Origin of the sequence: Campylobacter sp. JMF_14 EL1 (assembly GCF_027737585.1) — a bacterium.
Lineage (GTDB): Bacteria > Campylobacterota > Campylobacteria > Campylobacterales > Campylobacteraceae > Campylobacter_B.
In genome coordinates this window covers 1-56,716 of the sequence record NZ_JAOVTW010000004.1, presented here as the reverse complement: position 1 = coordinate 56,716, position 56,716 = coordinate 1, and the positions used below count along the sequence as shown (strand labels likewise).

At 40.1% G+C, this 56,716-nt stretch carries 56 protein-coding genes, 6 tRNA genes and 1 other RNA gene (1 of these 63 cut by a window edge); 27 read left to right on the top strand and 36 right to left on the bottom strand.

Features of this window, described 5'->3' with window-relative positions; translation table 11 throughout:
- Positions 1-396 carry the 5' portion of an Mbeg1-like protein gene (locus tag OFN73_RS06035; RefSeq protein WP_270862676.1) on the bottom strand. Its footprint begins 741 nt before the window's first position, so the window shows 396 of its 1,137 coding nt (coding positions 1-396); its start codon is at positions 394-396; its stop codon lies off the left edge, out of view.
- A gap of 1 nt (position 397) precedes the next feature.
- Positions 398-1,396, bottom strand: coding sequence for a putative transporter (locus OFN73_RS06030; RefSeq protein WP_270862675.1), 999 nt, complete (start codon positions 1,394-1,396; stop codon positions 398-400).
- 225 nt (positions 1,397-1,621) lie between these two features.
- Between OFN73_RS06030 and OFN73_RS06025 the strand changes: the two genes are divergently transcribed.
- The gene (locus tag OFN73_RS06025) at positions 1,622-2,428 is read left to right on the top strand and encodes a transporter substrate-binding domain-containing protein (protein WP_270858608.1); all 807 of its coding nucleotides are present in this window, start codon (positions 1,622-1,624) and stop codon (positions 2,426-2,428) included.
- A gap of 58 nt (positions 2,429-2,486) precedes the next feature.
- On the opposite strand, the gene OFN73_RS06020 is transcribed toward OFN73_RS06025, so the two are convergent.
- The 8 genes from OFN73_RS06020 to OFN73_RS05985 form a co-directional block, all read right to left on the bottom strand.
- Complete coding sequence (locus OFN73_RS06020; protein ID WP_270862674.1) at positions 2,487-2,939, bottom strand: type II secretion system protein; 453 nt, start codon at positions 2,937-2,939, stop codon at positions 2,487-2,489.
- A gap of 768 nt (positions 2,940-3,707) precedes the next feature.
- Positions 3,708-4,496, bottom strand: a complete 789-nt coding sequence (locus tag OFN73_RS06015) for a hypothetical protein (protein ID WP_270862673.1) — start codon at positions 4,494-4,496, stop codon at positions 3,708-3,710.
- Between the two features lie 44 nt (positions 4,497-4,540).
- The gene (locus tag OFN73_RS06010) at positions 4,541-4,819 is read right to left on the bottom strand and encodes a hypothetical protein (RefSeq protein ID WP_270862672.1); all 279 of its coding nucleotides are present in this window, start codon (positions 4,817-4,819) and stop codon (positions 4,541-4,543) included.
- Between the two features lie 2 nt (positions 4,820-4,821).
- Positions 4,822-5,364, bottom strand: coding sequence for a hypothetical protein (locus tag OFN73_RS06005; protein ID WP_270862671.1), 543 nt, complete (start codon positions 5,362-5,364; stop codon positions 4,822-4,824).
- Positions 5,364-5,564 (bottom strand): helix-turn-helix transcriptional regulator, encoded by a 201-nt coding sequence (locus tag OFN73_RS06000; RefSeq protein ID WP_270862670.1) that lies wholly within the window; start codon positions 5,562-5,564, stop codon positions 5,364-5,366. Before OFN73_RS06000 ends, OFN73_RS06005 begins: the two co-directional genes overlap by 1 nt.
- Positions 5,565-5,989: 425 nt before the next feature.
- Positions 5,990-6,742, bottom strand: a complete 753-nt coding sequence (locus OFN73_RS05995; RefSeq protein WP_270862669.1) for a hypothetical protein — start codon at positions 6,740-6,742, stop codon at positions 5,990-5,992.
- Positions 6,743-7,287: 545 nt separating this feature from the next.
- Complete coding sequence (locus tag OFN73_RS05990) at positions 7,288-8,541, bottom strand: tyrosine-type recombinase/integrase (protein ID WP_270862668.1); 1,254 nt, start codon at positions 8,539-8,541, stop codon at positions 7,288-7,290.
- 207 nt (positions 8,542-8,748) lie between these two features.
- Positions 8,749-8,824: transfer RNA gene (locus OFN73_RS05985), tRNA-Ala, on the bottom strand.
- A gap of 115 nt (positions 8,825-8,939) precedes the next feature.
- On the opposite strand from OFN73_RS05985, the gene OFN73_RS05980 reads away from it, so the two are divergent.
- From OFN73_RS05980 to OFN73_RS05955, 6 genes are all read left to right on the top strand, one after another.
- A tRNA-Gly gene (locus OFN73_RS05980) sits at positions 8,940-9,014 on the top strand.
- Between the two features lie 24 nt (positions 9,015-9,038).
- Positions 9,039-9,128 (top strand) — tRNA-Leu (locus OFN73_RS05975).
- 18 nt (positions 9,129-9,146) lie between these two features.
- Positions 9,147-9,220: transfer RNA gene (locus OFN73_RS05970), tRNA-Cys, on the top strand.
- 18 nt (positions 9,221-9,238) lie between these two features.
- Positions 9,239-9,391 carry a hypothetical protein gene (locus OFN73_RS05965; protein ID WP_270858610.1) on the top strand — a complete coding sequence of 51 codons (153 nt, stop codon included), beginning with the start codon at positions 9,239-9,241 and terminating at the stop codon, positions 9,389-9,391.
- Positions 9,392-9,397: 6 nt separating this feature from the next.
- A tRNA-Ser gene (locus OFN73_RS05960) sits at positions 9,398-9,485 on the top strand.
- A gap of 121 nt (positions 9,486-9,606) precedes the next feature.
- Positions 9,607-10,146, top strand: coding sequence for a hypothetical protein (locus OFN73_RS05955; RefSeq protein WP_270862667.1), 540 nt, complete (start codon positions 9,607-9,609; stop codon positions 10,144-10,146).
- Between the two features lie 80 nt (positions 10,147-10,226).
- Here OFN73_RS05955 and OFN73_RS05950 read toward each other — a convergent pair whose 3' ends face one another.
- The 9 genes from OFN73_RS05950 to OFN73_RS05910 form a co-directional block, all read right to left on the bottom strand.
- Positions 10,227-10,571, bottom strand: a complete 345-nt coding sequence (locus OFN73_RS05950; RefSeq protein ID WP_270862666.1) for a phenylpyruvate tautomerase MIF-related protein — start codon at positions 10,569-10,571, stop codon at positions 10,227-10,229.
- Between the two features lie 113 nt (positions 10,572-10,684).
- Positions 10,685-11,071, bottom strand: a complete 387-nt coding sequence (locus OFN73_RS05945; RefSeq protein WP_270862665.1) for a cupin domain-containing protein — start codon at positions 11,069-11,071, stop codon at positions 10,685-10,687.
- 19 nt (positions 11,072-11,090) lie between these two features.
- Positions 11,091-11,621: an ester cyclase gene (locus OFN73_RS05940; protein ID WP_270862664.1), complete on the bottom strand. Its 531-nt coding sequence runs from the start codon at positions 11,619-11,621 to the stop codon at positions 11,091-11,093.
- Positions 11,622-11,637: 16 nt separating this feature from the next.
- Positions 11,638-12,078, bottom strand: a complete 441-nt coding sequence (locus OFN73_RS05935) for a MarR family winged helix-turn-helix transcriptional regulator (protein WP_270858614.1) — start codon at positions 12,076-12,078, stop codon at positions 11,638-11,640.
- Positions 12,079-12,173: 95 nt separating this feature from the next.
- Entirely contained in the window at positions 12,174-13,592 is a 1,419-nt protein-coding gene (locus tag OFN73_RS05930; protein ID WP_270862663.1) for an SPFH domain-containing protein, read from the bottom strand.
- An 82-nt stretch (positions 13,593-13,674) separates the two neighbouring features.
- Positions 13,675-13,762 (bottom strand) — tRNA-Ser (locus OFN73_RS05925).
- 81 nt (positions 13,763-13,843) lie between these two features.
- Positions 13,844-15,295, bottom strand: a complete 1,452-nt coding sequence (locus OFN73_RS05920; RefSeq protein WP_270862662.1) for an efflux transporter outer membrane subunit — start codon at positions 15,293-15,295, stop codon at positions 13,844-13,846.
- Positions 15,285-18,431, bottom strand: coding sequence for an efflux RND transporter permease subunit (locus OFN73_RS05915; protein WP_270862661.1), 3,147 nt, complete (start codon positions 18,429-18,431; stop codon positions 15,285-15,287). The genes OFN73_RS05920 and OFN73_RS05915 overlap by 11 nt, the downstream gene beginning before the upstream one ends.
- 6 nt (positions 18,432-18,437) lie before the next feature.
- Positions 18,438-19,538, bottom strand: a complete 1,101-nt coding sequence (locus tag OFN73_RS05910) for an efflux RND transporter periplasmic adaptor subunit (RefSeq protein WP_270862660.1) — start codon at positions 19,536-19,538, stop codon at positions 18,438-18,440.
- 247 nt (positions 19,539-19,785) lie between these two features.
- On the opposite strand from OFN73_RS05910, the gene OFN73_RS05905 reads away from it, so the two are divergent.
- The 8 genes from OFN73_RS05905 to OFN73_RS05870 are packed head-to-tail and all read left to right on the top strand — an operon-like array spanning position 19,786 to position 28,900.
- On the top strand, positions 19,786-20,700 hold the full coding sequence (locus tag OFN73_RS05905; protein WP_270862659.1) for a sulfurtransferase: 915 nt from the start codon (positions 19,786-19,788) through the stop codon (positions 20,698-20,700).
- A complete protein-coding gene (locus tag OFN73_RS05900; protein WP_270862658.1) occupies positions 20,690-21,235 on the top strand; it encodes a molecular chaperone TorD family protein in 546 nt (181 codons plus the stop codon). Before OFN73_RS05905 ends, OFN73_RS05900 begins: the two co-directional genes overlap by 11 nt.
- Positions 21,232-22,362 carry an NrfD/PsrC family molybdoenzyme membrane anchor subunit gene (nrfD, locus tag OFN73_RS05895; protein WP_270862657.1) on the top strand — a complete coding sequence of 377 codons (1,131 nt, stop codon included), beginning with the start codon at positions 21,232-21,234 and terminating at the stop codon, positions 22,360-22,362. Before OFN73_RS05900 ends, nrfD begins: the two co-directional genes overlap by 4 nt.
- Positions 22,359-24,617 carry a molybdopterin-dependent oxidoreductase gene (locus OFN73_RS05890; RefSeq protein ID WP_270862656.1) on the top strand — a complete coding sequence of 753 codons (2,259 nt, stop codon included), beginning with the start codon at positions 22,359-22,361 and terminating at the stop codon, positions 24,615-24,617. Before nrfD ends, OFN73_RS05890 begins: the two co-directional genes overlap by 4 nt.
- Position 24,618: 1 nt before the next feature.
- Positions 24,619-25,215, top strand: a complete 597-nt coding sequence (locus OFN73_RS05885; protein ID WP_270862655.1) for a 4Fe-4S dicluster domain-containing protein — start codon at positions 24,619-24,621, stop codon at positions 25,213-25,215.
- Positions 25,216-25,224: 9 nt separating this feature from the next.
- Positions 25,225-25,557, top strand: coding sequence for a hypothetical protein (locus OFN73_RS05880; RefSeq protein WP_270862654.1), 333 nt, complete (start codon positions 25,225-25,227; stop codon positions 25,555-25,557).
- Entirely contained in the window at positions 25,557-27,395 is a 1,839-nt protein-coding gene (locus tag OFN73_RS05875; RefSeq protein ID WP_270862653.1) for a hypothetical protein, read from the top strand. Before OFN73_RS05880 ends, OFN73_RS05875 begins: the two co-directional genes overlap by 1 nt.
- Complete coding sequence (locus OFN73_RS05870; protein ID WP_270862652.1) at positions 27,383-28,900, top strand: hypothetical protein; 1,518 nt, start codon at positions 27,383-27,385, stop codon at positions 28,898-28,900. The genes OFN73_RS05875 and OFN73_RS05870 overlap by 13 nt, the downstream gene beginning before the upstream one ends.
- 55 nt (positions 28,901-28,955) lie before the next feature.
- Here the strand turns inward: OFN73_RS05870 and tpx are convergent, their stop codons facing one another.
- Positions 28,956-29,453 (bottom strand): thiol peroxidase, encoded by a 498-nt coding sequence (tpx, locus tag OFN73_RS05865; protein ID WP_270862651.1) that lies wholly within the window; start codon positions 29,451-29,453, stop codon positions 28,956-28,958.
- 118 nt (positions 29,454-29,571) lie between these two features.
- Between tpx and OFN73_RS05860 the strand changes: the two genes are divergently transcribed.
- The gene (locus OFN73_RS05860; protein WP_270862650.1) at positions 29,572-30,678 is read left to right on the top strand and encodes a TM2 domain-containing protein; all 1,107 of its coding nucleotides are present in this window, start codon (positions 29,572-29,574) and stop codon (positions 30,676-30,678) included.
- 9 nt (positions 30,679-30,687) lie between these two features.
- On the top strand, positions 30,688-31,185 hold the full coding sequence (locus tag OFN73_RS05855) for a DUF805 domain-containing protein (RefSeq protein ID WP_270862649.1): 498 nt from the start codon (positions 30,688-30,690) through the stop codon (positions 31,183-31,185).
- 120 nt (positions 31,186-31,305) lie between these two features.
- On the opposite strand, the gene OFN73_RS05850 is transcribed toward OFN73_RS05855, so the two are convergent.
- From OFN73_RS05850 to OFN73_RS05840, 3 genes are all read right to left on the bottom strand, one after another.
- Positions 31,306-31,623 carry a hypothetical protein gene (locus tag OFN73_RS05850; RefSeq protein WP_270862648.1) on the bottom strand — a complete coding sequence of 106 codons (318 nt, stop codon included), beginning with the start codon at positions 31,621-31,623 and terminating at the stop codon, positions 31,306-31,308.
- A 273-nt stretch (positions 31,624-31,896) separates the two neighbouring features.
- Positions 31,897-34,413, bottom strand: a complete 2,517-nt coding sequence (locus tag OFN73_RS05845; RefSeq protein WP_270862647.1) for a molybdopterin guanine dinucleotide-containing S/N-oxide reductase — start codon at positions 34,411-34,413, stop codon at positions 31,897-31,899.
- A gap of 10 nt (positions 34,414-34,423) precedes the next feature.
- The gene (locus tag OFN73_RS05840) at positions 34,424-35,008 is read right to left on the bottom strand and encodes a cytochrome C (protein WP_270862646.1); all 585 of its coding nucleotides are present in this window, start codon (positions 35,006-35,008) and stop codon (positions 34,424-34,426) included.
- A 133-nt stretch (positions 35,009-35,141) separates the two neighbouring features.
- Between OFN73_RS05840 and OFN73_RS05835 the strand changes: the two genes are divergently transcribed.
- Positions 35,142-35,735, top strand: coding sequence for a Crp/Fnr family transcriptional regulator (locus OFN73_RS05835; protein WP_270858633.1), 594 nt, complete (start codon positions 35,142-35,144; stop codon positions 35,733-35,735).
- On the opposite strand, the gene dsbI is transcribed toward OFN73_RS05835, so the two are convergent.
- The gene (dsbI, locus tag OFN73_RS05830; RefSeq protein WP_270862645.1) at positions 35,732-36,364 is read right to left on the bottom strand and encodes a protein-disulfide oxidoreductase DsbI; all 633 of its coding nucleotides are present in this window, start codon (positions 36,362-36,364) and stop codon (positions 35,732-35,734) included. The genes OFN73_RS05835 and dsbI overlap by 4 nt on opposite strands.
- Complete coding sequence (locus tag OFN73_RS05825) at positions 36,357-37,052, bottom strand: thiol:disulfide interchange protein (protein ID WP_270862644.1); 696 nt, start codon at positions 37,050-37,052, stop codon at positions 36,357-36,359. The genes dsbI and OFN73_RS05825 overlap by 8 nt, the downstream gene beginning before the upstream one ends.
- A gap of 92 nt (positions 37,053-37,144) precedes the next feature.
- On the opposite strand from OFN73_RS05825, the gene OFN73_RS05820 reads away from it, so the two are divergent.
- The 5 genes from OFN73_RS05820 (at position 37,145) to OFN73_RS05800 (ending at position 41,547) form a co-directional block, all read left to right on the top strand.
- Entirely contained in the window at positions 37,145-37,960 is an 816-nt protein-coding gene (locus OFN73_RS05820; RefSeq protein ID WP_270862643.1) for a M48 family metallopeptidase, read from the top strand.
- A 172-nt stretch (positions 37,961-38,132) separates the two neighbouring features.
- A complete protein-coding gene (locus OFN73_RS05815; protein WP_270862642.1) occupies positions 38,133-39,404 on the top strand; it encodes a hemolysin family protein in 1,272 nt (423 codons plus the stop codon).
- A 10-nt stretch (positions 39,405-39,414) separates the two neighbouring features.
- A complete protein-coding gene (nikR, locus tag OFN73_RS05810; RefSeq protein ID WP_270862641.1) occupies positions 39,415-39,834 on the top strand; it encodes a nickel-responsive transcriptional regulator NikR in 420 nt (139 codons plus the stop codon).
- Between the two features lie 296 nt (positions 39,835-40,130).
- Positions 40,131-41,129, top strand: coding sequence for a hypothetical protein (locus tag OFN73_RS05805; protein ID WP_270862640.1), 999 nt, complete (start codon positions 40,131-40,133; stop codon positions 41,127-41,129).
- Entirely contained in the window at positions 41,104-41,547 is a 444-nt protein-coding gene (locus tag OFN73_RS05800; protein ID WP_270862639.1) for a hypothetical protein, read from the top strand. Before OFN73_RS05805 ends, OFN73_RS05800 begins: the two co-directional genes overlap by 26 nt.
- 68 nt (positions 41,548-41,615) lie before the next feature.
- On the opposite strand, the gene OFN73_RS05795 is transcribed toward OFN73_RS05800, so the two are convergent.
- From OFN73_RS05795 to OFN73_RS05775, 5 genes are all read right to left on the bottom strand, one after another.
- Entirely contained in the window at positions 41,616-42,203 is a 588-nt protein-coding gene (locus tag OFN73_RS05795; protein WP_270862638.1) for an HAD-IB family hydrolase, read from the bottom strand.
- A 61-nt stretch (positions 42,204-42,264) separates the two neighbouring features.
- Positions 42,265-43,368, bottom strand: a complete 1,104-nt coding sequence (locus tag OFN73_RS05790; RefSeq protein WP_270862637.1) for a DNA-methyltransferase — start codon at positions 43,366-43,368, stop codon at positions 42,265-42,267.
- Positions 43,365-44,177 carry an HpyAIV family type II restriction enzyme gene (locus OFN73_RS05785; protein ID WP_270862636.1) on the bottom strand — a complete coding sequence of 271 codons (813 nt, stop codon included), beginning with the start codon at positions 44,175-44,177 and terminating at the stop codon, positions 43,365-43,367. The genes OFN73_RS05790 and OFN73_RS05785 overlap by 4 nt, the downstream gene beginning before the upstream one ends.
- 118 nt (positions 44,178-44,295) lie before the next feature.
- Positions 44,296-46,104 (bottom strand): translational GTPase TypA, encoded by a 1,809-nt coding sequence (gene typA, locus OFN73_RS05780; protein ID WP_270858640.1) that lies wholly within the window; start codon positions 46,102-46,104, stop codon positions 44,296-44,298.
- A 60-nt stretch (positions 46,105-46,164) separates the two neighbouring features.
- Positions 46,165-46,584 (bottom strand): hypothetical protein, encoded by a 420-nt coding sequence (locus tag OFN73_RS05775; RefSeq protein WP_270858641.1) that lies wholly within the window; start codon positions 46,582-46,584, stop codon positions 46,165-46,167.
- Between the two features lie 47 nt (positions 46,585-46,631).
- On the opposite strand from OFN73_RS05775, the gene ffs reads away from it, so the two are divergent.
- Positions 46,632-46,729, top strand: an RNA gene (ffs, locus tag OFN73_RS05770) — signal recognition particle sRNA small type.
- Between the two features lie 3 nt (positions 46,730-46,732).
- Here the strand turns inward: ffs and OFN73_RS05765 are convergent.
- The 6 genes from OFN73_RS05765 to dnaA form a co-directional block, all read right to left on the bottom strand.
- Entirely contained in the window at positions 46,733-47,968 is a 1,236-nt protein-coding gene (locus OFN73_RS05765) for an HD domain-containing protein (RefSeq protein WP_270862635.1), read from the bottom strand.
- The gene (gene queF, locus OFN73_RS05760; RefSeq protein ID WP_270858643.1) at positions 47,965-48,345 is read right to left on the bottom strand and encodes a preQ(1) synthase; all 381 of its coding nucleotides are present in this window, start codon (positions 48,343-48,345) and stop codon (positions 47,965-47,967) included. Before queF ends, OFN73_RS05765 begins: the two co-directional genes overlap by 4 nt.
- 1 nt (position 48,346) lies before the next feature.
- Positions 48,347-49,798 (bottom strand): EAL domain-containing protein, encoded by a 1,452-nt coding sequence (locus OFN73_RS05755; RefSeq protein WP_270862634.1) that lies wholly within the window; start codon positions 49,796-49,798, stop codon positions 48,347-48,349.
- Complete coding sequence (gene gyrB / locus OFN73_RS05750; RefSeq protein ID WP_270862633.1) at positions 49,798-52,113, bottom strand: DNA topoisomerase (ATP-hydrolyzing) subunit B; 2,316 nt, start codon at positions 52,111-52,113, stop codon at positions 49,798-49,800. The genes OFN73_RS05755 and gyrB overlap by 1 nt, the downstream gene beginning before the upstream one ends.
- Positions 52,114-52,133: 20 nt before the next feature.
- Positions 52,134-53,216: a DNA polymerase III subunit beta gene (dnaN, locus tag OFN73_RS05745; protein WP_270862632.1), complete on the bottom strand. Its 1,083-nt coding sequence runs from the start codon at positions 53,214-53,216 to the stop codon at positions 52,134-52,136.
- 151 nt (positions 53,217-53,367) lie between these two features.
- Positions 53,368-54,705 carry a chromosomal replication initiator protein DnaA gene (gene dnaA / locus OFN73_RS05740; protein WP_270862631.1) on the bottom strand — a complete coding sequence of 446 codons (1,338 nt, stop codon included), beginning with the start codon at positions 54,703-54,705 and terminating at the stop codon, positions 53,368-53,370.
- 110 nt (positions 54,706-54,815) lie between these two features.
- Here dnaA and ruvC point away from each other — a divergent pair, with 110 nt between their 5' ends.
- The 3 genes from ruvC to OFN73_RS05725 are packed head-to-tail and all read left to right on the top strand — an operon-like array spanning position 54,816 to position 56,594.
- Positions 54,816-55,295, top strand: a complete 480-nt coding sequence (gene ruvC, locus OFN73_RS05735; protein ID WP_270862630.1) for a crossover junction endodeoxyribonuclease RuvC — start codon at positions 54,816-54,818, stop codon at positions 55,293-55,295.
- A 13-nt stretch (positions 55,296-55,308) separates the two neighbouring features.
- A complete protein-coding gene (locus OFN73_RS05730; RefSeq protein WP_270862629.1) occupies positions 55,309-56,070 on the top strand; it encodes a nitrilase-related carbon-nitrogen hydrolase in 762 nt (253 codons plus the stop codon).
- Entirely contained in the window at positions 56,067-56,594 is a 528-nt protein-coding gene (locus OFN73_RS05725; protein WP_270862628.1) for a cysteine hydrolase family protein, read from the top strand. Before OFN73_RS05730 ends, OFN73_RS05725 begins: the two co-directional genes overlap by 4 nt.
- Positions 56,595-56,716: the final 122 nt, after the last annotated feature.

Below are 56,716 nucleotides of genomic sequence, written 5' to 3'. Positions count from 1 at the left end.
GTTAAAATCTTCTTGCCAGCCCAAAATCGAATTATCCGTGCCGATAAACGATACGAAAATTTCTTCCTCGCCCAAATGAATACACAGCGCGCCAAACTGCCTGATTGCCTCTTTGTCGTTATCTCGCTCTATATCGCTTACGCGCAAATCCCCAAAACGCGCGCTTTGGGCTAAATTTAGCGCGAGTGTTTTATCGCCCTCCCACAAAAACTCATCATCGCTTAAATTCGCCAAATTTTCGCAAATTTCACCCAAATTTCCGCCACTACAAAGTGAAATTTTATGAAACGGCAAATACGAAAACCTCGATAAAACAAGCGCGTCTAGCTCGTTAAATTTACGCTCGCTAAATTTCAAATCCCCGCGCCAAAAAAGATAGTCGTTGATATTCGCCATTTTACGCCCTAAATTCAGCCTGCAAGGCTAGTTTTGGATCATAGCCTATGTTTTTCTCAAACTCGCTAAGCCTCATGTGGATCGAGCGAAGTTCAGTTATCGTCGTCCAATTCTCCGTAAATACGCTAAAACTTTGGCGCACTTTATTAAAGGCATTTGCTGTTTGGATTAGCACACCAAGCGTGATTACCTTGGTAAAAAGCCCTGGCCCCATGATGAGATATGGCACGATGACAAGGATTTGCGAGTAAGTGTGAAGCCAAGTATCGAAATACAAATAGTGCAAAAAGAGCTTGTGGTAGTTAAATTTAAGCTTGTCAAAAAGCGAAATGAGCTTCTCCTCGCTTCCGTAATTTTGCTTGTCCTCCTCGGCAAAAACTAGCTCTTTTCGAAAGGCTGCTTCGACTTTTTGGTTGTTGTATTCTAGGCGTGGCAGGTAGCGTCCCACGAACCACGACACGCCAAGCCCGCCCACGCTCACAGCTAGCGCAATCCAAACAAGAGAGCCCGGAATATCCTTGATAAAGGGCAAATTTATCCCGCTACTAAGCCCCCATAAAATCGGAATAAACGCAAATAGCGTCATAAAAGCATAGACAATTCGCATGCCGACATCTTCGAGCGTTTTTGTGAAACGATAAATATCCTCTTGGATACGCTGTGAGCTACCCTCTATGTCGCGCTCTACCCTGCGCCAAAAGCCAATGTATGAAAATGTCATCGCCTCGCGCCATTTTAGCACCCATACGCGCGTGATATAGCGCTCCGAAACTGCCGCTGCTATAAACCACATCGCAAGCCACAAAAACAAAAGCATAGCCTCATAAAACTCGTCAATCGTGTGCTTGTCGATCTCGCCACCCATATCGTAAAACGCCCTATACCACTCGTTAAATTTGACATTTAAAATGGTTTGAAAAAGATTAATGCCGAGTATAAAAATTAGTCCGCCCCAAGCCAAAATTCGCCATTTTTTGCTTTTAAAAAACGATGAAAACATTACCTGCCTTTGTGAAATTTAATCCGTGATTTTACTGAAATTTATTAAATTTTGGAATTTTTGTAAAATTTAAATTAAATTTGTAATCTACATTATTAAATTTTAATTAAATTTTCGCTACTCTTTGCGATAAAATATCAAAAAGGAGTAAATCCCCCCCCGCAAAAGTTGCAAATTTCAATTTGCCGGGCGCAAATTTGCGCAAAACTACAAAAAGGAAATACCATGAAAAAGTTTCTTTTGGCATTGGCTGTCCTTGCGACAAGCGCATTTTCGTATTCGCTCGATGAGATTAGAGCGCGAGGTGAAATCCGTATCGGCGTGTATGACGCTGAACCGCCATTTGGCGAGCTTGTCAATGGTAAATTTGAGGGGTTCGAGGTCGAGCTTGCCGAAATTTTGGCAAAAAGGATTTTTGGCGAGAAACAAGGTCACATAAGCCTCATGGGCGTTACCAACGATGTGCGTTTTCCGCTTTTACAAGAAAATAAAGCTGATATGATAGTTGCCGCTGTGTCTGTAACGCCAGAGCGCGCCCATTTAGCCGACTTCACGGCTCCGTATTTTACTGTAAATTTGGGTCTTCTCACCAGAAAAGGTAGCGACATCAAATCCGTCTTGGATTTAAAAGGCAAAAAAATCGGCGCATTGCTTAAAACCACAGGCGAAGCATTTTTGAATAAAGAGGGGATTCCTATCACTTATTGCAACGACAGCGTCGATTGCTATAAAAAAGTCAAAAATGGCGAACTTGACGGCTATGTCAATAACAACCTTTTTGTCTATGCTTATCCGATTTTTGACCCCACAATGGAGGTCAAACTCTCAAACCTTGGCAACACCGTTTTTCTATCAATCGCAATCCAAAAAGGAAACACTAGTTTGCTTGAATTTTTAAACGAGCAAATCATTGCTCTAAGCAAAGAGGGATTTTTCACAAAAGCCTATAACGAGACCTTCGAGCCGTTTTACAAGGGCACGATTGATAAAAAATACTTCCTACTCGACAATGTTTATAAATCGTTTTTCTAAAATTTTGGGCAAAATTTGCCCAAAATTCTACATTAAATTTTAAAATTTGCAAATCCCCCTAAAATTTCGCTCCATTTATCGCCGAAATCGTCGAACTATCCAGCGGAATATATGATACGCTATCGCTGTGTTTGAGCTCGCCTGCGTCCATTTTGAGGTATGGCTCGACCGCGGAGCCTTCTAGCACTCTCCCGCACAGCCCAGCGCGGTCAATCCGCACCTCCATAACGCTCATGCCATGGAAAATAAACTTCAAACAATCCCGCTTTTTCACGCGAAAAACGCTGTTTTTAAAATCCACGCTCGTCATGTCCTTGATATTGGTCGAATACCGCCCCTGCGTGAGATTATAGGCGATAACATCACTAAGTGCGGTTTTTAGGTCGTTTTTGGCCGCCACGACCAAGGCATCATCTCTCGAAGCTTGTAAGCGTGGAAGCGCAACGCCAACCAAAATCCCAACAATCACAATCACAAAAACAAGCTCAACCATACTAAATGCTTTTTTCATAGAATTTCCTTTTGTTTTTTCGAGTATAGCATTTAATGATGAAATTTTGTAAATTTAGCTGTCATTGCGAGCCGTAGGCGAAGTCAATCCAGAAAATTTTTTAACCCTTAATTTGTCATTGCAAGGAGCAAAGCGACGAAGCAATCTACGAGTTCAAAATTCCTTACGCTAAATTCGCTGTCATTGCTAGCTTTCGTAGAAAACGAAACAATCCAGGGAAATCCATATAAATTTTGAAAATTTCGAAATCTCTCTAAATTTTACTGGATTGCTTCGCTTCGCTCGCAATGACAAATAGGGCAAATTTCACCAACAATGATAAAATTTACGAAATTTGAAATTCGGCGCAGTATTAAACGAGTGTGAAATTAAAAATAAAATGGTGGAGTTAAGCGGGGCTGAAAAAATAGCTTTTAAATACGCTAAAATCAGTATTCTAAATCATAGTCAAATAGTAACCCTACAAATCACCCGACTTATCATCATCAAAAGTCCATTTTTAGGATATTTGTTTAAGTTTTAAATATAATTTTATTCAGTTGTGAAAATCTCAATTTTCAATACAAAATTTATAAAAGTCCGATTTTAGGGGGCTTTGCAAATAGCAAATTTTATTTTTTAAGTTTCAGTAGCTTAAAGTAGCGAATTTGGTTTAAGGTTTCGCAAATTTTGAATAAATTTTAGCGCGAAACTTAAATTAAGGTTTGTGCTAAAATTTCCATTTTCAAACGCTTTAAATTTCGAAAGTTCATTATATATTTTCAAAGCTTAAAATATAAAATGAAATTCTATCCGTATGATTTTTTTATTTATCGGGTGTTTGTCTTTGGCTTTGCTTTTTGCTAGTTTGTCATATAAAACGATTTTTTGCAAATATTCGTTAATCGGTTTTGCGCGACGCTGTATGTAAAGCGTGGTTTGATTATAAAGCCTAAAATTTACGCCAAAATCCTTTAAAAATGGCATTTTAGCAAGTGCATAGCTTTTATTTACGCTTTGCGCGTCGATATAATCAAAAGCCAAATCAAAGCTTTTAAGCGTGATATTTTTTCGCTTTTTGCCTTTTGTCGCATTTTGCAAAATGTGCGTAAGTAAATCAGTAATCGCTTTTTTATGCCTTATAATTTCGCCGTGTCTGTCGTATTGCGTCAATCCGTGTAAGCTTAGCACAACGACGCTATTTAACGCTCTTTTGCCTTTGCGCGCTGTTTTTATACTTTGTTCGGTGTGGTAAGTTTGCAAAGTTATTTTTTGCGTTAATTTTGCGCTTTGTATCGTGCCTATTTTAGCCGTATAAAGCCCTAAATTTGCAAATATTTCACGCTTTGCATTTGTGGATTTTTCTACCAAATTTAGATTAAATTTGCGTTTTAGCTTTGATATAAAATTCGCCGTTGTGAAAAATCGCAAACTATCAACGCCCATTAAATCGGGTTTTTGCGTGGTATTTAAAAGATTTTCTATTTTATGCGTTTTCGCGCTATCCAAACACTTTAAAAGGCTTTTAAAGTCCGTTTGAATAGAGTTAAAACGCTGTTTTTTGTGATACAATTTCATCGCTTTAAAGAAAAATTAGGCGAATTATTGAAATTCGCCTTTTTTTATTTAAAAAATTTCTTATAAATTTCGTTCGCTTTTTTCTTGCTTTTTTTTGCTTGATTGTGTTGCGATATTTGCTTTTTTAACTTGCCTATGTAATGCCTTTGTTTTTCGTTTAAATCTAACTCATATACAAAAGCCTTAAACATATCTTGCAAACTTGCATTTAAAAGATATTTTAAATCGCCCGTTGTGTATCTGTCTGTAAGGTTTTTTGAAAATAAAATTAAACCCCTAAATTCTTTAAATCTTGTTTTTGGGTATGGTTCATTAAATCTCATTTTTATCCTTTCATTATCGCGTCAATTTCGCTCAAAATTTGAGCGTCGTTATACTCGCTGTTTTTACTTCCGAAAATGTTGCAAATTTGGCTCAAAAGCCCTATGTTGTGCGCTAGTTTTTCGGCTCGTTCTCTGTCTTTTGCGACATATTTAAAAAACGAAGTTTTAAAAGCTTCGCTATAACTTTTAGTTTCTAAAAAATGCGTTATGACTTCATACGCATTTAGCCCCGCTTTTTGGCGGTCTTGTTCGTTTTGCGCGGTCGCGCCTTGCGTCGTTTCGTGCGCGTTGCCGATTTGTTCGCCTTGCGCGTCGCGGTCGTCAAAATCGCCCGTGCTGTGGCATTTTTCGCTTTGCAAATCGTCGTCAAAATCGCCCGTGCTGTCAAACCTAATAAATTCAGCCTTGAATTTATCACCTATAAACTCGAAAACGCTTATTTTAAAGGGCTTTTGCGTGTGGTTTGATACTTTGGCTTTATCGCCCGTTATCTTGCTAAATTCGGCGATTAAATCGCCAAATTTCGCTATATTTTCAGCGTTCATTATTTGCCCCCTTTCTGTGTCGTTTCGTCATCACATAAGCCAAATAATGCGTTTATTTCGTTCAAATCCCATAAAAGGATAAATTTACTTATTCGCTTTGGCTGTGGCAACTTACCGCTTTTTACAAATCGCCAAATGCTAGACTTGCTTATTCGCAAATATTCGCTTAACTCTTTGGTATTTACTAAATGCTTTCTCATTGTTTTAATTCCTTTAAAACTTTTAAATTTCGGTTTCATTTTTATAGCTATATTTGGAAACTTATGCGAATTGTAGGGCTTTTTAAAGAAAGTAGCAACGCAAATTCACTATGTGATAAAAGTTTAAAATGGTAAATTTCGGGGCTTTTTTGGCTGTGGATTTGTAGATTTTTACCCAAATTTGGCAAAAAATATTTTCTGTCGCATAATAGCTTTGCGACGAAATTTTAAAAATAGTAAATTTTGGCGAATTTTCAAAAGATACAAACGCCAAAAAGCCCTTTATATCGTGGTTTGAAGTGTCGCATTTTCATTATGCGACAAAATTTTAAAATGGCAAATTTTGGGCTTTTTTGGCTGTGAATTTATGCAAATTTGGGTCAAATTTATTCAAAATATTTCATCGTCGCATAAACAAAATGCGATTAAATTTCAATCATTTTTAAAATTCTCTCAATATCAGCCGTGAATTCGCCCCGTTTAAGGGGGTCTGTGGCTTCTACTTTATAAACTTTGCAAAAATCTAGTATTTTTTTATTAAAATCGTTTTTTATGCCTTGTTTGTCTGTTAGTTTTTCGTATTTTTTAATCTCTACTCTATCGTGCGTCAAAAATCTAACGGCTAAACCGCAAAAATTATTAAAAGATTTTTCAAAATCAAATATTATATTTTCTATATCTCGTCCTTGTCTTATTAATTCGTCTTTGATTTTAATCGTTTGTTCGTCTGTTAAATTGTGTTTAGGTTTTTCGTTGTCGAAAAAATCGAATAAATCCCATATTTTTACGCCGTCAATCGTTGTATATTTGGGTTGTGCGCGATTATATCTAATATCAAGTTCATTTTTAAAAACTAGCCTTAAATTATCTATTGCTTCATCAAATAATTTTAATCTATGTATTGATAAGGTTGGTTTTTGTGGTTGCGCCAAAAACTCTTTTAAAAATGTATAAAACGCCGTAAAAACTTCGTTTTTCGCTTCGTCAATGTCATAAAATTTTGCTAACGGGTCAAAAATGGATAAATTTACCACTTCTTTATTTTTGCCTTTTTGTGGCTGTTCTTTGTCTAATATCTCTATAAGTTTTTCAAAGCGTGGATAAATCGGGTCGGTAATGCTATCAGATTTTTTTATAAATTCGCCTAATTCTTTTATAAATTGTTCTGTTTTTTCCATAAATACGCCTTTATTTTGATTTTAGTTAGAAATGAATTATAACAAATACTAACTTTAAACTTTGTTTTTTGTCGGGTAACAAGTCGGGTAAAAAAATCGTCTTTGCCTTGATTTTTCGTAAAATCGCCGTTTATTTGAAATTTATCGGTATTTTCAAATGATACAATAAATTTTAGTCGTTGCAAATCATCGGAAAATTTTAAATATTCGTAAAATTTTGTAAATTTTTTCTGTTTAAGTTTCGTGCAAAAAAACAGCCTAAATTTTACTATTTTTTACACTTTTGCTTTTTGCTTTTGCGTTGGCTTTTTGATGAAATAGTAAAAAATTCTTTATATTAGAAAAAAATATTTTTTTGTGTTTTAAAATATCGCTAAAATATCGCCCTGTTCGTGGTTTGCGCGCGGTCGTGTCGGGTAAAAAGTCGGGTGAATTTTCACCCATTTAGTGCGGGTTAAATTGCTACTATTGCTAACTATTATCAAGGTATTATAAAAAGCCCTATTTTAGGGCTTTTTTGAGTTTTAGTTGAGGTGCGAAAATAATTACTCATTTTCTAAATTTTCTAAAAAATCGCTATACCATTGCATTAACTCAAAGCGTTCTTTTAAGCGTTGTGAGTGGTCGTAAGTGGCTTTTATGGTCGTTCGCTCTCTATGGTCTAAACATAACTCAATAATATCGGAATTAAAGCCGTGTTCGCTTATATGTTCGTTGCAAATGGTCGTAAATGTATGTCTTACGCCGTGATATACCATATCATCGCCAAAACCTAGCCTAATAATGGCTTGATTAAGCGCGTTTTCGTTTATTGCGTTAGCTGTTTTAGTTTTGCTTACGAATACGAAAGGCGAATTTATACCCCGCTCGTTGTTTCGCTCTAAAATTTCGTCTAAAATAGCCCGTGTTTGCGTGGTTAGTGGAAGTTTAAATTCTTGTTTTAATTTCATCTCTTTGGCGGGTATGGTGATGATATTGTCTTTTAAATCTATGTATTCCCATTTCAAAAGCCTTAAATTTCCACCCCTTAAAGCCGTATGAAGTCCGAATAATAAGCCTTTTTGCGTGTAATAATGCGTCTTTAAATCGTCTTTTAAAGTCTTTACAAAGTCCTTTAAACGCTCTTTTGTCAAAATAGCTTTAAAATGCGTTTTTTCCTTTGGCAAGGGTTTAAAAGTCTTGTCGAATTTTATATCACCTAATAAAGAATTCTCTATATAGCCACTTCCTACGGCGAAACGCATTATATTACGCAAAAGCAAAAAGCATTTATAGCTAGTATCTAAACCCACCCCGCTTTTTACGGCGTTATCTTGGATTTTTTCTATAAGCGCGACTAATTCACGGCGCGTAAGGTCTTTCATCGCTTTATTACCTATAAAAGGCAAAATGTGATTTTTTAACCGCCCTATATCCTTTTTTTGCGTCGTTTGCGAATTTATACTTTTATCTAAATATTTATTTGCGACTTCCGAAAATGTTACCGCGTCATCTTTTGCGCTTTGTATGCTCTTTCCGTTGTCCCTTATGGCTGTATATTCTGTCGCCTTTAACCTTGCTTCATTTAGGCTAATGCTTGGATATTTGCCTATATTGATATAATTTCGCTTTTTCGTTGCTTTGTCTATGTAAATATAATAAAATGTCTTGGTTGTCTTTGTTTTGCCTTGTGCTACTTCAAGGAATAAATTAGGCATTGCGTCCTTTAAAGTAATTTTTTTAACGCCCTTTGCGTTAGCTTTGACGCTATCGGGTATTTTATAGTTTTTGATTTGTGTGTCGTTTGTAATTTTTGGCATTTAATCCCCTTTTTCTAGGTTTTGTAAATAAAAGTCGGGTGAAAAATAAATTCACCCGACTTATTCAAATTCACCCGACTTTTTACCCGACATTTTTTTTAAAAATGGCTAGTAATTGTTGGAATTAGATAATAATAGAAAGTTGTTTAAAAGGCTCTTAAAATCGGTGTTTTTGATAAGTTTTGGAAGTGGTTGAAAAAGGGTAAATGGTGGAGTTAAGCGGGATCGAACCGCCGACCTCTTGAATGCCATTCAAGCGCTCTCCCAGCTGAGCTATAACCCCAAAAAGCTCTGTAATTTTACACTTTTTAGCTTATAATGAATTTAAAAAACAGAAATTTTGCAAATAAAATAAAATTTTAAGTTTTAATTTGCTAAAATCAGCTTTCGTTTTTGACGCGGGAATAGCTCAGTGGTAGAGCGCAACCTTGCCATGGTTGATGTCGCGAGTTCGACTCTCGTTTCCCGCTCCATGATTTTGTATGTGTTGAAAATGTGCCCGGATGGCGGAATTGGTAGACGCAAGGGACTTAAAATCCCTCGGAATTTTTTCTTCCGTGCCGGTTCAAGTCCGGCTCCGGGCACCACCAAAAACGGCTTAGTGTGGCGACATAGCCAAGCGGTAAGGCATGGGCCTGCAAAGCCTTGATCCCCGGTTCGAATCCGGGTGTCGCTTCCAAAACAACAAGGAGAGTCTATGAAATATATAGTTACGATACTTTTAGTTTTGGCGTTTAGCGGGTGTTCAAACACATGGCAAGGCGTGAAACAAGACTCAAAAAACGCTGGTCAATGGACCAAAGAAAAGGTTCATAACGGCGCAGAGTGGGTCAGCGAAAAAACAGAATAATTCTATCGGGAGATGGCTGAGCGGTCGAAAGCGGCGGTCTTGAAAACCGTTGAGGGTAACACCTCCTGGGGTTCGAATCCCTATCTCCCGGCCACTTTTTTAAATCAAAATTTTTACTTTCTTTTAAAATTTTACCGATAAAATCATTTTTCGAATTTAAAAAACCAAACAGAGCTTGGCGTCTGCCTTGCCAATGAAAATTTTAAGGAGACCTTATGAAAAAATTATTTTCTTTTGCTTTGGCTATAATTTTTAGCCTATTTTTGACAGGTTGCGTGGGAAATAGCGCACAAACGCCCTCCCAGCCGATAAGTGGCGTGTATAAATTTGATGCTATAAATCTAAATTTCATACAAAATCATCAGCCAGAAAATGTGGTCTATCAAGACAAAAGCGTCGTAGAAACCAAGTTAAATAATGAAATCAAAAATCAATTAGCGCAAAAAAATCTTTTAAGCGCAAATTCTAGTGAGCAAATTCATATAAATTTAGATTATCAAAGAGAATTTGTAGGGGAGGCAACCTTTGCAAAAACCGATTCTATCGGCAATATCTTCTTTACTTACGAAATCAAAATCATAAAAAACAATGAAATCGTAAGAGCCGTAACCCAAAACAACAAAATGCGATATAACCCTGGATTTTTTGGCAACCTAAAAACGATTGCTGGCGCAAACAGAAGCGATGATTTCGAAAATGGTGCCATTGTCGCAATCGCAAAAGAGTTAGTCGAACAGATAGAAAAAATCAAATAAATTTAAAATTTAGCCAAATTTTGAAATTTGGCTAAATTTTTCGCCTAAATTTAACTCAAAATTTTAAAGCTCATTTCGCCCTAAAACATCTTCTCGCCTCTGCCCCACAGCGGGATCGGGTGAAATGTCGCATACACCTCATCGGGGTTTATGCCAAAGCCACGCAACGCCTCGCTCACAAGCCTAACGCAAACCTCGCATTTTGACTTCTCTACGCTAGTTCCTAGCAGCGAGATTGCGATATACGCGCCGCTATCTAGCGCGTTTTGTGCGATAAAAAGCGCCTTGTCGCACTCTACCGCGCTCATTATACTCTCACTTTTTTTACCAAACGCCTCACTTACGGCATTACAAAGCGCACCCGCCAGATTTGCGCGTGTTTTCTCGTCAAATTTCGCGCTAAATTTTGCATCGATATACGGCATAAAAACCCCTTAAATTTTAAATTTTCCCCGCTTCGCAAATTTCAAATTTTGCGCCGAATTTTAAAATTCGGGCGCAGTATTACAAGCTTGCGAAGCGGAATTTCCAAATTCCACTATTTTACATTAAACAGCCAGCTTGGCTTAATCCCCTCGCGCAAAACGCCGTCGGTGTCGGTGTATTGCTCCAAAGAGCCTGCTTTGACCTGGATACAAAGAAATCTAATCGTCTCGTCGCCTGCGCTGATACAGCGTTCGCCACTTGGGTCGATTTTGAAAATATCGCCCTTAGCGATTGCGATTTCTTCGCCGTCGATGAAAAGTTTGCCACTGCCTTCCAGCACGATATAGACCTCCTCGTTTTGGACATGCGCATGCACGAAAGGCACGCTAATGCCCGCCGGCAAGGTGTTTAAGCTAATCTCGCAACCGCTTAGACCCAAAAGCTCTTTAAACTCGACGCGCTCGTTGCTATCGAGCCTTGCAAAAGTGTAGTTTTTCATTTTTTCTCCTTAAATAAGATTATTTTAAAATTTCAAGATCAATTAAAAGCCCCGCAAGCCCCTCGCCTGCGACATCGTTTGTGATTTTGCCATTTTCGTCAAAATAGTAAAAATTCATCGTGCTAAACGAGAATTTCGCTTTGTCCGCCTTTTTGCCGTAAAATTCGCCCCTCTCGTGTGTGCCACTACACTCCCACAAAACAGCCACCACAGCGTCGTTTGCGACGATATCTTTGATTTGCCATTTGATATCAGGGAAGCTTTGCCTCATGAAATTTACCACCGAGATATACCCTGCGCCGCCATAAAGCGGGTCTTTGGAAACTGGGGTAAAAAATGTAGCGTTTTGGTTTATTAGCTTCTCTGCCAAGGCGGTATCGGCGGTATTTATGGCGGTTTGGAAGTGCGCCATAGCCTCTTTGTTGCACTCGGATTTGGCCCTGCTTTGGTAGCAAATTTGGTTAAAATTTGGCTCTAAGCTTTGGGCTAAATTTGAATTAGCGCATAAAATTTGACCCACCAAAACAGCAAAAATCGCAAATTTTTTCATAAATTTCCTTTGATATCTAATTGATTTTTTTATTAAAATTTTTAATTGCACGGCTTAAAAGCGTATCTAGCGCGTCTAATTCAAACTCGCTAAAATTTTTCGCTAAAATTTTATTTAAATTCTTTGAAATTTCATCAAATTTCGGCTTTAAACTCTCGCCTTTTGGCGTGAGTTTTACATTTACGCTTCTTGCGTCGTTTTTGTCCTTTTCTCGCACCAAATAGCCGTCCATTTCAAGCCTATCAAGCAGGGTTGTAACAGTTGCTTTTGTGCGGTTGATTTTAGTGGCGATTTGGGCTGGACTTAAAATTTTACCCCCAAAAAGATAGTGAAAAATATCCCCGTGGCTGGGCGAAATCCCTAAAATTTCAAGCCTTTTAAATTCGTTTATAATGTAATCGTTCGCCTCTCTTACAAGCTGTGCGCTTAAAAATATACTTTTGCGTTCTTTTTTCATTTTTGCCCCTAAAATTTAGGGCGTATTATAGTTAGATTTCAAATTAATGTCAAGATAAAATAAATAAAATTTAACCCCAAATTTGGGGTTAAATTTTATTTCTCGCCCTCTTTTGGCTTGGTGATTTTATCGACAAGCTGTTTTCCTAGCTCGCTTTGGGCTAGCCCTTCTAGCATGGAGGCGATTTTTGTGCCACCATTCGCGCTTAACACGCCACCAAGCGAATTTAGCCCCTCGCTTACATTGCCGTTGTTTGCGATGATTTTTAGATCTGCGCTAGTTAGGGCTTTGGCCTGCTCTAAGCCGATGTCGCGGTTAGCCTTGATTTGCTCGATTGAGATTAGATATGTTTGATAGCCCTCGTTTTCGCCGATTTCGCGCGCTAGCTCGATTTGCGCATTGACAGGGGCTAACTCTTTCAATCTCAAAGCCTCAGCCTCAGCGGTTCCGATTTTTGCGATACCTTGGCTCTCTTTGTCTTTGATTTCCAAAAGCGCAGCCGCCTCTAAAAACTGCCTTTCTTTATCGCCTTGCGCGATTAGGATTTGGTTTTCTTTTTGGGCTTCGGCTTCCTTGATTTTGGCTGTTTTCTTGGCCTCCGCGTCGATTTCGATTTTGCGCTGTTCTTGCTCGGCTTGGACGATTTCTACTTGCTTTTTAATCTCTGCTTTTTTGACATCTTGGACGCGCACGACCTCCATTGCCTTTTCTTGGGTGATTTTTTCTTGCTCTTTTACCACTTGTTTGGCTTGTTCTTTGCTGATTGCGACCTCGCGCTCTTGCTCGACGGTTTTAAGACCTACGAGTTTTAGGGCTTCTTGCTCTTTGATCTCGGTTTCTCTTTTGGCTTCGATTTCAGCGATTTGGGCGCGTTTGCGGTTTTCGGCGACCTCGACACGGCTGTCTTTTTCGATAGCGGATTTTTTCTTTTCCATTATGTTGAAAATGACCTTTTCGCCCTCTTTGTCTTTAATATCCATTAATTCGATATTTTTCACAGGCGCAATGCCCCAGTTTTCGAGCTGAGATTGAACCGAAACGGTGAAATCCTCGCCTAGGGCTGAGCGGATTGTAAGAATTTCTTCGAGCTCTCGTTTGGCTAAAATCGAGCGGATTGAGCCTTGGATAATATCTGTGAGTTGCTTTTTGAGATCGTCGAAGTCTTTGACCCTTTGGGCGGCTAAATTTGAATCAGCAATGCGGAAAAACGCCGTGATATCCACGACAAATGGCAACCTACCCACATCGTAAGCTTCGTAAGCCTCGATTTTGATACTAAATACTGAAACTGGCAAAATTATCTTGCTAACGCCTAAAATCGGCACCCAACCCGGGAAATTATAATACACATTTCCATTTCCAGTGTCTTTGCCAAAACTTTGCGTTTTGCGCGCGCTTTGGACGATATGAACCTCGTTTGTCTCCACGACGGTCCTAAAATACATAGCCGCAAGCACACAAATAACGATAAGTGCTACCAAACCTCCACCAAATGCAATTAAAATAGACGACACACTTTTCTCCTTTTGATGAAATTAAAGGCGCAATTATAAGCAAAATTTGATTTAAATAAAATTTATTCTGTAATTTGTATTCTGGCAGACAGGAAGGGATTCGAACCCTCGGAGGCTTGCACCTCACACGCGTTCCAGGCGTGCTCCTTCGACCACTCGGACACCTGTCTAAAAAGGTTTGGATTATAACTAAAATTTTAAATTTGAAGCTGAAATTTGAAAATTTGCGGAATTTTAAAATTCCGCAAATTTTACCTAAATATCCTATCTATCGGCACAGCAGACATATCAGGCACAGTATCGGCATCGGCCCCTAAAATCTCTTTTAGCTCCTCGTCGCTTATGCTAAATCCCCCGCCAAGCGCCTTGTAAGCATTTACGCTAGCTTCTAATTCCTCTAAATCAGCCCCCACTTTGGCAAGTTCTGTGTTTAAAAGATTGCGTTGCGCGTCTAGGAATTCTAAATGGCTAGAATATCCAGCGTTATAAAGCTCGGTCGCGTCTTTGTAAATTTTGCGTTGCGAGCTTAGCAAATCGCTCATCGCTTTTTTGCGCTGAGAGGCGTTTTTAAGCGTAGTTAGGGCGTCTTTGACATCGCCAAGAGCCGTTTTTAGCGCCTTGTCATAAGCGATAAAAGATGAGTTTTGATCGACATTTGCGATATCAACCCTCTTTTTAGTTCGCCCAAAATCAAGCAAAGGTCCCACGAGTGAGCCACCGATACTCCACGAGCTAGTAGTCGAGCTAATCAATCTATCAAATTCACTACTTGCATAGCCAAACGCCCCAGTTAGCGAGATAGTCGGGAAATACCCTGCCTTGGCAACGCCGACTAGGAAATTGCTAGCGCGCAAATCCTCCAAGGCCTTTGCCACATCTGGGCGATGAAGCAAAACATCGCTTGGCACGCCACTTGGGATTTGTGGAGCATTAGGAAGTTTTGCGGCTGTGAGGATTTGCGGATTTACGACCCCGTCGTAGCTTTTGCCGGCTAAAATCGCAAGCGAGGTTTGCACCTGAGAAATTTGGTTTTGCACGGCGATTAGGCTTGCTTTGGCGTTTTGCACAGCGGCACTTGCTTGGCTAAGCGTGATTTGATTTATCGCGCCAGCTTCTAGCTCTTTTTTGCGGTAATTTTGCGTCTGCTCGTAGCTTTTAAGCGATTTAGTTAGAATTCTCTCTTGCTCTTTTAGAGATAAAAGCGCGAAATACGAGCTTGCAACCGCGCTAGTGATTGTATTTTTGGCTGTTTCATAATCGTATTTAGTCCCCATATACTGCGCCGCGCTAGCACCCACGCTATTTCGCACCCTACCCCAAAAATCAATCTCATAGCTAAGTGGTGCTGAAATCGCGTAAGAAGCGTGAGAATTTGAATCAGGCATATTAGCATAATTATTTTGGCGCATTGCAGAGCCTGAAATTCCGATATTTGGCAAATATTCAAGCTTACTTAGACCTAAATTTAGCCTTGCGCGCTCGATGTTATTAAGGGCTAGCATTAAATCAGAATTATTCGCCAAAGCACTATCAATTAGCGCATTTAGCTGGGTGTCGTTGTAGCTTTTCCACCACATTTGGCTCACATTTGTCGCCTCGTATCCAGATCTATACTCGATATGGCGAGTAGGCATATCAGGCTTAAAGCTACAACCGCTAATCAGTGCGCCAGTTAAAATTCCTAGTAAAATTTTAGTTTTCATCTTTTTCCTCTGATTTTATTTTTCGCTTATCTAGCCACGCATTAAAGCTCTCCAAAAGGTAGAAAAATAGTGGCACGAAGAAAATCGCTATCGTCGAAGCAGCCAAAATTCCACCAAGCACGCCAGTTCCTAGCGCGTGGCGGCTAGCAGAACCTGCTCCTGTGGCAAGTACCATAGGCAAAACGCCAAGACCAAAAGCCAAAGATGTCATAACAATCGGTCTAAAACGCATTTTTGCAGCACTAATCGCCGCTTCTGCGATACTTTTTCCGCCGTGTTGATACTCTTGCATAGCAAATTCGACGATTAAGATCGCATTTTTTGCCGCAAGTCCGATAAGCAAAATAAGTCCGATTTGAAAATATATATCGTTATTTAATCCCCTAGCCCATGTGAATAAAAGCGCACCAAACACGCTAAATGGCACGGCTGTAAGAACCGCCATTGGCATTAGCCACCTCTCATACTGCGCCGCCAAAATCAAAAATACAAACAAAAGTCCAAACGCAAATGCCTTTGCGCCAGTTCCTGCTGCATTTACCTCTTGATAAGCCGTGCCTGACCAGCCAAGAGTGTATCCGGTAGGGAATTCGCCAAGAATCGTATCTCTAATGGCATCAATCGCCTGACCAGAAGTATATCCTGGGGCAGGATCGCCCATAAGACGAGCAGCCGGGAAGCCATTGAAACGATCGACGATATCAGGGCCTTTGGCGCGTTCTAAATTTACAACCGAATCAAGCGAAACCAAATTTCCACTAACCGAGCGCACATAAAGCGTCCTTAAATCATTTGGCGTATCGCGGAAGAGTTGTTCTGCTCTCATATAGACGCGGTATGTCTTACCCAAAAGGTTAAAATCGTTTATGTAGTATTGTCCGATAGTCGAATTTATCGTCGTAAAAATATCAGGGATTGAAATTCCAAGCATTTTGATTTTTTCCTTATCTAGGCTTAGATTGTATTGCGGGAAATTTACATCTAGCGTAGAGCGGACATTTTGCAAAGCTGGATTTTGCGAAGCTTTGGCGACTATTCGCGCCATATCATCGGCGATTTGTTGATAGTTTTTGCCCGTAGTATTTTCTGCATACACTTCAAATCCACCAGTCATTGATAGACCATTGATTGGAGGTGGGGTTAGGGCAAAGGTCATCGCGCTTCTATCCATGACAAAAAGCTGTCCAGTTAGCGCGTTTGCGATTGATTGGGCTGATTGGTTTGCCTCAGGGCGGACTTCCCAAGGTTTGAGTTTAGAGAAAAATACGCCTGAATTTTCCCTAGCACCACCTGCCATCATATCAAATCCCGCGATTGTGGTGATTGCTTCGACATTTGGGTTTTGCGAAAGTGTGCCACGCAAGAAATCCATGTGCTTTTCAGTAGCTACCAAAGGTCTAGCCGACGGAAGTGTCGAAAAGCCCATTACATAGCCTTTATCCTCTGCTGGCACAAGTCCGCCCGGGGTGATTTTAAATAACTCTAACATCACAAAAATGATAATTCCCACAAGGCACAACGATAAAATCACATGGCGCAAAATTTTTGCAACACCTGCTGAGAAAAGGCGGGTTGAAAAATCGAAAAATTCGTTAAATTTGCGCACTAACCAAAACGGTTCGGCCTCTTTTTTACGAAGTAAAAGCGCACACAGCGCAGGGGTTAGAGTAAGGGCGACAAATCCAGAGAAAACCACAGATGAAACGAGCGTTAAGGCAAATTGTCTTTGGATAACGCCGACAAAACCCTCCATAAAAGCAACCGGCACGAAAACTGCCGCCAAAACAAGCACGATTGAAATTACCGGACTTACGATCTCGTCCATTGCTTTAATCGTGGCTTCTTTGACGCTTAAATTTCGCTCTTCATGCAAAATTCTCTCCACATTTTCGATAACGATAATAGCGTCATCGACGACGATACCGATAGCCAAAACTAGGGCGAAAAGGGTAATTAAATTTATCGAAAATCCAAAAGCGTAAATTCCGATAAACGCGCCACAAATAGATACTGGCACCGCTAGCATTGGAATAATCGTCGCGCGGAAATTTCCTAAGAACATATAAATAACCAAAACGACCAAAATCATCGCTTCAATAAAAGTATGAATAACCTCTTCGATAGAAACCTTGACAAATTCTGTCGTGTCGTATCCGTTGCTATAAGTCAGCGCGCCTGGGAAATTTTGCTTTAACTGCTCTAAACGCGCAGTTACGGCATCAAGCGTAGCAATGGCGTTTGCGCCGTTTTGTTGATAGATGAAAACTGGCGTTGCGTCGTATCCTTGGTATTTACCATTAATGATAAGGCTCTCAGCCCCAAGCTCGACCCTAGCGACATCTTTTACACGCAAAAATTTACCATCATCACTGGCTCTAATGATTACATTTTCGAACTCTTCGACCGTTTTCAAACGCCCCTCTGGCTGGATTGCATAGACATAAGGGTTACCCAAATCGTTTGGTTGCTCGCCTAGCTTTCCGGCTGGGTATTGGCTGTTTTGCTCTCTAATGGCTGCGATTATGTCAGATGATACGACATTATGTTTAGCCATAAGTCCTGGATTTACCCAAATTCTCATTGAGTAATCCTTCGTGCCAAGAGCCTGTGCGTCGCCCACACCGCTAACGCGTTTTAGCTCATCGACGACATTAATGCTGACATAGTTTTGGATTTCAAGCGGGCTCATTTGACCTGTTGGGTCATAAAAGAAAAACGCAGAAAGTATAGATGATGAACGCTCCGTAACGCTAACGCCCATTCTTTGCACTTCGGCCGGAAGCGTGGTTAGGGCTGGATTTACTCTGTTATTTACATTTACGAGTGCTTCTTGCGGATCGGTGCCGACCTTGAAAAACACGCTGATATTTGCCCTACCTGACGAGCTAGATGATGAACTCATATAAATCATATCATCGACGCCGTTGATTGCGTTTTCTAGTGGCGAAGCGACGGTATCAGAGATAGTCTGCGCGTCTGCGCCACTATATGTGGCTGTAACTGAAATTTGAGGTGGGGTGAGCTGCGGGTATTCCTCCACAGGGGCGATAAATAGACAAATCGTTCCAGCAATAACGATAATAATCGAAATAACGCTTGCGAAAACTGGGCGATTGATAAAAAATTTAGAAAACATACTTGCCTACCTAGCCTTTGTCGCGTCTGTTTCTGGCGGAAGCGGAGTTACCTTGGCGCCAACTTGAATTTTTGAAAAATTATCCAAAACAATCAAATCGCCCTCGCTCAAACCCTCTGAAATGGTCATAGTCGTAGAATCCTGCGCTATAACTTTTACGATTTTTTTAGCCACGGTGTTGTTTGCATCTACGACATAAACGATAGAGTTGCTTAAATCTTGCAAAACTGCGATTTGCGGGATCTGAAAGCCATCTTTTTGCACGAAACCATCAACTGAAATTCTAGTGTAAATTCCTGGTTGAATTTCATAATTTAGGTTGTTAAATTGCGCTTTGGCACTCACGCTTGCAGTCGCGCTATCTACGACGCTATCGATGAAAACCACATTTCCTTCATAAATTTTGTCATTAAAGGAAATTGTAGCCTTTGTATTTTTCATATACCAATCGCTGCTGGCTAAATTTCTATCAATTTTCATCTTATCGGTATCAGAAATCCCAAATTTCACATAAATTGGATTTAGTTTTGTAAGTCTGACTAGATTTTCACCTACGCCCACAAACGAGCCAGTATCTTTTTGCGTATCGCCTACAATGCCGTCAAATGGGGCTTTGACAAGGGCATTATCAAGGTCGATTTTCGCCCGTTCGAAATTTGCCTTAGCCACTTCGTAAGCTGATTTTGCGCCGTCAAATTCGCGCGCTGAAATGGTATTGCTCGCCTTTAATTTCCTAGCGCGCTCGTAATCTGCGCTGGCGTTGTTTAGGCTAGCTTTCGCGCTGTTAAAAATCGCTTGGTAGCGGGATTTGTCGATTTCATAGAGCCCCTCACCCTTTTCTACGCGCACGCCAGGGGTGAAAAGCTGTTTTTCTATCGTGCCAGAAACCTGCGATTTTAGCGTTACATCTAAATCGCTCGCGGTTTCGCCGTTAAATTTTAGTGCGATTGGAACATCGGATTTTTGGGCTTTAAAAACAGCTACTTGAAGCGGCGGCATACCGCCAGCGCCCTTGGCACCCGCTCCTGCGCCCTCTTCTTTTTTTTCGAAATACGAACATCCGCTAAGCAGTGCTAGCGTCGCAATTAGTGAGAAAATTTTCTTCATACAAACCTCGGTTATTAAATTTTAATAATTAAAGTAAAAAGCTGTCGATTTTATCCAAATTCTGCAAAATAAATTATTAACACAAAAGTAAATAAAAATTTAATATTTCTAAATTTTTCACATTTTTTGTGACAAAATCACGGAAAATTTTAATCTAACTTATAAAATTTCGATAAATTTTTAATTTAATATTACTAAATTTTGTTACAATTTTTTTTTGCAACAATTTCATTTTTAAGGAGATATCATGAAATTACTTACTTCATCATTACTAGCGGCTGCTTGCACATGCGCATTTGCCCTAGATTTACCACAAAACAAGGTCGTAGATGTCGAGTGGCTAAAAGCAAATTTGGCTGATAAAGACCTAGTTTTAATCGACCTTCAAGAAGGCGAAGGATATGGCGCAGGTCATATCAAAGGCGCAGTTGCTTGGAAAGAGGCTGATTTCAGAGAAGCAAGAGGCGAAATGCCAGGATTTATCGCTTCTCCGACTACGGTTGAGAGATTATTTCAAAAAAGCGGTATCAAAGATACTAGCGCGGTAGTTTTCTACAACGACGCAAAAGCCGCTCCTGATTATACACTTTCAACTTTGGCTCTATTTGTATCTGAATACTACGGCCTTACAAACACAGCGATTTTAAACGGCGGAATTGACGCTTGGAAAAAAGCTGGTGGTGAGCTAAGCACAGAGGCCGCCACACCAGAAAAAAGCGATTTTAAAATCACTAAATTTAACAAAGACATCGTTGCGACTGCTTACGATATCGACGAGGCTGTGGTTACAAACAGCGTAGCGCTAATAGATGGTAGAATCGAAGCTCAATACTCTGGCGAAAAAGCTCACCCAAAAGCAGCCAAAGCAGGGCACTTAGAGGGCGTTGATGGAAATATCTTTATCGGCAAACTTGCCAAAGAAAATGACGGCGTTTTTTATATCAACACCGATAAAGAGGCTGTTGGCGAGCTATTTAAAACAGCTGGTCTAGATCCAAACGCACCACAAATTTGGTATTGCAACACAGGCTGGCACGCAAGTGGCGGCTGGTTTGCGACAAAATATATCATGGGAAATGACAAAGTCAAAAACTACGAAGCAAGCATGGTCGAGTATTCGAACCTGCCAAAAAGAAAAGTGCTAAAAGGCGATGAAAAATAATCAAATTTCGATTGATTGCCTAGACTTATGCGCCGACCTGCTCGCTTTTCCAGCGGAGGGTTGGCGCGAGAAATACTGCGCGCTTGGCGAATTTGCAAACGGCGAATTCGCCAAACGCTTCAATAAATTTTCAAATTTCAAATTTAACGATTTAAAAACGCCAAATTTAGACGAAATTATCAGCAATTACATTTTTTATTTTGATTTAAACTCAGCCAAATTCGGCACTTCGCTTCTAGCTGGGGTTTGGTTAGATAAAAAAATGTTTGGCGAGAGTTACAATGAAATTTGCAAATTTTATGAAATTTGTGGTTTTGTGGTGGAAAAAAACTGCGACCACGCCTCAAATTTACTCGCATTTTGCGCGATTTTAGCGGAGCAGGGCGAGTGGGAGAAATTTTTGAAATTTACTAAATTTTTGGACTTTTTAGAGCCTTTGAGTAAAAATTTAGCAAATTTTGAAAATTTAAAAGAATTTGAGTTTATTTTAAATTTTGCCAAATTTTTAATATCAAATTTAAAGGAGCAAAGATGACAAAAGTCGCCAAAACCCCGAAATTTGGGCTTCTTTTTCTATCACTTGCACTGTGCGCAGTGGGGCTCGTGGGGATTTGTAGCGTATTTCTAGATGGCCAAGAGGCCAGCTACAATGTCAGCCGCGAGGTTCCGCTTGGGCTTTTGCTTATGGGATATGCCTTTTTTGTGGGCATTAGCGTGGGAGTTGCCACGATTAGCACGGCTGATCATCTATTTGGATTTCACGCATTTTCTAAAATTTCACGCCATTTACAGCTTTTAGCTATTTCTGCGCTTTTAGCGGCATTTTGGCTGATTTTTTGGGAGCTTGGAAGCCCTTTTAAACTGCAAGTTTTGCGCTTTGTGCGATATTACTTTAATTTCGCGGTAGAAAGCCCGATTTGGTGGATGAGCACTTTTTATTTAATTGAAACTCCACTTTTGATAATCGAGCTAATTTTAATGCTAAAAAACAGCGAAAAAGCTTCGTTTTACGCAGGAATCGTCGCATTTATAATGGGGATTGTAGCATTTAGCACACTTTCAATGGTCTTTGCCGTAAATTCAGCTAGACCGATTTGGAATACGCCAAGCTTTACTATTTCATTTATTTTAGGAGCTTTGATTTGTGGCATAAGCGTGATTTTTGCCTTTGTAAATTTAAGCAAAAAAGCCCTAAATGAGCGAATTTTGCGAAATTTGAATATTTTTATGTTTTTGCTACTTTTGGCTGTTTTATTTATAAATTTTTGGAACGCGGTAATTTCAAGCTATGGCGCAGGAAGTTATCTAGCCAAAAATTTCGAAGTTTTCACAAACGGAAATTTATCGTTTAATTTCTATTTTTTTGAAATTTTAGTTGGAATTTTGCTTCCGATGATTTTGCTTATCTTGTCTAAATTTCAAAATTTAAAAATTTCATTTTTGGCTGGAATTTTAGCCATTATCGGCGTATTTTTTGCTAGGTTTGACGGCATTGTGGGCGGTCAGCTTGTGAGGGTTGAGAGCGAATTTTTAGGCAAGATAGAGTTTGGCTCATACTACCCGAGCCTTGCAGAAATCACGATTTTTATCTCAGGCATTGGCGTAATGCTCTTTATTTACGCACTTGGAAAAACATTTTTAAATTTGGAGAGTGAAAAATGAGAGAGCTTAAAATAACAAGACGAAATTTCCTAAAAATGGCTTCTAGTGTCGCAGTTGCTGGCACAGCAGGTATCACAGGGCTTCCAAATCCGCTAATGGCAAAAACGCACAAAAATTCGCCCGAGCTTTCAAATTTATTAGAATACGACGAGGGTGTAAAAACTCCAAATTACTGCGAAATGTGCTTTTGGAATTGTGGCGTAAATGTTTTCACAAGGGACGGAAAAATTCACAAAATCGAAGGAAACAAGCTAAATCCATACAACTACGGCACGATTTGCGCTAAGGGAAATGCAGGGGTTTATTCTACTTACGATCCAGATCGCTTAAAATACCCGATGATTAGAGTTGGCAAACGGGGCGAAGGCAAATGGAAAAAAGTCAGCTGGGACGAAGCGTTTGACTTCGTGCATGAAAATTTAGAAAAAATCATCGACAAATACGGTGCAAAAAGCATTGCAGCCTTTGCTCACGGAAGCTGTTCTTCTTATTTTCATAAATTTGCTAGCCTACTTGGCACTCCAAATGTAAGCTACGCTTCATTTTCTGAGTGTCGTGGCAGTAGAGCGATTGGCTGGTCTTTGACATTTGGCGGCGGCGGTATCGGGGGTCATGAAAACTACGACATGGCAAACACCAAATATATGATTTTATTTGGCAGAAATATGGCAGGAGCGATTCAGGTTAGAGAAGCAAGGGATTTTATGGAAGGCTTGGCAAACGGCGCAAAGCTTGTTTATGTAGATCCACGCCAGAGTGAAAGTGCCGTTAGAGCACACAAATGGCTTCGCATAAAACCGGGGTGCGATATGGCACTAGCACTAGCGCTAATCCATGTCATAATTAGAGATAATCTAGCAAATATGGAATTTATCAATAAATACTGCTATGGCTTTGATAAACTAGCCCGTCATGTCAAACAATACACGCCAAAATGGGCAGAAGAAATTTGCGGTATAAAGGCTGAAACTATTGAAGAAGTAGCGTGGGAATTTGCGAAATTTGCCCCACATGTCCTAGCTATCGCACCGCGTAGATTTTCAAGATACGCAAACGACACGCAAACAGCAAGAGCGATTGCGATTTTAAATGCGATTATGGGAAATTACGGCGTAAAGGGCGGAACTTGGGTAAATCAAAGTATAAATTTAGCTAAGCTCCCAAAAGATGATGAAGCACCAGCCGTGAATGAGCCAAGGGCTGACGGCGTTGGCACAAGGTGGCCGTTTAATCCGCCAAATTTAGGGCTAAGTGGTGAAATTTATCGCGCGACTTTAAGCGAACAGCCATATCCGATAAAAGCGTGGCTGACCTACGATACAAATCCGCTAGGACATACGGCAGTCGAAGCAAACGGCGTCATGAAATCGATCGAAAAGCTAGATTTTTTAATGGCAATCGATACGCAGATGAACGATTTTTGCGCGTATTGTGATATAGTTTTGCCTGAAAGCACATATTTAGAAAAAGACGACGGGCCATATATCCAAAAATACGATGTGCCGTTTGTGGCTGTAAGAAAGGCAGCGATTAAACCGCTACACGACACAAAGCATGTTTTTGACATAGTGCGTGGGATTTGCAAACGCTTTGATATGGACGAGTATTTTACCATTTCGCCAAGCGATGCGATAAATAATTTCGTAAATTCGCTAAGCCCAGAAGATAAAGAAAAATTTGAAAAAGACGGCATTTTGTGCGATTATTTAGCCGATGCGTATCCGCAAAGTAGTGGAAAACCACTAAGCTTCCCTACTAGCACGGGCAAAATTCATCTCTACAACCCTGATATGGAAAAAATGTATGAAGAATATGGAGATGTCTGTGCGCCGCTGCCTACTTGGGTAGCACCGCCACAGCCAAAAGAAGGCGAGTTTAGATTGCTTTTTGGTAGAGGCCCCGCTCACTCACATGCAAGAAGCCAAAATAACAAGCTCTTACTTGAACTTGAAGATGATAGCCCGATTTGGATAAATCCTGATGACGCGGCAAATTTAGGTTTAAAAACTGGCGATAAAGTCATAATGATAAATGCTAAAACAGGGCTTAAATCAAAACCGCAAAATATAAAAATCACAAAGCGAATAACTGAGGGAAATGTCTTTATCCACCACGGCTTTGGGCATGTTAGCAAAGAGTGGAGTAACGGCTTTGATAAAGGCGTTAGCGATGTTTATTTTTGTAGTAACGACATTGACCCAGTAAGTGGTTGTAGCGGTTTAAACAACGGCTTTGTTAGACTTGAAAGGGCGTAAGATGAACTCACTAATAAATAAAAATCACAAAAAAGAAAAAAACCTAGCTATGGTGATTATCGGCGATCGCTGTATCGGGTGCGATGCGTGTTATGTAGCGTGTAAAACCGAGTGGGAAGTGCCGCTTTTCAAAGAAGCGTATCGCACAAGGGTTTTTGAAGTCGAAAACGAAGACAACGCAGGAAATCCGATTTTAAATTTCTTGCCTGTGCTTTGTAACCACTGCGAAAATTCCCCGTGCGTGGCAGTTTGCCCGACAGAAGCTAGTTTCAAGCGTGAAAAAGACGGCATCGTCATCGTCGATCCGTCTCTTTGCATAGGCTGCAAGGCGTGTATGGTAGCCTGTCCGTATAATGCCAGATATTACGACGAACACAAACAAAGCGTCGATAAATGCACATTTTGCGCCCCAAGAGTGGATAAAGGTTTGCTTCCGGCTTGCGTAACCACCTGCGTGGGAAAATCGCGAAATTTTGGCGATTTAAATGACCCTAACAGCGAAGTTTCGCAAATTTTGGCTAAGGCGACAAGTATAACTCGCCTAAAAGAAAGCGACGGACTTGAACCAAATGTTTATTATGTGACGATAAATTCATAGGAGTAAATGATGAAAAAGATAATTTTAAGCATGGTTTTACTTTGCAGTTTTGGTTTTGCGGAGAATTTGCAAAGCTATAATACTTCAAAAGCGCAGGCGGAGCATTTTGTAAATTTATCACGCGAAGCTGTGGCAAAAAACAATCTCACGCTTGCTAGGGCATACGCAAAAAAGGCGATTCAAGCAGACGCTTACAACAAAAAAGCATGGGAAAGCTATGATGATGTCATTCAGCGCCTAGCCGATGAAGGCATGATAGATGAATTTGGCGCCAAAGCCGATGAAAGCGAAACCGCCGCACCAAAAGCCAGTGGCGCACCAGCGCAGTTTGAGGGTTGCTAGTGAAAAGAATTTGCGAAATTTTAAAAAAGCTAAATTTTAAAATTTTCGCAAATTTTGCTATTTTGTTTTTTTCGCTAAGCGCATTTTCGCAGATAAACTCATGCACCGCCTGCCACGAAAATTACGGCTCACTAAGCCCCTCACACGATGAGGTTGCCTGTCAGAGTTGCCATGGGGGCAACGAGATTGCTAGCGAAAAATCGCTCGCTCACATCGCCCTAATCCCAAATCCAGCCACGCTAGAAAACGCCAAAAGCCGTTGCGCGCGCTGTCACAAGGACCAAATCGCCCGCGTTAGCACCACAGTAATGCAAACCCAAAATCCAATCAAGCAAAATTTGCTAGGTGAGTGGGCGAAGCAGGGCGCAAGCTCTGATTTTAACGCAGAGCAAATCGAAAAATTCGCCAAGGACCACTACGCCAAAGCCTGCGCTAGTTGTCATATCTCGCAAGAAAAAGAGGTTTTTATAAATCAAAATATCGCCAAAGGTGGCGGGTGTAGGGCGTGTCATAAGGCTTCGAATTTAGATGAAAATTTCTTGCTCTCCCCGTTTTTCGCTAGCAAAAATGCAAATTCTGCGCCAAATTTAAGCGTAAATTCCAGCGTAAATTCCAGCGCAAATTCCGGCGCAAATTCCAGCGCGCACGCAACCTCCCCAAACACTGCGCCCAAAACCGCGCCCAAAACCCACACCCGATTTTCCACCGCAATCCCTAGCCAAAACTGCCTAGCCTGCCACAACCGCTCGGCTCGCATTGGTTTCGCGTATTATGGTAAATTCGAAAGCGAGGGAAGCAAGGCGCCTTTCGAGCATAGCCATACGCTCTCTGACGGGCGCCATTTCCACGATTTGCGCGCCGATATTCACTACGAAAGGGCAGGGTTAGAGTGCGTGGATTGCCACACTAGCCTTGGCGTCATGGGCGATAAGAAAAACCACGCAAACATGCGCCACGCCGTAATTATCGCGTGTGAGGACTGCCACGCGCCAAATTTTGCCCCACCAAACGAGATAGCGCGAAATTTAGCCAAAACAAATCCAAATATCCCAGATAGCGCGCTCATCGCCTACACAAAAAAGGGAAATTTCCCACTTTACAATGTCGCCAAAGTAGGCGAAACAGCAGTCCTTACGCGCAAAAAAGACGGAGCTAAATTTGAAATTTCAGAGCTAAAACACCCAGCGCACGAGCCTTTGCACGCAAATTTATCCTGCCAAGCCTGCCACGAAAAAAGCGTAGCAAGCTGTTTTGGTTGCCACGAGCAAAGATTTTTAGGCGCAAAGCAGTTTGAGTGGCAAAAGGGCGAATACAGCGAGGGTGCGTGGAGCGAAATGCGCAGTTTTTTGCGCTTCGAAGACCCAGCTTTGGGCGTGAGAAATGACGGCAAAATCGCAAACCTCGCCCCAGGCTGTCAGGTCGTGGCTAGTATCTACGAAAATGGCGCCACGAAGCACTTTGACGCCCTTAGCCTAGCCAGCTGGGCGCAACACAGCGTTGGCAAGAGCAAAACCTGCGTTTCTTGCCACTTCTCGCCGTCTTCGCTAGGGCTTGGGCGCGGTGTTTTGGGCTATAAAAACGGCGAGATTTCATTTAGCCCAAATTTGGCAAATTTTGGCGAGTTAAATTTCGCCCTTGACGCCTTTGCTAGCCCCACAGGAGCGCAAAATCAAATCATTTCTAAAAACGATCGCACACTAAATTTAACTCAAATGAAAAAAATCCTAGACGCCTATGCCTGCGCTATCTGCCACGATCGCTACGATGATAAAATTTATGCCGATTTTAACGCCTCAAAAGCGAAATTTAGGGCAGGGGAGACAAAATGTTTAGAGTGATAAATTTGATATTTTTTGCGTTTTTAAATTTTGCTTTTGCCCAAAATTTATCCTGCCAAACCTGCCACAGCGTGGAAAAATTTGACGCGCAAAATCACAATTTTTCATGCGAAAGTTGTCATAAAAGTAAAATTTCGCCCTCAGATTTCCCGCAAAGCTTAGCCAAATTTGGCGGATTTTCGCACGAAAATATCATCGCTCAGCCAGCCAGTGTGCGCCACTATGGCGAGTTTTGCGGCAGCTGTCACGCCAAGCAAATCGGCGAATTTGAAAAAAGCAACCATTTCACGCACAAAAACGAGATAAAAACGATTTTTAGCGCATTTAACATGGATTTAAATCTCAGTTTGCAAGATTTTTTGAGCCAAAATTTGCCAAATTTAAAAGCAAAAGAGCGCGTCGTGGCGGACTTCGTGGAGCGCAAATGCCTAAAATGCCACGCCTATGATAATGGCGAGAGTTCCCTATTTTCCGCTCACGGCAAGGGTTGCATGTCCTGCCACGCTAGCTACGCGCCCAGCGCGCATTACAGTGGCAGCGACGCAAATACTAGCGCGCGCCCACACTCGCGCACTCACACGCTCTCGCGCGCGGATAATGAAGTTTGCGCCTCTTGCCACAACAAATACTTCATCGGCGCCGATTTTATGGGGCTTTTCCCACAAAACACGCACAAAGACTACCGCACGCCGTTGCAAAAAAACGGAAATTTCCCAGGGCTACGGCATGGCGTGACATACGCAAATTTGCGCCCTGACGCACATTTTAGCGCGGGGCTAGTGTGCGCGGATTGCCACAAAATGAGCGAAACCAAAAGCTGTGAGGCTTGCCACGAAACCGCCACGCAAAATAACACCTCACACAAATTCCACCAAAATTTGGAGTGCGCCACCTGCCACAGCGCATGGGGCGGGAGTTTTTACGAGCTAAATGCTATGCTTGATTTTAGCAAGGATTACGAAAACTGGCAAAATTTAATCGAATTTGACGCGGTTGCTAAGCGATTTAACGCACGCGCCCTGCGCCAAAATACACGCCCTGCGCCATTTTCGCGCACGCTTGGAGGTAAGAGAAAACCTGGCATTTGGCATAGCGCGTTTAGTTTAGAACGCTTCGAAAATGTCCTTTTGGTGCGCAAAAATAACGGCAAAATCGCCCTTGCGCGTCCTGTATTTGGCTATAATCTTGGCATAAAAGATGAAAATGCTAGCGTGGCTAAATTTGGCGAGAGTGGCGAGAGATTCGAGGTTTGGAAGCCGTTTTCGCCTCATAGCGTGCAAAAAATCGGCAAATCCTGCGAGGCCTGCCACGAAAATCCGCTCCAAAGTAGAGAAACTCACGGCGGTATTAGCGAGCTTTTCGCGCCTAAATTTTGCGAAAATCCTAGGCAAAAAAACTGCGCCAAACTGCTTGACGCTAGCCCTTTAAACGAGCGTGAAATGCAAAATTTGAAGTCGATTTTATACAAAAAAACAAGAGCGAAGGAAATTTTAAATCTAAATTAGAAATTCCGCAAAATTTGCGGAATTTCGCTGTATTTTTAAGGGGGAAGCTAAAAATTTATGCGTTTTTTGCAGCCTCTAAAACTGCTTCATAGTTCGGCTCTTCGGTGATTTCAGCCATGATGTCTTTGTATGCGATTACACCGCCACTGATGACGAAAACCGCTCTTGCATTTAGCCCAGCTAGCGCACTATCTTCGATTAAAATTCCATAGCTTTTGGCGAATTTTTTCGCTCTAAAATCGCTTGCTGTGCGCAAGTTTTCGATACCCTCTGTCGTGCAAAATCTGCCCATTGCAAACGGCAAATCCATTGAAACCACGATTACTTCGGTATTTGGCAAGCTTGCTGCTTTTTCGTTGAATTTGCGAGCCTCGCTAGCGCAAACTGGCGTATCTAACGACGGAACGGCTACGATGATTTGCTTTTTCTCGCTTTTGCCGATTACGATATCTTCTAAATCTTTCCCAGCGACTACGACTTCTGGCGCAGCCTCGCCGACTTTTACTTCATTTCCGCCCAAATTTACGGGGTTTCCTAAAAATTTTACTTGCATTTTTTCTCCTTGTAAAAAATAAAACACATTTTATCTCATAAAATTTAACAGATTATTTTTTGGCGCAAAATTTTAAAATTTGGCTATAATTTCGCCCAAATTTAAAAAAAGGAAATCCATGCAAACCCTCCCGCAAAACGCGCCTAAATTTCACCTCAACACCGCCTACACGCTATATTTGACGCTAGGGGTTTTTAGCGCGCACAGATTTTATCTGAAAAGAAATGTAAGCGCGATTTTCCAGCTTCTTGGCGGATTTGGGTTTATCATCTTTGTCTGCTTTTTGGTGGCGTATGCTTTGATATCAAACGATAGCGCGCTCGAAATTTTGCGCTCCATAAGGCCAGGCCTCGAATTTGACGACCAAGATACACTTAGGGCTAGGGAAAATTTAATAAAACCGATTATGGTCTTTGCACTGCCAAATTTAGCCTATTTGGCGTGGATTATTTATGATTTTTTCAATTTAGAAAAAATGGTAAATAGCGCAAATCTTAGCGCAGGGTGCGAGACCGAAAATCCCAGCGAAAATCCCAGCGAAAATCCCAGCGAAAATCCCAGCGAAAATCCCAGCGAAAATCCCAGCGAAAATCCCAGCGAAAATCCCAGCCAAAGCCTAAATTTCGAAGAAAAAAGCGCGAATTTAGCCTCGGCTAGACAGTTAGCTTACATTGGGTGCGGACTTTTGATTTTAATGGCAGTTTTAAACATTTTTGGCACCAAGATTAACGGCGCCGAACTCGCCTCAACAGCGGGGCAAGTGTGCCTTGCAATGAGCGCGTATTTCATCGCTAGCACAATTTGCTCAAAGACGCTTTTGCGAAATTTAACCCTTTTTGTCGCATTTGACAGCCTTGCGCTAATCCCGTTTTTGATGATGATGTTTGGGGATAAAAGCCTGGTTGTATTTGTTTTCGGCGCAGTATTTACGGGGCTTGGCGCATGCTCCTCGCTACTGATTTACAAAGAGCTTTTTGAAACAAGCGGGTGCGAAATTTTCGTTAAGGCGTTTTTTGTATATGCGCTCTCGTGCGTGATTGGGCTAGTTTTAGTCTATTTTAATCCGATTTTAGCGATAATCGCGGTGCAAATTTGCTCGATTATAAATTCGCTTTTTATCATTGCTTGTGCCAAAGATAGCCGAAATTTCGAAATTTCGAAAAATAACTATTATTTTTCGAATTTGAAATTTCACATTAGCGAATTTAACAAAATCAAATCATAAGGAGAAAAAATGATGAGTTTTGGCGAGGCGATTAGCGTTTGCCTCAAACAAAAATACGCCACATTTTCTGGCAGGGCTAGCAGAAGCGAGTATTGGTGGTTTTACCTTTTTAGCGTTTTGGTCAATATCGCCACTGCCGTAATCGACGCCGTGCTTGGCACAAATATCGTTTTGGGGTTTGATAAAAACGGCACCCCGCAAGTCATCGGTATCGTAGCCAGCGTGGTTGCTCTGGGCTTGCTTGTGCCTTCGTTTGCGGTATTTTGGAGAAGACTGCATGATAGAGATATCAGCGGGTGGTATTTTGGCGCAATTTTTCTTTTGTGCGTGCTTGCGATAATGTTTGTTGATGGAATTAGAATTTTAGCTATGCTGTTTTTATTTGTTGCCATAGGACTTATAATTTACCTTTTTATCTCTACGATTTTAAAGGGCACCGACGGAGCTAACAAATACGGCGACGATCCGCTAAATCCGCGCGCTGGCGGAAATATTTTCGTTCCGTGAATTTCCTAAATTCACGGAAACACTGCACCGAAAATTTTACTTATAATAAGCCATATTGAACCTCTAATATCACATAAACGATTATTTGTAGGTTTGGATACCTACAAATAAACAATAGAATTAACGAAATTCTCGTCTGAAAAATTTAGGACCGTTTTTATAGCTTAAATTTTGTAAAAATCTATATGCACCTTTGACGATACAGACCACGCTACCGATAAAGCAAGCAAGCGCAACAAGGCTACTAATAGCGCCATGAGAACTGCTAGCAATAGCAATAACAACAACTACGATAAACAATATTACACCCACAATTAAAATTGGAGCCCAGTCTACACCATATCTAATCTCAGCTTGGCAACCACTGCAAACTGATACTCCGTATTTGATGTCGTCCTTGCCACAAAATGGGCAGCCTAAGTGTAGCTCTTCATCCATAGTTTTCTCCTTGAAAAAAAATAAAGTTTTATTCTACCCCCCCCCCCCCCTTAAAATGGGTTGAAAATTTGATTATGTGGTGCAAAATTTTGTATTGATTTATTATAAGCTTGCGAAGTAACTTTGTAAATTGAGGAATTCATAGAAATTTCGTTGGATTTTAAAAAGCAAAATTTCGGGGCAGTATTTCAAATTTGCGATAGCGGAATTTTGAAATTTGCAAAATTTTGTAGAATTTTAAAATTTGGCTAGGAAATCCTAGCCAAATTTTGCTTATTTCGCGCCTTTTGGCGGCATAAACGCAGTTAGCGTGATATCTTCGCCGTCTTTTGGTTTGTAAGGCTCGATATTTACAAGGCAAGTGTGAGAGATATTTCCGTTGGCTAGTTTGCTTGTCGGAATATCGATTGTAAGCACATTTGCCGAGCCATTTTTGCAAAGTCCGTTTTCGTTTGGATCATACCAAGCACCTTCGCATAGTTTTACGACATTTCTTGGCGTGTCATCATTTACAACCGCACCTGCTAAAATTTGACCCCTAGCGTTGAAAACTCTTACCAAATCGCCGTTTTTTATGCCTAGCTCTTTTGCATCTTCTTCGTTTATGAAAATCGGCTCTCTTCCCGCTACTGCATAGCTATCTCTTAGCTTAGTTTGGTTTTGTTGAGAGTGCAAGCGATCATTTGGGTGTGGGCTTATCATGTGGAATCTAGCAGGTTTATCCTTCATACCTAGCCACTCGATTGGCTCAAACCATGTCGGGTGAGCCTTGCAGTCATCATAGCCCATTTTTTCGATTGTTTCAGAGTAAATTTCGATTAGTCCGCTTGGTGTGCCAAGTGCATTTAAAATCGGATCTTCTCTAAAATCTGCAAAAGTTACATAGCTTTCGCTCTCCATTGTAGGGCTAAATTCAGTCGGTTCGTTTTTGTTCCACCACTCTTCAAAACTTGGCATTTTTATTCCCAAAGCTTCGTTTGCATTTACTTGATTTGCCGCTGTTTCATAGAACTCTTTTATCCAGTCCATTTCGGTTTTGCCGCCTTCTGTGTAGGCTTCTGCAAGGCCGTCCGCATAAGCTTTACACAAATCAACGAAAACTTGATAATCATCTTTTGCGCCAAATTGTTTTTCTACGACCTGTTTTTGCGGGACGATATGCATATTTGTGTAGTCCCCTGTCATAGAAATGTCATTTCTCTCATACGAGCTTGTAACCGGAAACACGATGTCAGCCATTTTCGCTGTCGGCGTCCAGTAAATTTCATTTACGACGATAGTTCGTGGTTTTCGCCAAGCTTTAACATTTTTATTTGTGTCTTGTTGTTGGGTTAGTGGATTTCCGCCGACCCAGTAGATAAAATCCATATCAGGATATGTGATTTTATTTCCGTTATCATCTAGCGTAGCTCCCGGATTTAGCAAAGCATCAGCATTTCTAGCGACAGGATACGACATTAGTGCCGTATTTGATAGCCAAGATTGCGCTGCATTTTCTTTTGCGCCATCAGCATTAGCAGGGCCCATATATTTGCCGTCTTTGATGATACCTACGCTTCCTGCGTTGATTGTTTTAATTACGCCACCAACGCAACTTGGCGTTCCGCCGTTTGCATAGTGGTAACTAAAACCAAATCCGCCACCAGGAAGCCCTATTTGACCAAGCATACTAGCAAGAGTTACTATCATCCAATGGACTTGCTCGCCGTGGTGCGCTCTTTGCATACCCCAACCAGCCATAATCATAGTGCGATTATCAAAGAATTTTTCGGCTAATTCTTTTATAACTTTTGCTTCGATTCCGCAAATTTTCTCTGCCCACTCAGGTGTTTTTTCTACGCCGTCTTCTTTGCCTAGTAAATACTGCTCGAATTTATCAAAGCCAACGGTGTAAGTGCTTAAAAATTCTTTATCATATTTTCCTGATTTTAATAGGTGATTTGCCATAGCTAACATCATCGCTACATCGGTATTTGGAGTAGGTCTGATATGAGTAGCTTTGCCTTCGAAAAATTTAGTTGTGATTGTTTTGAGCGGATCAATTATAATGATTTCTTTACCGCTATCACGCAATTTTTCAAAATATTTAAACGAGCCTTCATCAGAAACCGTAAATGACAAACGCAAAGTGCCGATTGGATTCATACCCCAAAGCACAACGACTTTTGAATTTTCTAAAACCACAGGCCAAACGGTTTGTTGCTCATAGACTTGGCTAGATCCTACGACATGTGGCAAAATCACTTGGGCTGCACCTGTTGAGAAATCTCCCGTAACGCCCACAAAACCACCTGTCATATTCATAAATCTATGAAGAAGCGTTCTTGCCATGCCAAGTGCGCCTGAGCTTTGCCAAGCGTAGCTTCCTGCACAAATGCTATTCATACCTTTTTGTTCGCGTGTTTTTTTAAGTTCTTTTGCGACAAGTTTGATAGCCTCTTCATAAGGCACTTCTACCCACTCGTCCTTACCGCGAAGCTCAGGTTTTGGGCTATCTGGGTTTTCAAGATAGCTTTTGCGAACCATTGGGGCTTTGATTCTTGCTTTATAAACCAAATCGTCCATCGCAGTTTGCAAAGGATTTGGCACATTTGAAGTTTTTTTCCAAGCCTGTGATTTTACGATTTTGCCGTCTTTTACGGTAGCTTTTAAAATTCCCCAGTGCGCTCCCGTGATGACTTCGCCGTTTTTAACCAAAGCGGTATTTGCCTCTGCCCCAAGGGCAAAATTTGGAATTGCACTAGCAGCACCCAGAGCGACGCTGCTTTTTAAGAAACTTCGTCTTTTCATCTTTTCTCCTTTAATCGACATTAATGTCTTTTGAATGTTTTTGTAAATACTGAGTGATAACCCAAATTTCATCTTGGGTTAATGGCGTGCGCGATTGCATTGATTTAATCAGCGCAGGCCATCTATTTGCGACCTGAGTTTCGCCTCTGTGAAGCGGGTGACAGGTGCCGCAGTTTTCTTCGTGGTTTTTCTTCGCTGTGCTAAAAATCGCTTTCAAATCCGTTTCTAGCGCGTCTGGCGAAGTATAGGCTGTGATTTTTACCTTGTTGTATTCGCCTAAATTCTCCAAAACCTCAGCGTCGAATTTCGCCTGTTTTGAAAAGGCAACCGAGATAATTCTCGCCTTATCGGTAAAATAAATGATATTTTGCGCTTTTGCGCTTTGGTAGCCTTCAAGGCTAAATTTGACCTTTTTATCATCTGCTTCGATGATTTTGATCTCATTTGTCGGCATTAATCTTCCAACACTATCGCTTAAATCCGCGCTTAGGCTGATATTTTTAACAGCGACGCTATACGCGCTATCGCCCACGCTAAGGGCGTTTGCGGTGCAGGTTAAAAGACCTAAGCAAAGAGCTAAATTTAGAATTTTCAAATTTTCTCCTTTACAAAATTTTGATAAATTTTATAAAAAACAAAAATAAAAATTTGTCATTTTTATGACAAATTTAGTTTTTATTATCGATACTTAACCTTTTTGTGAGATAATAAAAATAAAAAGGCATTTTATGGGGACTAGGACGACAGGGGTTTTTGAGGGCGAGGAGTTATCGTTTTTCGGCAAAGAGGATTTGGATAAATTCAGACGCATTTCCTATCAAAAAGGCTCGATGATTTACGCTCAAAAAAAGCTTTTTATGATAATCCTAAAAGGCGAAGGCAAACTAAATACCTACCACGAAAGCGGCAGGGAGTATGTGCTAAGCTACTTTGGGGCGGGTTCGTTCGTGCTAGTCGATACCTTCTCATCGTTTGAAATCACAAAAGACGCTGAAATTTTAGAGGCAAATTTATCCACCGTGATTGATCTTTTTGAGTTCAACCAAGACTTTGCGATTTATCTTTTTAACTCGTTTTTGAAAAATATGACAATGCAAAAAAATGTGATAAAAGAGCTGGTTTTCGATAGCGTCGAAACCCGCACCTATAAATTTTTGCTCCAAATCTCACAAGAGGGCGTCGCGCATGTAAATGGCGGTGTCAGCGAAATCGCAAGCTTCGTCGGAGCCCCACGCCAAAATGTCTCCGTGGCTGTAAATAAGCTAATCAAAAATAAAAAAATCCAAAAATTAGATCATCAAAATTTTAAAATTTTGCCCTAAATTTTCTTTGAAAACATAGCGTAAATTTGCGCACTCATCATCACAAATAAAACCGCTAAAATCACGCCAAAGGCCAAAATCATGCACTCAGCCATTGTGCCAAATTTCGCGCTCGGGATTAAATACCAGCCATTAGAATACAAATCCACAAAAAAGCTTTGAATAGGATCTAGGCTAACTCCTGCTGGGACTATGGGCGCGTCTAAGCCACAATCGCCAGTTGGCTTAAAAAAGCTAGCAAACCACTCATCAAGTGGCAAATTTAGCGGGAAATTTGGCTTAAACGAGCAACCATGCACGCCAAAAGGCAGATTACCTAAAATCGCGCTATGCACCTTGTATAGGTGGATTGAGCGGGCAATTCCATAAAATGCGCCCACAAAACACACACCATAAGCGCAAAATTTAAGTAGCAAATTTCCCCCGCAAATCGTGCCCAAAATCGCGCCCAAAAGTATCACAAAAAATGCCAGCCTGATATACACACACTGCTCGCAAGGCGCCATAAATAGGTATTCTTGGAAAAAATAGTGCGCGATAATGATTAAAAGCGCGCAGACAAAAATCAGATAAATCCAAGGCTTCGCGCTGTTTTGCCACGCGCAAATTTTAAACAGCACTCTACTCATTTTTACTCGCCAAATAATCAATTAATTTCGCAAATTCGGCCGTAGAGGCGATTTTTTCGGTTTTTATGAGATATTTTCCACTCACTACAAAAGCTGGCACGCCCTGAATAAGTGCGACATCATAGCCCTCGTCCCAAAGCCCAAGCAAATCCAAAACTTCGCTATTTTGCAATTCGCTCTCGTAAATTTCGCGCGTGATCCCGCCGGCCGTAAAGCCCGTTTGCAAAAATTTCATCTCGTCCATATCGGCACTTGGGCGCTCTTTTTTGTCGTGATAGCTTTCAAAATATGCAAATAAAATTTTCTTAAATTTCGAATTTGGCGAGTTTGGGGCGATATTTTCTCTTTTATCCAAAACTCTCGCCACAGCCAAAATTTTACTCACACTCACGCCAAATTCGCCCATAGCGTGCATGTGAAACGGCTCGTAAGTAGCCGAGATTTCGCCTAAAATTTCAGGCAGGACATTTTGATAATATTTATAGCAAAACGGACAAGCATAGCTAGAAATCGTCACGAAACTGCCCTTATCCACACTTAGTGGTTTATCCAAAACCAAATAATGCTCGCCTGCGCTAAATTCGCCGTTTCCGCCGTCCCCATGCGAGCTAAGCCCACCCATCATATACACACCAACGCCCAAACCAACGAGCAGAGCGAGGATAAAAACTAATAGATTTTTTTTCATAAATTTTCCTTTTTTACTCAATTATAATGAAATTTTAAAAATTTTGGCTAAAATTTAGCGAATTTAAATTTTCAAATTTCAAAGGAGAAAAGATGAAAAAACTTTCCTTAATTTTGGCGATTTTCGCCACGATTTTTTTGGGCGGTTGTGCTAGCACGACCCAAGGCGGAGCAGTAGGGGTAAATCGCACCCAGCTACTCACGGTAAGTGAAGCTGAGCTTGACAAGGCAGCAGCAAGCTCATACACGCAAGTAATCAGCCAAGCAAAAAGCCAAAAAAAGCTAAACACCAACGCCAAACAAACCCAAAGAGTAAAAACAGTCTCAAATAGATTGATTAACCAAGTAGGCGTTTTCAGACCAGATGCGCGCAACTGGAACTGGCAGGTAAATGTCATCGAAGATCCGACCGTAAATGCGTGGTGCATGCCAGGTGGTCGCATTGCCGTTTATACAGGCATTATCAATAAGCTTAGCCTAACTGACGGCGAGTTAGCAGCTGTCGTAGGACACGAGATCGCTCACGCACTGCGCGAACACTCACGAGAGCGAGCCAGCACAGAGTCTGTAAAAAATCTAGGCATTTCAATCGGCGCGCAGGCCGCTGGGCTAGGGGATTTGGGCGCGACTGGATTAGCGATTTTGGGTCAGTATGGATTTAGTCTGCCGTTTTCTCGCTCGCACGAAACAGAGGCCGATATCATGGGCTTAGAGCTTATGGCGCGCGCTGGATACAATCCAAACGAAGCCCCAAATGTATGGCGCAAAATGGCGAAACTAGAAAGTGGCAGCAAAACGCCTGAGTTTTTCTCAACTCACCCAGGCGATGAAACCCGTATCAAAAACCTAGAAAAAACAATCCCGGTCGTCATGCCACTATACGAACAAGCTAAAAAAGGTAAAAAATAGCTTCGTAAGCTTCATCGGTGCGAAATTTGTGAAATTTCGCACCAGCTAAATTTCAAAATTCCGCACTTTTAAAATTTAAAAAAATTTGTGAAAATTAGTTTAATTTTGCTATAATCTGCATTTTATTTTAAATTTAAAGGATTAAATTTTGGACACGGATCGTTCGGTCTTTATGTTACTTCTCGCTTTTGTTTTAATTTTTTTAAATGCTTTTTTTGTTTTATCTGAATTTGCCCTTGTTAAAGTTCGACGCTCAAAACTCGAAGAATTCGTCAAAGACAAGGTCGCAAACGCCTCACTCGCCCTAAAAATGACAAACTCAATCGATACCTACCTAAGCGCCTGCCAAATAGGCATTACGCTGGCTTCCCTTGCCCTTGGTTGGATAGGCGAGCCAGCCGTAGCTAGCCTAATCCGCAAGCCACTTGCCAGCCTAAATTTAGGCGAGGCTAGCGTGCATACCGTGGCTGTGATTATCGCGTTTAGTATCATTACGACACTGCATATCGTCCTAGGCGAGCAGGCCCCAAAACTAATCGCAATCGCAAAATCCGAAAAAATCGTGCTTTGGATAGCTAGACCGCTTTATTGTTTTTGGGTTTTGTGTCTGCCTGCGATTAAGGCGTTTGATTTCGTCGCATCAAGCGTGGTTAGGCTCTTTGGAATCCGTGCGGTCAAAGATAGCGAAGTCGCCCACTCCGAAGAAGAGATCAAAATCATCGCTAGCGAAAGCCTAAAAGGCGGTGTGCTAGATAGCGTGGAGACCGAAATCATCAAAAACGCCGTGGATTTTGGCGATACTGTGGCAAAGGAGATTATGACTCCGCGCAAGGATATGGTCTGCTTAGATAAAAACGAAAGCTACGAGGATAATTACCGCGTAGTTTTGGAGTCGAAATTTACCCGCTTCCCATACATCGACGGAGGCAAAGACACGGTGCTAGGACTAATCCATATCCGCGATATCATGCAGCAAAACGGCGAGAAAAATTTCGATAAAATCGTGCGCAAACTCATCATCGTGCCAGAAAACTCCCCGATAACGAAAATTTTATCAATGATGAATAAAGAGCGCATTTTCGCCGCCCTTGTCATCGACGAATACGGCGGAACGGCGGGGTTTTTGACCATGGAGGACATAATCGAGGAAATTTTTGGCGAGATCGAGGACGAATACGACGATATAGAGCAAAATTTCACCCGCATTGACGATAACACTTACGAATTTAAAGGTCGCTTCGAGATCGAAAATGTCGAGGAGATAATGCAAATCGCCTTTGACGATGAGACCGAGCAGCTCACGATCGGCGGATATGTCTTTAATCTCTTTGGTCGTTTGCCAGAAAATGGCGATGAGATAAGCGACGAAAACTGCGATTACACCGTGCTTGCGATGGACGGTACCTCGATAGCCTCGCTTAGGGTCAAGAAAAAAGAAAATTAAAAGGGCGAAAATGGATAATGTAATCAGATTTAGCGTTTCACTGCCAGAGGAGCTATTTGACGAGCTAAACTCGCGCGTGCAGAGCAGGGGCTATCCTAGCAGGAGCGAGTATATCAGGGACCTAATCCGCGAGAAAATCGTCAGCGATAAATGGAGCGAGGAAAACAGCGACAAAGAGGGGCTTGGCGTGATTTGTATAGCGTATTCGCACCACCAAAGCGACCTGCTCGAAAACCTAATCGAGCTCGAACACCACGCTAAAATCGATGTTGTCTGCACGAACCATATCCATGTCGATCACGACAACTGCTTAGAAACCATAAATGTGCGTGGCAAAATGGGCGAAATCGAAAAATTTAGCGCCAAAATCGGCGGGCTTAAAGGTGTGAAATTTTCGCAACTTGTCAAAATTGCAATTACGAAAGCGTGAAATTTGAAATTTTAAATTTGAAATTTGGCGCGGAATTTTTAAATTTTGCTTTTTAGTGTCATTGCGAGAATTTTGCTTTGCAAAATTCAAAGCAATCGCCAAATTCAAAATTCCCGCGCCAGTATCTAGGTTTGCAAAGCGAAATTTTTCTAAGTTACTCCACAGCGTTTAAGAAAATATAGTAAAAATTACTAGATTCTTTCGTGACATCAAATGTCCAAATATCGCTTTTTTCGCTATTTTCTTTGCGCGAAAACGCACTATTTTGCCCGAAATTTTTATAAAAGGAAATAAAAGTGAAAAAGAAAGTTATTAAGTATTTTTTTATATCCGTAGCAGTTGTTATCATTATCTTTATTTTACCTATTATAGGATTTTTTGAGAAACATTATAATCAATGGAAAATTCGCCAAAATTTCATTGAATTTAAATTAGACAATCCAAATGATGAAATTGAAATCATAAATAAAAGCCTTAAAATTTACCTTGATAAAATGCATAGTATTGAAAATTTTAAAATTCGTGATTCTAAAAAAAGATATGATTTTTTCTATTATAATGATACACACGATTCGCATGTAGATATGGTTTATAGAAATTGCAATGGAGACAAAAAGCACGATGATAAATGTGAATTTAAAACATTTGATAAAAGACTAAATTTAGAGTATTTAATGAATTTGGGAGAAAGAATTTGCATAAATGGAGAGCCGACAAAAAATGCCGAAGAAATAATAAAAAACGATGAAATTTTACAAAACAAAAAGCTTTTTTATCCACAAGATGAAAAAGCACTTGTAGATGAAAATGGAAATTTTATAACTAACTTTTTTTATCAATCAGAAATGTATAATCTATTTTATGGCAAGGTATTTTTAAGCAAAAAATATGAGAACACCCATGCAAATAGAGATTTTGACATTATAATACCGAGAAATGAAAATTTTAGAATTTTATTTTTAGATAGCGTAGCATTAGAATACCCATTAGGTTTTTGCAAAAAATATAATAAAATTATCACTTCAAAAGAAAATAAAGAAAAACTTGACTTTATTTTTATACCAATAAAATTTACTAAAAATGGAGCATACGATATTTTGACATTAGAAGATATATTTTATTATAGGAATTTATATAGAAATACTAATAAAATTCTGCAATATTTACAAAGAGACAATATTTACAATGAATACAACAATATATTCTATCAATACCAAGTTTTAAAAAATAACAATTCCAATAAAAATCCAAATTTGAAAGGAGATGGCGATGCCAAGAATTTATTTAAAAAGTAGTGATAAAAATTACGACTATGCTTTGGAAGTTTTGAGTTACTATATTTGGGGTGCCGAAAGAAAACCAGGCAATATAGCAGATGAAAGCCTTGCTGACAAAAGTGAAGAGATAGTTTTAGAATTTTCTACAAAAGATTATTTAGAAAAATTCTTTCACATAAAAGATACAAGTGAAATAAAAAAGTTAGCTACCAAATTTGGTTTGTTTAATACATTTTTCAACTCAAATGGTAAAACTAGATTTGGAGAAAATTTAGATTATGAGCTTTTAGAACAAAGAGCAAAACCTTTTCATCAATATTTTGCCTCAAATTCTTGCCTTAGCGATTTGCAAGTTTGCCGCGAAGTATTCATAGCTTCTTGGCTGCTCGTTCGCGTATCCGCACACAAAACCCATAGCCACAAGGCTTGGGATTAAAATTTTTTTCATTTTTTCTCCTTTATTAGATTTTCGACGCAGTATCCCAAATTTGCACTAGCAAAATTTCACTCAAACGCCCTAAAATGCGCCTCATCTGCGAATTCTAACATCTCTTTATCGCCCCTGCTATCGCCATAAGCGATGATTTTTTCAAATTCGCTCAAATCATAAGCTTCTTTTATGCGCGCCACCTTTTGCGCCCCGTAGCAGTTTAGACCCTCGATTTCGCCGGTGATTACGCCACCTTTTTTCTCGATTTTTGTGCCCAAAAGTTCGAGCCCATTTTCTTTGCACCAAGGGGCTAGCCAATCCTCCAAGGAGGCCGTTACGATGACGACCTTATCGCCATTTGCGATATATTCTTTGATTTTTGCCATGGCTTCAAATTTGATAATATCTTCAATGTGCGTGGTGGAGTATTTTTTGCAAATTTTGGCGAATTTATCCACGCTCATACCGCCGAAAAAATGCACCATTAGGCGCCTGCGCGTGAAATTATTCGAACACAGCCCAAGTTTATAGCCTAGCAAAATAGGGCTAAGCCTAAAAATACCGCGAAAAAATTTCTTAAACCCCACGACATAGGCGATAAATTCGAGCAACGAATCGTCTCTGGTAATCGTCCCGTCGAAGTCAAAACAAACTAATTTCATAAAAATCCTTTTGCAAGATTACAAAATTCTAAAATAAATTTTGGATTTTCAAAACCACTCACTATAAAGAATTTATATTTCTAAAATTTTCCCTAATTTCTTTAATTCCGACCAAATTTTCATTTCGCTTCACAAACCAATAATCAAAGCCGTTTAGTCTATTTGCTTTTGCATTTTTGATTTTTGCGGCTAAGCTGTGCATATCGTAAATTTCGCCGTTAAATTCGAGTTTTCCGTTGCTTTGTAAAATAGCAAATTTATCGCTATTTTTTAGGTAAAATTTTTCATTTTTTATAAAAAATTTAGCCTTTATCATCTCGTCCATACTGACTTTTTTAGGTTTTTCATCAAATTTTGCCTTTGCAATATCGCTATTTTCAAATTCAACTTTTTCAAGCCGTTTTTTACCAAATTCGATATATTTTTCATTTTGCTCTATCATAATGAAATTTCGCCCAAGTTTTTTTGCCATTGCAGCCGTTGTCATCGTCCCGCCAAATGGGTCAAGCACCAAATCGCCAAGCTTTGAGCTAATTGCAATTATGCGATATAACAAATTTTCAGGTTTTTGCGTGGTATGAAGTTTTTCGCCGTTTTCATCTTTCAATCTTTCATTTCCTGCACAAACAGGCATTTTCCAAACGCTTCCAAGCTGTTTTCTATCGCCCCTAGCAAATAAATTTGGCTCTATATTTTCGTTATTTAGCTCTTTTGCGGTTTTATAGTTAAATGTAAATTTGCTTTTTTTTGATTTACACGCCCAAATGAGCGTTTCGTGTGAGTTATTTAAGCGTGTCCCCATAAAATTTGGCGTTGGATTTGTTTTATGCCAAATAACATCGTTTATCAACCAAAATCCAAGCTCTTGCATAATCCCGCCGATAGTATAAATGCACTGCATACCGCCGATAACCCAAATCGAGCCGTCTTTTTTAAGCACTCTTTTGCACTCTTTTAGCCACGATTTTGTAAATTCGGCGTAATCATAGTTTGAATCAAATTTATCCCACTCATCATCACAGCCGTCAAATTCGCTTCCGTTTGGACGATTTAAAACCCCGTCCGTTCGCATAAAATACGGCGGGTCTGCAAAAATCAAATCAACGCTATTATCAGCCATTTTTGCTAAAATTTCTATGCAATCGCCTTTTATAATTTCGTTCATAAAATCGCCTTTAAATTTGCACCTGTCGGAAAAAGCTCTTTTCTAAGTTCTACAAATTTTGGATTATCTGACAAAAGCTTTTTGATAAGTTTCGGATTTTCTCGTTTTAATTTTATTAGGGCGTTTTTGATTTCCGTGCTTGTATCAAAATCGGGCACACTTAAAATATCTTTACAACGCTCGGATTTATTTTGTCTTAAATGAGAAATTAGTTCGTTCCAAATATCTATGCGATTAAATAAATTTATAAAAATTTCATCGCCGTAAAATATGTGAAGCTTAACCAAATCATCGGTATTATTTGCGATTTGCTCTAAATAATATTTGCGATTTTTTCTAAGCCAAGTATCGCTAAAGCACATTGAAGCGATAATTTTATGGTTTGGATATTTTTCTTTTATGGTGCGAATTTTTTTGATAAAATTTGCATATTGACCCCGTTTTTTAGTGCTATCGTGGTCATCTCTGATTTTTTGTTCGATTAAGTAAATAAAATTTGATTTATCTTTGAAAATTTGGTCGCTGTTAAGTCTATCGCCTTTTTCATCAAAACCGATATTTTTATCCAAATTTTCATAGCCCATTTCAGCGATATATTCAGTCAAAATATCTTCTATAAAATCGCCAAATTTAATCTCGTGGCTTTGAGTTAAATTTTGGATTAGTTTTGTTTTTGCATTTGTTACGCGAAAAAGCCCAATATAGCGTTCAGGGCTATTTATAACAGTTGTTAAAATTTCTAAATTCAAGTCATCATTGCTAAGAAAAATTTTACTATTTAACTTTTCTTTAAAATGTTTGTATTGCATATTTTGCCTTTTATTTTTTAAATCCACAAATTCTAGCGAAATTTAGTTAAAAATAATTGATTTCTTAGGATAAAAAAGAAGTTTTGCTACTAAGCAAAACTTCTGAAATTTAGTAATTTTACGAATTAGTTTTCGACATGCGTCTGCGCGTGGTCGGGTCTAGATAGCGTTTGCGCACGCGGATATTTATCGGAGTGACCTCGACTAGCTCGTCTTCTTCGATCCACTCTAATGCGCGCTCCAAATTTAGGCTTCTTGGCGGAACTAGTTTGATCGCGTCATCGCTACCGCTAGCGCGGACATTTGTTAGGTTTTTGCCTTTGATCGGATTGACATCTAGGTCGTTTGGACGGCTGTGCTCGCCGATAATCATACCGACATAAACCTTGGCTTGTGGAGCGATAAATAGCACGCCACGATCTTGGAGATTCCATAGGCTATATCCCAGCGCGACGCCATTTTCCATGCTAGTTAGCGCACCATTTTGGCGTTTTTCGACTGCGCCTGAAAACGGCCTAAACTCCAAAAAGCTGTGATTCATAACGCCCTCGCCACGAGTATCGGTCAAAAACTGGCTTCTAAATCCGATTAGCCCACGAGCTGGGATTTCAAACTCGATTCTAGTTTGGCCATCGCCTGTTGGGTTCATTACCTTCATTTCGGCTTTTTTGCGGCCGAGTTTTTCAATAACTGTGCCTGTGCAATCATCAGGAGCGTCGATTACTAGGTGCTCGAACGGCTCACATTTCACGCCGTCGATTTCTTTGATGATGACCTCTGGGCGTCCTAAGCAAAACTCAAATCCCTCACGGCGCATGTTTTCAGCCAAAATCGTGATTTGAAGCTCACCACGACCGCTAACCTTAAATTTACCCTCGCCGACATTTTCATATCGCATTGCGATATTTGTTTTCATCTCCGCTGCCAAGCGCTCATCGATTTTGTTTGAAGTTACAAATTTACCCTCAGTTCCCGCTAACGGCCCGTCATTTACGCTAAAAATTACGCTTAGAGTTGGCTCTTCGATATGAAGCGCATCTAGTGGCATAGGGTTAGCAGGATCTACCACGCTATCGCCTACATCAAGCGCGTCAAATCCAGCGATAGCGACGATGTCGCCAGTGCCGGCGTTGTCGATATCGATACGCTCCAAGCCGTTAAATCCGATAAGCTTCGAAATTCTGCCCGTTACCTTTGTGCCGTCAGCCTTGGCAAGCATTACGCTTTGATTTTTTGAAATTCTACCATTGAAAATTCTAGCAATTCCGATTTTACCAACATAGTTGTCGTAATCAAGGGTGAAGACTTGAAGTTGCAAAGAGTTTTCATCGCTACCGCTTGGGCTTGGCACATGAGATAAAATCGTCTCGAAAAGTGGCTTCATATCGACATTTTCATCGCTTAGATTGTGTTTAGCATAGCCGTTTTTTGCCGCAGCATACACGACTGGAAATTCGAGTTGTTCGTCGTTGGCATCAAGTGCGACAAAAAGGTCAAAAATCTCATTTACCACACGATCTGGATCTGCGGCTGGTTTGTCGATTTTATTTACCACGACGATTGGGCGAAGTCCCAAAGATAGGGCCTTTTTAACGACAAATTTGGTTTGAGGCATTACGCCTTCTTGCGCATCGACGAGCAATAAAACGCCATCAACCATTTTTAGCACGCGCTCGACCTCGCCACCGAAATCCGCGTGGCCTGGGGTGTCGATGATATTGATCTTCGTATCGCCGTAGCGAATAGCTGTGTTTTTCGATAAAATCGTGATTCCACGCTCTTTTTCGATATCGTTGCTGTCCATTACGCGCTCGCCGACCTCTTGGTGCTCGCTAAATGTGCCTGATTGTTTCAAAAGTTCATCTACGATAGTGGTTTTTCCGTGATCGACATGGGCGATAACTGCGATATTTCTAATATTTTCCAAATTTTACTCCAAAATTTTATGTTTAAAAACTGATGATTATACACTAAAAATTCTTAAATTCTAAGAATACTCTTTGACCTCATTTACCAAATACTCATACACTCTTTGCTGGATTAAAGCGTCGTTTTCATCATCGCTAATGAGGCGTCTAAGGTGCGAGAAATCGATCTTTTTGACATAGCGAGGCGCATTTTTTATCTCTTTGTCGATTTCTACTAAAAGCGAGTCTAAATTTAGACTTTTGTAGGTGTGGGCCTTTTGGATATATTCGCTCACAATCGATACCAAAACCCCCACTCTGCGCGAATCGTCGCTGTAAATTTCACTTGCGATTTCGCGCAGATTTTCGTAATCCTCATCGGTTTGCTTTTTTTTAGCAAGCAACATTGCAGCGAAAATTTTCGCTCTAAATTCGATAGAGCGGTGGTGAGAAATCGAAATTTCACGAAAAACCGAAAAAATATAATCTTTTAAATTCATTTATAACCTTATTTTAAGAAACTTTTAATTATAATCCGATTCGCCCTTTCTTAGACCTGTGCAACGGTTTTTAAAAACACCGCTTCAGGGTGGGAACACAGCAGAGCACTTTTACCTATCGTGTGCCGCAGTCATCTGGGAAGGGGTTTTAAAACTCAACCCTATCCAATCCAAAATTTTCGATGAAATCATCACAAACGCTGTGAAAATCGACGCCTTCTATGCTTTTATTTCGTCTGAAATTTTCGAGCATTGAGTTATATCCACTGACTAATTCTTTGCTTTTGACGCCATAGCTTATCGAAATTCCAGCCTCGAAAAACGCGGCTAGTTTATCGCAAAATTTAAGCGCTCTGCCGTCGATTGCACGAAATTTATCCTCGTTATACGCACCAAGCGAGCCGTCTGCGAAATTTGGCTTACCGCCAAGCTCGTAAATTCTGTTTTCAAACTCATCTTTTATAAATTTCTCGCCGTCATTTCTAATACCCAAAATATAGCTAAACTCATCTCTGATATGCTCTGGCACAAAAGGCAAAATTTTATCATCTATTAGGCGCATTTCGTATTCGCTGATGATGTCGCTAAGCCCAGCCACGCCGTATTTTACGGGGCTGATGATATCGCGGGTAAGGCTTTCAGGTAGATCGTGAAAAAGCGCGCAATAAAAATTATAAAAAATTCTATTCTTGCAAGCGCCGACTTTTAGCGAGTAAAAATAGCTTAATATCGCCACGATTAGCATGTGGCCTAGCACGCTAGTCTCAGGTATGCGTGGGGTTTGCGCCCAGCGCTTTTGAAACCTTAGCCTGCCACTAAGATCTACAATTCGGGCTAGTTTTTTATTCATTACGATTTTTCGCACGCCAATTAGCTCGTAATAATCCTCTAATTCCTCTTCGACCTTAAATTTAAGCTCTTCGATATCGTTTAAAAACTGACTAGTTTGATAGACGATATTAAATTCCCACCTCGTAGCCAGATAACTTGCCGCCTTTAAAATGAGCTTTTCTTTTTCATGCGAGTAGCCGTTTTGATAGGCTATAAATCGTTTCAAAAATTCGCCATCTTGCACGCTAGAAAGGTCGTTTTCGAGCTGTGAGAGAACCCATTTGTTAATTTGATCTTTTTTACTTTTTTGAATTTGGTGAAACACATCTGGGCGGATATCGGTTACTACGATGCGCGAAAGAAAATCAAAAATCCCAGCCTCGATGACATAGCTCATATCTATATCGCGCTCGAAACTAGCGATAAAATAGGCAATGATAAATTTGTGCGCTTGTTTGTCAAGTTCGACTAAATTTACCATTTTTGGGTAGTCGTTCCAGCGCGAAATACTCGCACTTTTAAAAATTTTTTCTACTAAATTTGAACTTATCATTTGTAAATTTTATCCGAATTTATTTCAATCACGGTATGCACATTTCCACGCGGGTTAAAGTCAGCCACGATTTTTAGGTATTTTGGTTGCAATTTTTCTTGCAAGGTAGCGTAAATTTCGTTCGCGCTGTCCTCGTGGGAGATGTAGCGATCCATAAATGAGTTAATGTAGAGTTTGATTGCTTTGAGCTCTACGACAAATTTATTCGGTATGTATTCTAAATATATCGTCGCAAAGTCAGGGTATCCTGAGCGCGGACAGCGGCAACAAAACTCCGGAAGTGTGATTTTGATCAAATAATCATTTTCGTGTTTATTTGGCCAAATTTCCATTTTTTCTATGTCAAATTCTTTTATCTCTTTTTCACCATAACGCATTTTATTTCCTTAAATTTATAATATCTTCTGGTTTGCCTACGCAAAAACCCTGCACGAAATCGACCCCAAGCTCGTAGAGTTCGTCTTGGAATTTCGGCTTATCTACGAAGCGAATAATGCTTTTAATGCCCGATTTCTGACACATTTCGTTTAGTTTCATAAAAACATTTTTTATTTTTTCGTTGCCTAAATTTTTATTATACTCGATATCATAAATCACAAAATCAATATCGAAAAATTTAAAATACTCGAAACTCGCGTTCGCACCGCCAAACTGGCTAAGTCCAAAGCTAAATCCCAGCTCTTTAAATTTAAGCAAAATTTCGGCAAATCGCTTTGTTTCGGAGTAAATTTCTTCCTCGTTAAACTCCAAAACAATCTTGCTTGGATCGATTAGATTATTGTCAATTAGCTTTAAAATTTCGTTGCGAAACTCGGCATTTCGCAGTGTCTGAGGCATGATTTCGATGAAAATTTTATGCTCGATATCCTTAAAATAGATAATGCGCGAAATTTGCTTAATCATCGCAATATCATATTTGATATCGTAATTATTAAAGTGCAAAATATCAATAATTCGGCTTTTTGTAACCTTATCGCCGGTTCTGAGATCTAGTTTTGGGATTAAGTTTATATGCGATTTAACGCCATTTTTATCGGCGACATATTGAAATTTAAAGCTAAAACTCTCATTGTCAATCGCATCAACGACATCTTTGTTAAAATCATCGAGCAAAATTTTATTTAGATCAATATTTTCGCTGGATTTTTCCTCTTCGACCTCTTTGCGATTTATCTTAAAAAATAGCGCGTTTGTGATATTGCTGAGATTTTTGTCATACGAAGTAGGCATGATTTCAAATTCGGTTTTAATCTCGATATTATTTATGCTTTGGTTTGAAATTTTATGCTCGAACATCTTCAAAATGTGCGTTAAATTCGCCATTTTGCCGTTAAGCCCAAAGATAAAGTGGCCGTTGATAAAACGCCCAATATGCAAATTTTTAAAGCCCTGATTTGCCATAAATTTCGCAAATTCTTTGCAAAAATTATACAAAATATCATCGCCGTTTTGATAACCATATCTATCGTTGATATCGGCGATATTTTTGATACGAAGCAAAACCACATGGTTGATTTTGTTTTTTTTCATCTGTTTTTTTAAAATTCGCTCGATCTCATCGCGCACGAATACATGGCTGACTGGATCGATTAGCGTCTTTTTAAAACCAAAGTAAATTTGATAAATTACATAATACACATAGCAAATCAAAAGTAGCGAAAAAAGTATCACATCATCGCTGTTAAACTCACCATTTTTGAACATCGTATATCCAAAAGCGATAAGCAGGAGTGTAAAAGGCACTGAAATTTTAAGTGCCGTTATAAATCTGGTTTCGCGCTCTTTTTGCTCTGAGACTAGAATTACTTCGTTTTCGATAAATTTACCCATTAAATGTCCAAATTCTTAACATCTTTTGCGTGGTCTTGGATATAGTTTCGCCTAGGCTCCACTTCATCACCCATAAAAAGGTTAAATGTATCGCTCGCACTTTGCGCATCAGCTATACCCACGCGAAGCAAACGACGATTTTCCTTGCTCATCGTGGTCTCTCTAAGCTGATCTGGGTTCATCTCGCCAAGACCTTTGTAGCGTTGAATATACGCACCTTTTTTCGAATTTCGCTCTATCTCGTCCAAAACCTCGATATAATCCCTGCCAAAATCGACCTCGCGCTCTTTGATTAGCCCATACACGCGGATTGCTTCGGCAAAAATATGATTTGTAAGCAAGGCTTCGTTGATATTTAGTTGCTCCAAACCATTTGGAGTTTGGACATAGATACGAATTTCACTCTCGCTGACATTTGAATTTAAAATATTAAATCCCTCGCTCTCTAAGCGCGTTTTAATCACTTCAAAAAGCGCAGAATATTCCATAGAGCGCGCTTCGTCATTTTCGATTAGATACCTAATCGCAGAAATGACGCTAAAACGCTTTTTAAGCTCGTTTAAAAGTGAGCGGTAGTTTGAAACGATTTTTAGAAAATCAATTAAATCTTGGTTGCCGATTCCCTCAAATTCGCCCATATCGATACCTGTTTCAATCAAAAATTCACTCAGTGCGCGCTCATCTTTTAGATAAATTTCTTTTTTGCCCTTTTTGTATTTGAAAAGTGGCGGTTGAGCGATATAAACATAGCCATTTTCGATAATCGGACGCAAATAGCGGAAGAAAAATGTCAAAAGCAGGGTCTGGATATGGCTACCATCGACATCGGCATCTGTCATAATGATGATTTTGTGATAGCGAAGTTTATCGGCGTTAAATTCCTCACCCACACCGCAACCAAAGGCGGTTATCATGTTTTTGATCTCTTCTGATTGTAAAATTTTATCCAAACGCGCTTTTTCGACATTTAAAATTTTACCACGCAAAGGCAAAATCGCTTGAAATTCCCTATCTCTACCACCTTTGGCAGATCCGCCCGCACTATCGCCCTCGACAAGGAAAATTTCGCTCATACTAGCATCTTTGCTGGTGCAATCAGCGAGCTTTCCAGGAAGTGTGCCGACTGAGTTGATATTATCTTTTTTTCTCGTTAAATCACGCGCTTTTTTCGCTGCTTCGCGACCACGGGCCGCTAAAAGAGCCTTTTCCATAATCGCTCGTGCTTCGTTTGGATTTTCTTCGAAATATTTGCAAAGCACCTCAAAGGTCATTTTTTGCACAATTGGTTTGACATAGCTCGAACCAAGTTTGCCCTTAGTTTGCCCCTCAAATTGCGGTTCAGGCACTTTGACACTTACGACTGCGATTAAGCCTTCTCTGACATCATCGCCGGTGATTTTGGTGTCTTTTTCGCGTGCGGCTGCGTTTGCTGCGATATAGTTTGTGATAGCGCGAGTTAGTCCCGCTCTAAATCCAGCTTCGTGCGTTCCGCCGTCTGGGGTTTTGATATTATTAACAAAGCTTAATAATTTTTCATCATAGGTTGAATTATACATTAGCGCGATATCCACAGCGACATCTTCGACGCTATCGCTAAATGAAACTGCCTTGCTAACGGGTGAGGCTTTGTTCATATCAGTTACGAAGCTCTCTAATCCGCCCTCGAAATGAAAGCTCTCATTTCTGCCGTCTCTTTGGTCTTTAAAATTTATGGTGATTTTTGGGTTTAAATATGCTAATTCTCTAAATCTTTTTGACAAAGTATCGGCATTAAATTCTAAAATTTCAAAAATTTCGCCATCTGGCCAAAATTCCACAGTCGTTCCAGTGCGGTTTGTGGATTTTATGATTTCTAAATCAGTAGTTGGTTTGCCTTGGGCGAATTCTTGGCGATAAACATTGCCTTGGCGTTTGATTGTCAAAACTAGCTTTGATGAGAGCGCATTTACGACGCTAACACCCACGCCATGAAGTCCGCCACTGACCTTGTAAGTGTCTTTGTCAAATTTACCACCAGCGTGCAAAACGGTCAAAACCACAGTCGCTGCTGGCAAATGCTCTGTGGGGTGCATATCTACTGGAATTCCACGGCCATTATCTGTAACAATACAGCTGCCCTCGCGTGTGATTTCTACATCGATAGTATCACAATACCCAGCCATAGCCTCATCGATAGAGTTATCCACAACCTCATAAATCATGTGGTGTAATCCGCCGATATTTGTATCGCCGATATACATTCCTGGGCGTTTTCTAACCGCTTCAAGACCTTTTAAAACTTTAATATTTCCTGCACCGTAATTTTGTTGTTCCATTAAATTTTCCCTTAAATTTCTTAAATTTTATTAATCGGCATTACGACCGTTTTTAGCTCGCCTGAGCTTAGCACAAATGCTGTTTCTGAGTTGTTAAAATCTAGCTCAAACATATCGTCCTCGACGCTGTTTAGAAAATCGAGTAAAAATCTGTTTTTAACGCCAAAAATCAAATTTGATGAAACTGCGATATTTGCCTCAATTTCGGCTTTTGCCTCAGAATTATCCTCATTTATGCTCTCAAAAATAATGCCATCAGGCTTAATCGTAACCTTCATTTCCTCGCACATTGCGTTGATTGCTTTTACGCCGCCGACAAATTTATCTCGTGGTAAAATCACTTTAAAATTTGTCTCAGTTGGGATTACGCGCTCATAATTTGGGAATTTTCCGTTGATTAGTTTTGTGAAAAATTCGAAATTTTCGCTCACTGCCAAAAGGACATTTTCATCATAATAAATTTCAATTTTATCTGAAAATAGCTTTTGAATTTCGCCAATCGCCTTTTTAGGGATTAAAATTTGAGTATCTTTTTTGGCAAATTCGCCCATATTTGTATTTAGCACAAAGACACTAAGGCGTTTTGTATCGGTTCCGACTAAATTTAAATACCCGTCTTTTACATCAATCAAAGCTCCGTTTAGTTCGTATTTTGGGTTGTTTGTATCGATTGAAGAGTATATTTTTTTAAGACTTCTGCCAAGCACCAAAGCATTTACATTGAAGCTGTTTTTGCCCTCGATAGTAGGGAAATTTGGGAAATCTTTTGAGTCAAACATAGGGAGTTTGTATTTTAACTTTTTTTGTTTTACAAAAAGCGCTCCGTTCATTGTTTCTAATGTAACATTTTCATCGCCCAAACCCTTGATTACACTAAGAAGTTTTGAGCCATTGGCTGTGGCTTCGCCCTCTTCTTCGATCATAGCATAAGGCAAAACATAGCTAAGGCCGATTTCGTGATCTGTGGCCTTGATACTAAGCTCGCCATTTCTAGCTCTGATTAAAATGTGAGAAGTGATCGAGCTTAAATCCTTTTTGTCAAGGTAAGGATTGGTGTTTGAAACAATGTCTTCTAAAACCTTTTTTGCAATTATGACTTTCATAGTTGTCCTTTAAATTTTAAAATTTTGTTTTTGTTATAGTAGAGTGTGGGATTTAGTGAATACCCCGCGCAAATGCTGAATTTAGCGAAATTTGCTTTGTGAATTAAATTTGCCATTTTATTCACCATTATTCACGAATTTTGATTTTATTTCATATTTTTTCATTATTTTCCTTTTGGGTTATTTTGTTTTTTAACTCTTCGATTTTGATTTTAAAAAATTCATCTTTATCAATCGTTTCGTTGATTTTTTTGATATTTTTGCTAATTGCGCTGTGATCTTTGAGATTGAAATACGACGCGATTTTTGGCATTGAATTTTTGGTTAAAATTTTGGCTAAATATATGCAAATTTGGCGCGCTTCGATGACATTTTTGGCCCTTGTTTTGCTTTTTAGCTCGCTTGGTTTGATATTTAGCTCTTTTGAAATCACGCTTATAATCTGCTCCAAATCGACATTTTGGTAGTGTTCTTTGATCTGATCTTGAAGCGTGGTTTTGGCAAATGCTAAATCTATTTTGGCATTTACAAGCGATGAAAATGCGTTTAGTTTGTTTAGTGCGCCCTCGATTTCGCGGATATTATCGCCCATATTCGCGGCGATGTATTGTATGACATCGTTTGGGACATAAAAATTATTTTCCTCGCTTTTGCGTTTGATGATTGCGATTTTGGTCTCTAATTCTGGCGGCATGATATCAGCGATTAAACCATCGCTAAATCTCGAAATCATGCGCTCCTCAAAGCCTTTTAAATATTTTGGCGCGATATCGCTGGTTAGGACGATTTGGCATTTTTTTTCTCTTAGTTCGTTGAAAGTGAAGAAAAACTCCTCGATCGTCGAGCTTTTGCCTACCAAAAACTGAATATCATCGATTAGCAAAATATCGCAGTTGCGGTATTTGTGCTTGAATTTATCCATTGTTTGATTTTCCAAATTTGAGATAAATTCATTTACAAATTGCTCGCTGGTTACACAAATGACGCTTAGATTTTTTTTGATACAATGATTTGCGATTGATTGGAGCAAATGGGTCTTGCCAAGCCCGCTAGGTCCATATAAAAACAGCGGATTATACATTTTGTTGCCGGGGTTTTTGGCGGCACTGACTGCGCTAGAAAATGCGAGTTTGTTCGAATCAGCCACGATGAAATTTTCAAATGTGTAATTATCATTGACAATCGTGCTTTTTGGCTTGTCTTGCGGAATCATTTTTGAAATTTCTTTTGGGGAAATTTTGGCTTTTGAAGTGATTTTGACCGTGATATTGCTAACGCCAAATTTTTTAACTAGCGCGTTTTTGATCCTCTCAGCGTATTTAGTTTGTATGTATCTAGCCACAAGCTCGTTGTTTGCGTGATAAACAAAGAATTCAAAGGTAGAGTTTTTTTCATTAAATTTTAAATTTTTGATGTATCTTTCGTAATCAAGCGGTGGAATTTCGCCCGCTAAACTTAATAAAATTTCTTGTGGTTGAGTTTCTGACATAAATTTTCCTTTGTTTAATCCTTAATTTTAGCAAAATTTCGCTAAATTTGTGTTAAATTTATAAAGTAATTCACAAGTGAATAAGGCGTGAATTAAAGTGAAAGATTGTGATGAAAATTTTAGGAATTGATCCGGGGACTAGAAATTTAGGCTATGCGATTTTAGAAAAAAATGTGAATAAAATTTCGCTCGTCGAAGCAGGTTTAGTGAAAATGAAGGCCGAAAATGTGCAGTTTCAGATGACGCAAATGGCGGAGGCGATTGATCTTATATTTTCGCAACACAAAATCGATGAGGTCGCAATCGAGAGTATGTTTTACGCCTACAATCCCCAATCCGTGCTAAAACTAGCGCAGTTTCGCGGGGCTTTGGGGCTAAAAATTTTGCAAGTTTATGGCAATTTCGCCGAATACACGCCACTTCAAATCAAAAAATCCGTAACCGGCAAGGCAAAGGCGGCAAAGGAGCAAGTCGCCTTTATGGTCAAGCGAATACTAGGGCTCAAAGGCGAGATCAAACCGCTCGATATAACCGATGCTATCGCGGTTGCGCTCACTCACGCAAACGCTATGAGAGGGCTGGAAAAATAAAATGGGTAAAAAAGTGAAAATCGCACTAGTGCAGATTAAAAGCGAAATTTTAAAATTCAAGCAAAATTTATCCAATGCGCGAAATTTGGCTTCGCAGGCGAGGGATTGCGATATTATCGTGCTTCCTGAGACATTTTTAAGCGGATTTGCGCCTGAAATTTTTAGCGAAATTTTGCCAGAGCAAAACGAAAAAGCGCGTGAATTTTTACGCGAAATTTCAGCGCAAAAAGTCGCAATCGCTGGGCTTGCACTGGACGAAAATGGCGAAATTTACAACCGCGCCTTGGTGTATCAAAATGGGCGCGAAATTTATCATTACGATAAAATTTTTCTTTTTTCAAATTCAGGTGAAAATAAATTTGTCCGCGCTGGCGATAAATTCGGGCTTTGTGAAATTTTGCATGATGAAAAATCCCTAAAAATCGGACTTGCGATTTGCTATGATTTGAGATTTGGCGAAATTTTCCGCTACCTTGCCAAAAATGGCGCGCAAATTATCTTTGTCATCGCGCAGTTTCCGCACTCTCGCATAGAGCATTTCCGCACTCTCGCGCGGGCTAGGGCGATTGAGGCGCAGTGTTTTTTAGTAGCCCTAAATAGCGCCTCTGGCGGGCATTCGTGCGTGATTAGCCCTGAGGGAGAGATTTTGTGCGAGCTTGGAGTGGGGCAAGAAAGTGAAATTTGCGGTATTAATCTAGCCCAAATTTCGCTAGTTCGGGCGCAAATGGATATTTTAAAAGATGAGCGAAAAGAGATTTTAAAGGAGATTTTATGAAGGATTTAGTTTTTGTAATCGATATGGTAAATGGTTTTGCGAAATTTGGCGCAATGGCAGATCCAAACATCGCTAAAATCGCACCTGCAATCGCTTCGCAAATCCGCAGAAGCGCAGGCGTGCATTTCATCTGCGACGCGCACGGCGAGCGGGATTTGGAGATGAAACGCTACCCAGCGCACTGTATCGAGGGCTCGCCAGAGGCCGAAATAATCGACGAGCTATCCGAATTTGCTACCCCTCAAAACACTACCAAAAAACGCTCGACAAACGGCTTTTACGCCCTTGATAAGGCTATTTTGAGCGAATTTGATAGATTTGTGATTACGGGGTGCTGCACGGATATTTGCGTTTTGCAATTTGCCCTTGCGCTTCGCACATATTTCAACGAAAATGACATTAATAAGGACATTGTCGTGCCAACCGAGTGTGTGGCGACATACGACGCGCCAAATCATGAGCGCGAGTATTATGAAAAGTGCGCATTAAATTTAATGAGAAATGCTGGAATTTTGGTGATTTAAGTCAAATTTGGCGCAAATTCGCGCCAAATTTGCCAAATTTATTTCAAATTTGCCTTGAAAAATTCTTCAAATTTATCAAACGGAATTTTTTTATCATACAAATCCGTATGACTTGCCCCTGG

Excerpts from the sequence above, each read along its gene's own strand:
- OFN73_RS06030 (WP_270862675.1), bottom strand. The coding sequence starts at position 1,396 with ATGTTTTCATCGTTTTTTAAAAGCAAAAAATGGCGAATTTTGGCTTGG.
- OFN73_RS06025 (WP_270858608.1), top strand. The coding sequence starts at position 1,622 with ATGAAAAAGTTTCTTTTGGCATTGGCTGTCCTTGCGACAAGCGCATTT.
- OFN73_RS06020 (WP_270862674.1), bottom strand. The coding sequence starts at position 2,939 with ATGAAAAAAGCATTTAGTATGGTTGAGCTTGTTTTTGTGATTGTGATT.
- OFN73_RS06015 (WP_270862673.1), bottom strand. The coding sequence starts at position 4,496 with ATGAAATTGTATCACAAAAAACAGCGTTTTAACTCTATTCAAACGGAC.
- OFN73_RS06010 (WP_270862672.1), bottom strand. The coding sequence starts at position 4,819 with ATGAGATTTAATGAACCATACCCAAAAACAAGATTTAAAGAATTTAGG.
- OFN73_RS06005 (WP_270862671.1), bottom strand. The coding sequence starts at position 5,364 with ATGAACGCTGAAAATATAGCGAAATTTGGCGATTTAATCGCCGAATTT.
- OFN73_RS06000 (WP_270862670.1), bottom strand. The coding sequence starts at position 5,564 with ATGAGAAAGCATTTAGTAAATACCAAAGAGTTAAGCGAATATTTGCGA.
- OFN73_RS05995 (WP_270862669.1), bottom strand. The coding sequence starts at position 6,742 with ATGGAAAAAACAGAACAATTTATAAAAGAATTAGGCGAATTTATAAAA.
- OFN73_RS05990 (WP_270862668.1), bottom strand. The coding sequence starts at position 8,541 with ATGCCAAAAATTACAAACGACACACAAATCAAAAACTATAAAATACCC.
- OFN73_RS05965 (WP_270858610.1), top strand. The coding sequence starts at position 9,239 with ATGAAATATATAGTTACGATACTTTTAGTTTTGGCGTTTAGCGGGTGT.
- OFN73_RS05955 (WP_270862667.1), top strand. The coding sequence starts at position 9,607 with ATGAAAAAATTATTTTCTTTTGCTTTGGCTATAATTTTTAGCCTATTT.
- OFN73_RS05950 (WP_270862666.1), bottom strand. The coding sequence starts at position 10,571 with ATGCCGTATATCGATGCAAAATTTAGCGCGAAATTTGACGAGAAAACA.
- OFN73_RS05945 (WP_270862665.1), bottom strand. The coding sequence starts at position 11,071 with ATGAAAAACTACACTTTTGCAAGGCTCGATAGCAACGAGCGCGTCGAG.
- OFN73_RS05940 (WP_270862664.1), bottom strand. The coding sequence starts at position 11,621 with ATGAAAAAATTTGCGATTTTTGCTGTTTTGGTGGGTCAAATTTTATGC.
- OFN73_RS05935 (WP_270858614.1), bottom strand. The coding sequence starts at position 12,078 with ATGAAAAAAGAACGCAAAAGTATATTTTTAAGCGCACAGCTTGTAAGA.
- OFN73_RS05920 (WP_270862662.1), bottom strand. The coding sequence starts at position 15,295 with ATGAAAACTAAAATTTTACTAGGAATTTTAACTGGCGCACTGATTAGC.
- OFN73_RS05915 (WP_270862661.1), bottom strand. The coding sequence starts at position 18,431 with ATGTTTTCTAAATTTTTTATCAATCGCCCAGTTTTCGCAAGCGTTATT.
- OFN73_RS05910 (WP_270862660.1), bottom strand. The coding sequence starts at position 19,538 with ATGAAGAAAATTTTCTCACTAATTGCGACGCTAGCACTGCTTAGCGGA.
- OFN73_RS05905 (WP_270862659.1), top strand. The coding sequence starts at position 19,786 with ATGAAATTACTTACTTCATCATTACTAGCGGCTGCTTGCACATGCGCA.
- OFN73_RS05900 (WP_270862658.1), top strand. The coding sequence starts at position 20,690 with ATGAAAAATAATCAAATTTCGATTGATTGCCTAGACTTATGCGCCGAC.
- nrfD (WP_270862657.1), top strand. The coding sequence starts at position 21,232 with ATGACAAAAGTCGCCAAAACCCCGAAATTTGGGCTTCTTTTTCTATCA.
- OFN73_RS05890 (WP_270862656.1), top strand. The coding sequence starts at position 22,359 with ATGAGAGAGCTTAAAATAACAAGACGAAATTTCCTAAAAATGGCTTCT.
- OFN73_RS05885 (WP_270862655.1), top strand. The coding sequence starts at position 24,619 with ATGAACTCACTAATAAATAAAAATCACAAAAAAGAAAAAAACCTAGCT.
- OFN73_RS05880 (WP_270862654.1), top strand. The coding sequence starts at position 25,225 with ATGAAAAAGATAATTTTAAGCATGGTTTTACTTTGCAGTTTTGGTTTT.
- OFN73_RS05870 (WP_270862652.1), top strand. The coding sequence starts at position 27,383 with ATGTTTAGAGTGATAAATTTGATATTTTTTGCGTTTTTAAATTTTGCT.
- tpx (WP_270862651.1), bottom strand. The coding sequence starts at position 29,453 with ATGCAAGTAAAATTTTTAGGAAACCCCGTAAATTTGGGCGGAAATGAA.
- OFN73_RS05860 (WP_270862650.1), top strand. The coding sequence starts at position 29,572 with ATGCAAACCCTCCCGCAAAACGCGCCTAAATTTCACCTCAACACCGCC.
- OFN73_RS05855 (WP_270862649.1), top strand. The coding sequence starts at position 30,688 with ATGATGAGTTTTGGCGAGGCGATTAGCGTTTGCCTCAAACAAAAATAC.
- OFN73_RS05850 (WP_270862648.1), bottom strand. The coding sequence starts at position 31,623 with ATGGATGAAGAGCTACACTTAGGCTGCCCATTTTGTGGCAAGGACGAC.
- OFN73_RS05845 (WP_270862647.1), bottom strand. The coding sequence starts at position 34,413 with ATGAAAAGACGAAGTTTCTTAAAAAGCAGCGTCGCTCTGGGTGCTGCT.
- OFN73_RS05835 (WP_270858633.1), top strand. The coding sequence starts at position 35,142 with ATGGGGACTAGGACGACAGGGGTTTTTGAGGGCGAGGAGTTATCGTTT.
- dsbI (WP_270862645.1), bottom strand. The coding sequence starts at position 36,364 with ATGAGTAGAGTGCTGTTTAAAATTTGCGCGTGGCAAAACAGCGCGAAG.
- OFN73_RS05825 (WP_270862644.1), bottom strand. The coding sequence starts at position 37,052 with ATGAAAAAAAATCTATTAGTTTTTATCCTCGCTCTGCTCGTTGGTTTG.
- OFN73_RS05820 (WP_270862643.1), top strand. The coding sequence starts at position 37,145 with ATGAAAAAACTTTCCTTAATTTTGGCGATTTTCGCCACGATTTTTTTG.
- OFN73_RS05815 (WP_270862642.1), top strand. The coding sequence starts at position 38,133 with ATGTTACTTCTCGCTTTTGTTTTAATTTTTTTAAATGCTTTTTTTGTT.
- nikR (WP_270862641.1), top strand. The coding sequence starts at position 39,415 with ATGGATAATGTAATCAGATTTAGCGTTTCACTGCCAGAGGAGCTATTT.
- OFN73_RS05800 (WP_270862639.1), top strand. The coding sequence starts at position 41,104 with ATGCCAAGAATTTATTTAAAAAGTAGTGATAAAAATTACGACTATGCT.
- OFN73_RS05795 (WP_270862638.1), bottom strand. The coding sequence starts at position 42,203 with ATGAAATTAGTTTGTTTTGACTTCGACGGGACGATTACCAGAGACGAT.
- OFN73_RS05790 (WP_270862637.1), bottom strand. The coding sequence starts at position 43,368 with ATGAACGAAATTATAAAAGGCGATTGCATAGAAATTTTAGCAAAAATG.
- OFN73_RS05785 (WP_270862636.1), bottom strand. The coding sequence starts at position 44,177 with ATGCAATACAAACATTTTAAAGAAAAGTTAAATAGTAAAATTTTTCTT.
- OFN73_RS05775 (WP_270858641.1), bottom strand. The coding sequence starts at position 46,584 with ATGAATTTAAAAGATTATATTTTTTCGGTTTTTCGTGAAATTTCGATT.
- OFN73_RS05765 (WP_270862635.1), bottom strand. The coding sequence starts at position 47,968 with ATGATAAGTTCAAATTTAGTAGAAAAAATTTTTAAAAGTGCGAGTATT.
- queF (WP_270858643.1), bottom strand. The coding sequence starts at position 48,345 with ATGCGTTATGGTGAAAAAGAGATAAAAGAATTTGACATAGAAAAAATG.
- OFN73_RS05755 (WP_270862634.1), bottom strand. The coding sequence starts at position 49,798 with ATGGGTAAATTTATCGAAAACGAAGTAATTCTAGTCTCAGAGCAAAAA.
- gyrB (WP_270862633.1), bottom strand. The coding sequence starts at position 52,113 with ATGGAACAACAAAATTACGGTGCAGGAAATATTAAAGTTTTAAAAGGT.
- dnaN (WP_270862632.1), bottom strand. The coding sequence starts at position 53,216 with ATGAAAGTCATAATTGCAAAAAAGGTTTTAGAAGACATTGTTTCAAAC.
- dnaA (WP_270862631.1), bottom strand. The coding sequence starts at position 54,705 with ATGTCAGAAACTCAACCACAAGAAATTTTATTAAGTTTAGCGGGCGAA.
- ruvC (WP_270862630.1), top strand. The coding sequence starts at position 54,816 with ATGAAAATTTTAGGAATTGATCCGGGGACTAGAAATTTAGGCTATGCG.
- OFN73_RS05725 (WP_270862628.1), top strand. The coding sequence starts at position 56,067 with ATGAAGGATTTAGTTTTTGTAATCGATATGGTAAATGGTTTTGCGAAA.